Annotated in this window: 58 protein-coding genes and 1 tRNA gene (2 of these 59 cut by a window edge); 46 read left to right on the forward strand and 13 right to left on the reverse strand. The window is 62.9% G+C overall.

Annotated features, from left to right (window positions below; translation table 11 throughout):
• The 11 genes from BW975_RS07020 to BW975_RS07070 form a co-directional block, all read left to right on the forward strand.
• Positions 1-1035 carry the end of a RelA/SpoT family protein gene (locus tag BW975_RS07020; RefSeq protein WP_076532195.1) on the forward strand. The gene continues 1101 nt to the left of window position 1, outside the view, so only the last 1035 of its 2136 coding nucleotides appear in the window; its start codon lies beyond the left edge, outside the window; the stop codon is at positions 1033-1035.
• Positions 1036-1054: 19 nt separating this feature from the next.
• A complete protein-coding gene (locus tag BW975_RS07025; protein ID WP_076532197.1) occupies positions 1055-1729 on the forward strand; it encodes a DUF2062 domain-containing protein in 675 nt (224 codons plus the stop codon).
• Between the two features lie 81 nt (positions 1730-1810).
• Complete coding sequence (locus tag BW975_RS07030; RefSeq protein WP_076532199.1) at positions 1811-2557, forward strand: pyridoxine 5'-phosphate synthase; 747 nt, start codon at positions 1811-1813, stop codon at positions 2555-2557.
• Positions 2554-2988: an ABZJ_00895 family protein gene (locus tag BW975_RS07035; RefSeq protein WP_076532201.1), complete on the forward strand. Its 435-nt coding sequence runs from the start codon at positions 2554-2556 to the stop codon at positions 2986-2988. The genes BW975_RS07030 and BW975_RS07035 overlap by 4 nt, the downstream gene beginning before the upstream one ends.
• Positions 2989-2998: 10 nt before the next feature.
• Positions 2999-3403, forward strand: a complete 405-nt coding sequence (gene acpS, locus BW975_RS07040; RefSeq protein ID WP_076532203.1) for a holo-ACP synthase — start codon at positions 2999-3001, stop codon at positions 3401-3403.
• Between the two features lie 93 nt (positions 3404-3496).
• Entirely contained in the window at positions 3497-4327 is an 831-nt protein-coding gene (lepB, locus tag BW975_RS07045; RefSeq protein ID WP_076532205.1) for a signal peptidase I, read from the forward strand.
• The gene (gene rnc, locus BW975_RS07050) at positions 4324-5031 is read left to right on the forward strand and encodes a ribonuclease III (protein WP_076532207.1); all 708 of its coding nucleotides are present in this window, start codon (positions 4324-4326) and stop codon (positions 5029-5031) included. The genes lepB and rnc overlap by 4 nt, the downstream gene beginning before the upstream one ends.
• A 295-nt stretch (positions 5032-5326) precedes the next feature.
• Entirely contained in the window at positions 5327-6232 is a 906-nt protein-coding gene (gene era, locus BW975_RS07055; protein ID WP_076532209.1) for a GTPase Era, read from the forward strand.
• Positions 6233-6284: 52 nt separating this feature from the next.
• Complete coding sequence (locus BW975_RS07060) at positions 6285-6617, forward strand: DUF1491 family protein (protein ID WP_076532211.1); 333 nt, start codon at positions 6285-6287, stop codon at positions 6615-6617.
• 58 nt (positions 6618-6675) lie between these two features.
• Positions 6676-7410, forward strand: a complete 735-nt coding sequence (gene recO, locus BW975_RS07065; RefSeq protein WP_076532213.1) for a DNA repair protein RecO — start codon at positions 6676-6678, stop codon at positions 7408-7410.
• Positions 7411-7465: 55 nt separating this feature from the next.
• Positions 7466-8161: a fumarylacetoacetate hydrolase family protein gene (locus tag BW975_RS07070; RefSeq protein ID WP_076533489.1), complete on the forward strand. Its 696-nt coding sequence runs from the start codon at positions 7466-7468 to the stop codon at positions 8159-8161.
• Between the two features lie 94 nt (positions 8162-8255).
• On the opposite strand, the gene BW975_RS07075 is transcribed toward BW975_RS07070, so the two are convergent.
• The gene (locus BW975_RS07075) at positions 8256-9950 is read right to left on the reverse strand and encodes an acyl-CoA dehydrogenase family protein (protein WP_076532214.1); all 1695 of its coding nucleotides are present in this window, start codon (positions 9948-9950) and stop codon (positions 8256-8258) included.
• Positions 9951-10115: 165 nt separating this feature from the next.
• On the opposite strand from BW975_RS07075, the gene BW975_RS07080 reads away from it, so the two are divergent.
• The 5 genes from BW975_RS07080 to trpB all read left to right on the forward strand — a co-directional run bounded on the left by BW975_RS07080 (position 10116) and on the right by trpB (position 13691).
• Complete coding sequence (locus BW975_RS07080) at positions 10116-10889, forward strand: sulfite exporter TauE/SafE family protein (RefSeq protein WP_076532215.1); 774 nt, start codon at positions 10116-10118, stop codon at positions 10887-10889.
• Positions 10890-11106: 217 nt separating this feature from the next.
• A complete protein-coding gene (gene ihfB / locus BW975_RS07085) occupies positions 11107-11388 on the forward strand; it encodes an integration host factor subunit beta (protein ID WP_076532216.1) in 282 nt (93 codons plus the stop codon).
• A gap of 3 nt (positions 11389-11391) precedes the next feature.
• Positions 11392-11742 carry a LapA family protein gene (locus tag BW975_RS07090; RefSeq protein WP_076532219.1) on the forward strand — a complete coding sequence of 117 codons (351 nt, stop codon included), beginning with the start codon at positions 11392-11394 and terminating at the stop codon, positions 11740-11742.
• A 4-nt stretch (positions 11743-11746) separates the two neighbouring features.
• A complete protein-coding gene (locus BW975_RS07095; RefSeq protein WP_076532221.1) occupies positions 11747-12391 on the forward strand; it encodes a phosphoribosylanthranilate isomerase in 645 nt (214 codons plus the stop codon).
• A gap of 70 nt (positions 12392-12461) precedes the next feature.
• The gene (trpB, locus tag BW975_RS07100) at positions 12462-13691 is read left to right on the forward strand and encodes a tryptophan synthase subunit beta (RefSeq protein ID WP_076532223.1); all 1230 of its coding nucleotides are present in this window, start codon (positions 12462-12464) and stop codon (positions 13689-13691) included.
• Positions 13692-13946: 255 nt separating this feature from the next.
• Here the strand turns inward: trpB and BW975_RS07105 are convergent, their stop codons facing one another.
• Complete coding sequence (locus BW975_RS07105) at positions 13947-14822, reverse strand: 3-hydroxybutyryl-CoA dehydrogenase (RefSeq protein ID WP_076532225.1); 876 nt, start codon at positions 14820-14822, stop codon at positions 13947-13949.
• Positions 14823-14994: 172 nt separating this feature from the next.
• On the opposite strand from BW975_RS07105, the gene BW975_RS07110 reads away from it, so the two are divergent.
• Positions 14995-15828 (forward strand): DUF6473 family protein, encoded by an 834-nt coding sequence (locus tag BW975_RS07110; RefSeq protein ID WP_076533491.1) that lies wholly within the window; start codon positions 14995-14997, stop codon positions 15826-15828.
• A 91-nt stretch (positions 15829-15919) separates the two neighbouring features.
• Here the strand turns inward: BW975_RS07110 and BW975_RS07115 are convergent, their stop codons facing one another.
• From BW975_RS07115 to BW975_RS07140, 6 genes are all read right to left on the reverse strand, one after another.
• Complete coding sequence (locus tag BW975_RS07115) at positions 15920-16849, reverse strand: electron transfer flavoprotein subunit alpha/FixB family protein (RefSeq protein ID WP_076532227.1); 930 nt, start codon at positions 16847-16849, stop codon at positions 15920-15922.
• Positions 16849-17607 carry an electron transfer flavoprotein subunit beta/FixA family protein gene (locus BW975_RS07120; RefSeq protein WP_076532229.1) on the reverse strand — a complete coding sequence of 253 codons (759 nt, stop codon included), beginning with the start codon at positions 17605-17607 and terminating at the stop codon, positions 16849-16851. Before BW975_RS07120 ends, BW975_RS07115 begins: the two co-directional genes overlap by 1 nt.
• A 226-nt stretch (positions 17608-17833) precedes the next feature.
• Positions 17834-18406: a cob(I)yrinic acid a,c-diamide adenosyltransferase gene (locus BW975_RS07125; protein ID WP_076532231.1), complete on the reverse strand. Its 573-nt coding sequence runs from the start codon at positions 18404-18406 to the stop codon at positions 17834-17836.
• A 2-nt stretch (positions 18407-18408) separates the two neighbouring features.
• The gene (locus tag BW975_RS07130) at positions 18409-18621 is read right to left on the reverse strand and encodes a twin transmembrane helix small protein (RefSeq protein ID WP_076532233.1); all 213 of its coding nucleotides are present in this window, start codon (positions 18619-18621) and stop codon (positions 18409-18411) included.
• 112 nt (positions 18622-18733) lie between these two features.
• Positions 18734-19582 carry an SDR family oxidoreductase gene (locus tag BW975_RS07135; protein ID WP_076532235.1) on the reverse strand — a complete coding sequence of 283 codons (849 nt, stop codon included), beginning with the start codon at positions 19580-19582 and terminating at the stop codon, positions 18734-18736.
• A 1-nt stretch (position 19583) separates the two neighbouring features.
• The gene (locus tag BW975_RS07140) at positions 19584-20276 is read right to left on the reverse strand and encodes an SH3 domain-containing protein (RefSeq protein ID WP_076532237.1); all 693 of its coding nucleotides are present in this window, start codon (positions 20274-20276) and stop codon (positions 19584-19586) included.
• Positions 20277-20492: 216 nt separating this feature from the next.
• Between BW975_RS07140 and BW975_RS07145 the strand changes: the two genes are divergently transcribed.
• Complete coding sequence (locus BW975_RS07145) at positions 20493-22817, forward strand: DNA topoisomerase IV subunit A (RefSeq protein WP_076533493.1); 2325 nt, start codon at positions 20493-20495, stop codon at positions 22815-22817.
• Between the two features lie 10 nt (positions 22818-22827).
• Here the strand turns inward: BW975_RS07145 and BW975_RS07150 are convergent, their stop codons facing one another.
• On the reverse strand, positions 22828-23196 hold the full coding sequence (locus tag BW975_RS07150; RefSeq protein ID WP_076532239.1) for a glyoxalase superfamily protein: 369 nt from the start codon (positions 23194-23196) through the stop codon (positions 22828-22830).
• Between the two features lie 193 nt (positions 23197-23389).
• Here BW975_RS07150 and BW975_RS07155 point away from each other — a divergent pair, with 193 nt between their 5' ends.
• Both BW975_RS07155 and BW975_RS07160 read left to right on the forward strand, forming a co-directional pair.
• On the forward strand, positions 23390-24565 hold the full coding sequence (locus BW975_RS07155) for a DUF898 family protein (RefSeq protein WP_076532241.1): 1176 nt from the start codon (positions 23390-23392) through the stop codon (positions 24563-24565).
• Positions 24565-25698 carry a M48 family metallopeptidase gene (locus tag BW975_RS07160; RefSeq protein WP_076532243.1) on the forward strand — a complete coding sequence of 378 codons (1134 nt, stop codon included), beginning with the start codon at positions 24565-24567 and terminating at the stop codon, positions 25696-25698. The genes BW975_RS07155 and BW975_RS07160 overlap by 1 nt, the downstream gene beginning before the upstream one ends.
• A 78-nt stretch (positions 25699-25776) precedes the next feature.
• Here BW975_RS07160 and BW975_RS07165 read toward each other — a convergent pair whose 3' ends face one another.
• Both BW975_RS07165 and BW975_RS07170 read right to left on the reverse strand, forming a co-directional pair.
• The gene (locus BW975_RS07165; protein ID WP_076532245.1) at positions 25777-26130 is read right to left on the reverse strand and encodes a hypothetical protein; all 354 of its coding nucleotides are present in this window, start codon (positions 26128-26130) and stop codon (positions 25777-25779) included.
• A 112-nt stretch (positions 26131-26242) separates the two neighbouring features.
• The gene (locus BW975_RS07170) at positions 26243-27601 is read right to left on the reverse strand and encodes a cytochrome P450 (RefSeq protein ID WP_170846535.1); all 1359 of its coding nucleotides are present in this window, start codon (positions 27599-27601) and stop codon (positions 26243-26245) included.
• A gap of 136 nt (positions 27602-27737) precedes the next feature.
• On the opposite strand from BW975_RS07170, the gene BW975_RS07175 reads away from it, so the two are divergent.
• From BW975_RS07175 to BW975_RS07240, 14 genes are all read left to right on the forward strand, one after another.
• Positions 27738-28376 (forward strand): hypothetical protein, encoded by a 639-nt coding sequence (locus BW975_RS07175; protein WP_076532249.1) that lies wholly within the window; start codon positions 27738-27740, stop codon positions 28374-28376.
• Positions 28377-28457: 81 nt separating this feature from the next.
• Positions 28458-28533: transfer RNA gene (locus BW975_RS07180), tRNA-Trp, on the forward strand.
• Between the two features lie 268 nt (positions 28534-28801).
• Positions 28802-29563, forward strand: coding sequence for a hypothetical protein (locus tag BW975_RS07185; RefSeq protein ID WP_076532251.1), 762 nt, complete (start codon positions 28802-28804; stop codon positions 29561-29563).
• Positions 29564-29677: 114 nt separating this feature from the next.
• The gene (secE, locus tag BW975_RS07190; RefSeq protein WP_076532252.1) at positions 29678-29875 is read left to right on the forward strand and encodes a preprotein translocase subunit SecE; all 198 of its coding nucleotides are present in this window, start codon (positions 29678-29680) and stop codon (positions 29873-29875) included.
• A 226-nt stretch (positions 29876-30101) separates the two neighbouring features.
• Positions 30102-30632 (forward strand): transcription termination/antitermination protein NusG, encoded by a 531-nt coding sequence (gene nusG / locus BW975_RS07195; protein WP_076532254.1) that lies wholly within the window; start codon positions 30102-30104, stop codon positions 30630-30632.
• Between the two features lie 158 nt (positions 30633-30790).
• Positions 30791-31216: a 50S ribosomal protein L11 gene (gene rplK / locus BW975_RS07200; RefSeq protein WP_076532255.1), complete on the forward strand. Its 426-nt coding sequence runs from the start codon at positions 30791-30793 to the stop codon at positions 31214-31216.
• 1 nt (position 31217) lies between these two features.
• Positions 31218-31916, forward strand: coding sequence for a 50S ribosomal protein L1 (gene rplA, locus BW975_RS07205; protein WP_076532257.1), 699 nt, complete (start codon positions 31218-31220; stop codon positions 31914-31916).
• 258 nt (positions 31917-32174) lie between these two features.
• On the forward strand, positions 32175-33089 hold the full coding sequence (locus BW975_RS07210) for a LicD family protein (RefSeq protein ID WP_076532259.1): 915 nt from the start codon (positions 32175-32177) through the stop codon (positions 33087-33089).
• Positions 33090-33093: 4 nt separating this feature from the next.
• The gene (locus tag BW975_RS07215; RefSeq protein WP_076532260.1) at positions 33094-33564 is read left to right on the forward strand and encodes an adenylyltransferase/cytidyltransferase family protein; all 471 of its coding nucleotides are present in this window, start codon (positions 33094-33096) and stop codon (positions 33562-33564) included.
• Positions 33565-33857: 293 nt separating this feature from the next.
• Entirely contained in the window at positions 33858-34376 is a 519-nt protein-coding gene (gene rplJ / locus BW975_RS07220; protein ID WP_076532262.1) for a 50S ribosomal protein L10, read from the forward strand.
• A 78-nt stretch (positions 34377-34454) separates the two neighbouring features.
• Positions 34455-34832, forward strand: coding sequence for a 50S ribosomal protein L7/L12 (rplL, locus tag BW975_RS07225; RefSeq protein WP_076532264.1), 378 nt, complete (start codon positions 34455-34457; stop codon positions 34830-34832).
• 299 nt (positions 34833-35131) lie between these two features.
• Complete coding sequence (gene rpoB / locus BW975_RS07230; RefSeq protein WP_076532265.1) at positions 35132-39268, forward strand: DNA-directed RNA polymerase subunit beta; 4137 nt, start codon at positions 35132-35134, stop codon at positions 39266-39268.
• Positions 39269-39356: 88 nt separating this feature from the next.
• Positions 39357-43577, forward strand: a complete 4221-nt coding sequence (rpoC, locus tag BW975_RS07235; RefSeq protein WP_076532267.1) for a DNA-directed RNA polymerase subunit beta' — start codon at positions 39357-39359, stop codon at positions 43575-43577.
• 178 nt (positions 43578-43755) lie between these two features.
• Positions 43756-44658: a DMT family transporter gene (locus BW975_RS07240; protein WP_076533495.1), complete on the forward strand. Its 903-nt coding sequence runs from the start codon at positions 43756-43758 to the stop codon at positions 44656-44658.
• On the opposite strand, the gene BW975_RS07245 is transcribed toward BW975_RS07240, so the two are convergent.
• On the reverse strand, positions 44591-45415 hold the full coding sequence (locus BW975_RS07245) for a glycosyltransferase (RefSeq protein ID WP_076532269.1): 825 nt from the start codon (positions 45413-45415) through the stop codon (positions 44591-44593). The two genes, BW975_RS07240 and BW975_RS07245, sit on opposite strands and share 68 nt — an antisense overlap.
• 1 nt (position 45416) lies before the next feature.
• Positions 45417-46244, reverse strand: coding sequence for a putative rhamnosyl transferase (locus BW975_RS07250; RefSeq protein ID WP_244512480.1), 828 nt, complete (start codon positions 46242-46244; stop codon positions 45417-45419).
• Positions 46245-46363: 119 nt separating this feature from the next.
• On the opposite strand from BW975_RS07250, the gene BW975_RS07255 reads away from it, so the two are divergent.
• From BW975_RS07255 to rpsS, 12 genes are all read left to right on the forward strand, one after another.
• Complete coding sequence (locus BW975_RS07255; RefSeq protein WP_170846534.1) at positions 46364-46699, forward strand: VOC family protein; 336 nt, start codon at positions 46364-46366, stop codon at positions 46697-46699.
• Between the two features lie 294 nt (positions 46700-46993).
• Entirely contained in the window at positions 46994-47365 is a 372-nt protein-coding gene (rpsL, locus tag BW975_RS07260) for a 30S ribosomal protein S12 (protein WP_076532270.1), read from the forward strand.
• Between the two features lie 12 nt (positions 47366-47377).
• Positions 47378-47848: a 30S ribosomal protein S7 gene (gene rpsG, locus BW975_RS07265; RefSeq protein WP_076532272.1), complete on the forward strand. Its 471-nt coding sequence runs from the start codon at positions 47378-47380 to the stop codon at positions 47846-47848.
• 26 nt (positions 47849-47874) lie between these two features.
• A complete protein-coding gene (gene fusA / locus BW975_RS07270) occupies positions 47875-49998 on the forward strand; it encodes an elongation factor G (RefSeq protein ID WP_076532274.1) in 2124 nt (707 codons plus the stop codon).
• Between the two features lie 90 nt (positions 49999-50088).
• Positions 50089-51264, forward strand: a complete 1176-nt coding sequence (tuf, locus tag BW975_RS07275) for an elongation factor Tu (RefSeq protein ID WP_076532276.1) — start codon at positions 50089-50091, stop codon at positions 51262-51264.
• A gap of 102 nt (positions 51265-51366) precedes the next feature.
• Positions 51367-51675: a 30S ribosomal protein S10 gene (gene rpsJ, locus BW975_RS07280; protein ID WP_076532278.1), complete on the forward strand. Its 309-nt coding sequence runs from the start codon at positions 51367-51369 to the stop codon at positions 51673-51675.
• Between the two features lie 14 nt (positions 51676-51689).
• Positions 51690-52574, forward strand: a complete 885-nt coding sequence (gene rplC / locus BW975_RS07285; protein ID WP_076532280.1) for a 50S ribosomal protein L3 — start codon at positions 51690-51692, stop codon at positions 52572-52574.
• Complete coding sequence (rplD, locus tag BW975_RS07290; protein ID WP_076532282.1) at positions 52571-53188, forward strand: 50S ribosomal protein L4; 618 nt, start codon at positions 52571-52573, stop codon at positions 53186-53188. The genes rplC and rplD overlap by 4 nt, the downstream gene beginning before the upstream one ends.
• A complete protein-coding gene (locus tag BW975_RS07295) occupies positions 53185-53481 on the forward strand; it encodes a 50S ribosomal protein L23 (RefSeq protein ID WP_076532284.1) in 297 nt (98 codons plus the stop codon). The genes rplD and BW975_RS07295 overlap by 4 nt, the downstream gene beginning before the upstream one ends.
• Positions 53482-53883: 402 nt before the next feature.
• The gene (locus BW975_RS07300; protein WP_139194209.1) at positions 53884-54744 is read left to right on the forward strand and encodes a hypothetical protein; all 861 of its coding nucleotides are present in this window, start codon (positions 53884-53886) and stop codon (positions 54742-54744) included.
• Positions 54745-55024: 280 nt separating this feature from the next.
• Complete coding sequence (rplB, locus tag BW975_RS07305) at positions 55025-55867, forward strand: 50S ribosomal protein L2 (RefSeq protein ID WP_076532288.1); 843 nt, start codon at positions 55025-55027, stop codon at positions 55865-55867.
• A 1-nt stretch (position 55868) separates the two neighbouring features.
• Positions 55869-56124, forward strand: the 5' portion of a protein-coding gene (gene rpsS / locus BW975_RS07310) for a 30S ribosomal protein S19 (RefSeq protein ID WP_072857159.1). 23 nt of this gene lie beyond the right edge of the window; the window shows 256 of its 279 coding nt (coding positions 1-256); it begins with the start codon at positions 55869-55871; its stop codon lies off the right edge, out of view.

The following is a 56124-nucleotide window of genomic DNA, read 5'->3' on the forward strand; positions in this document are numbered from 1 at the left end:
TCGGGCGACGATCACGAAGATTTCCTCGAGGCGGTCAAGCTCGAGATGTATTCCGATCAGGTCTTCTGCTTCACGCCCAAGGGCGATGTGATCAAGCTGCCGCGCGGTGCGACGCCCATTGATTTCGCCTACGCGATCCACACGCGGATCGGCCATGCGGTGGTGGGCGCCAAGATCGACGGCATGCGCGTGCCTCTCTGGACGCGCATCAAGAACGGGCAATCCGTCGAGGTGATCATCGCAGACGGGCAGATGCCGCAATCCACATGGCTCGAGATAGCGACGACGGGCAAGGCCAAGTCCGCCATCCGCCGCGCCCTGCGCGAGCAGGACCGGGGACGCTACATCAAGCTTGGCCGCGAGCTGGCCCGTGCCGCGTTCGAGCATGTGGGAAAACGCGCGACCGACAAGGCGCTGACCGCTGCCGCGCGTACGTTGCGTCTGCGCGACACCGGATCGCTACTGGCACGCCTCGGCAGTGCCGAATTGACCGCGCGCGAAGTCATCAGCGCGGTCTACCCCGACCTCGCCCCGCAGGGCGGCGAAGAAGTGGGCCGCGACCGCGCGGTGATTGGTCTCGAGCCTGGCCAACGTTTTGAACGGGCAAAATGCTGCGAGCCATTGCCGGGCGAGCGTATCGTCGGCATCACCTTTCGCGGGCAGGGCGTTACCGTGCATGCCATCGACTGCGACATCTTGCAGAACTACGAGGCGCAGCCGGAACGCTGGATCGACCTTGCCTGGCATTCGGGTACCCACGCCGCCGCCTATACCGTCGCGCTCGATATCACGATGAGCAATGACGCGGGCGTGCTTGGCCGAATTTGCACCTTGATCGGCGAGTGCAACGCCAATATCTCCGACCTTACATTCGTGGATCGCAAGCCGGATTTTTACCGCATCCTCGCCGTGCTGGAGCTGCGCGACGCCGAGCAACTGCACAATGTCATCAGCGTTCTGGACGCCGACAGCGACGTCGCCCAGATAGAGCGTCACCGCGACACCGTCTCTGCCGCTGGCAAGGGCGCAACCTGAAGTAGAAAGAGGGCTCGCATTGGTCTTCAAGCGACGAGACAGAAGATCCGTCTGGAAGGCCACCGCTCGCTTCTTCTGGCCGCAGGGGGGGTGGACGCGCGCGGCAAAATACGTGCGCCATCGTCTCACCCGCTTGCCAGACCCGCCGCACCGTATCGCGCGCGGCATCTTTGCGGGTGTTCTGGTGACCTTTTCGCCCTTCTTCGGACTGCATTTCGTGCTGGCCGCGCTGATCGCCATGATCCTGCGCGGCAATATCATCGCGTCACTGCTGGCCACCTTCGTAGGCAATCCGCTGACGTTTCTGGCCATCGCCGCCAGCTCGCTTCAGACCGGGCATTTCCTACTGGGCACGGGGCGCAATGTGCTGCAGGAGTCAGATCTGAGCCTGGCCGAGAAATTCTCGGGTGCGGCGGCGGATCTCAAGCATAACTTTCTGTCGATCTTCACTCATGAGCGCGCGCATTGGGATCAGCTGGCGCTGTTCTACAATGATGTGTTTCAGCCCTACATGGTCGGCGGGATCGTCGTGGGGCTGATCGCGGGTCTGGCAGGCTATTATTTCTCGCTGCCGATTATCATGGTTTACCAAAAGCGCCGTCAGGCCAAGTTGAAGGCGAAATGGATCGCGCTCAAGCAAAAGGCCGCGGTGGAAGATGCGAAAGCGTCACACAATGAAACCGGCCCGCGTTAGGTGACTTGACGCCGTGGCGCTGTGCCATTTGAGTTGAAGGTGTCATGCGCCGGCGCAGGTCGGGGCATCGCGGGGGAAGTTATGCCAGATATATCCAGATTGCGCCTCGGCGTGAACATCGACCATGTCGCCACCTTGCGCAACGCGCGCGGTGGCGCGGTTCCGGACCCGATCCGCGCCGCGCTGATGGCCGAGGCCGCAGGCGCCGATGGGATTACCGCCCATCTGCGCGAGGACCGCCGCCATATCGTCGACAGCGATATCGACGCGTTGATGGCGCAGTTGACCGTGCCGCTGAACTTCGAGATGGCCGCGACCGAGGAAATGCAGGCCATCGCGCTGCGCCTCAAACCCCATGCCGTCTGTCTCGTTCCCGAAAAGCGCGAAGAACGCACGACCGAGGGCGGGCTGGACGTGGCCCGCACCGAGGACAAGCTGACCCGCTACATCGCGCCCCTGCGCGAAGCCGGCTGTCGCGTGTCCATCTTCATCGCCGCCGACGCGGAGCAGATCGAGGCGGCGGCGCGCACCGGCGCCGACATCATTGAGCTTCATACCGGCGCCTATTGCGATGCCCATGCCGATGGCCACATGGATGTCCGAGATCGCGAATTCGAGGCGCTCCGCGAGATGGCGACATACGCCCACTCGCTCGGCCTTGAGGTCCATGCCGGCCACGGGCTGACTTTCGACACGGTCGCGCCCATTGCCGCGCTACCCGAGGTCATGGAGCTGAATATCGGCCATTTCCTGATTGGCGAATCCGTCTTTCTGGGGCTGGAAGGTGCCATCGCCAAGATGCGCAGCCTGATGGATGCCGCCCGATGAATTACCTGCGCTACACCGCCGTATTCTTGGGCATCGCGGTCCTCTCGGCGTTAATCGTCCTGGCGCTGAATGCCTGGGCGGATGCGGGTCTCGGTTCGGCTGGACAGCTTTTGGCCCCGGCGATGATCGCGGCCCTTCTCGAAGGCCGCTCTTTCGTGCGCGAGGAATCGCGCATGCCCAACCCGTCCGAGGCGTGGAATTTCGCGCTGCTGGCGACGGGGCTGGCCATCGTTCTCAATGTGGCGCTCAGCTATGCCTCGACCTGGGTCATCCCGCCCGCATCGGTGCAAAGCGTGACACCCTTCGGCACGCGCGGCTACTGGATCATGCTTGTCGTGCATTCGATCATCTACCTTCTGTCCAACCGATTTTTCCTGGGCCTCGGCGCGCGCAACGAAGAGGCGCGCCGCAACCGGCCCGGCGCCTCCTGATCGCGCGCGCATGATCCTCGGCATCGGCACGGATCTGGCCAATATCGAGCGGATCGCCCGCACGCTCGACCGCTTTGGCGACCGCTTTCGCAATCGCGTGTTTACGCCGATTGAGCAGCAAAAGGCCGAGGCCCGCGCCGATACCCCCGGCACCTACGCCAAACGCTGGGCCGCCAAGGAGGCCTGTTCCAAGGCGCTGGGCACCGGCCTGCGGATGGGCATCGCGTGGAAGGACATGGCCGTCAGCAACCTGCACACAGGCCAGCCGGTGATGGAGGTCACGGGCTGGGCCGCCGAACGTCTGGCCGAGATGACGCCGCCGGGCCATGACGCGCTGATCCACGTCACGCTGACCGATGATCACCCTTGGGCGCAAGCCTTCGTCGTGATCGAGGCGCGGCCCCTCGCGCCCTAGCGCCGCCACCACAGGCGCCGGGTTGACTTGGCCGCGCCCCGCGCCCATGAAGCATCGGCACACAGCATCCACGACGACAGGCGGAGACGGCGCATGGCCAAAGATGCCAAAACTGGCAATCCCATCATCGAGACGATCAAGACGGTGGTCTTTGCGCTGCTGATCGCGGGCCTCTTTCGTACCCTGTTCTTTCAGCCGTTCTGGATCCCCTCCGGCTCGATGAAAGACACGCTGCTGATCGGGGATTTTCTTTTCGTGAACAAGATGGCCTATGGCTATTCCTACGCGTCGTGCCCCTCGATCGCGATTGGCCCGATCGACATTGATGCCGCGGATATTTGCGGCTTCCTCGATGGCGATAACACCCGCATCTGGGGCGAGGAGCCCGAGCGCGGCGACATCATCGTCTTTCGCCATCCGGTGAACCAAAAGGACTTCATCAAGCGGCTGGTCGGCATGCCCGGCGACACTGTCCAGATGAAGGATGGCGTTTTGCATCTGAACGGCACGGCGGTCGATCTGCAGGATGACGGCACCTTCGACGAGGTCTACGCGCCCCAAGGTTCGATGAATTCGCGCCCGCGCTGCGAAAACGGCGTCGTGGGCGAGGGCGGGCTTTGCACCAAGTCGCGCCAGATCGAGACGCTCCCCGGCGGGCATAGCCACGCGATCCTCAATATCGACGATCAGCGTTCGGACGACACCGGCGTCTTTACCGTGCCCGAAGGGCATTACTTTTTCCTCGGCGACAACCGCGACAACTCGACCGACAGCCGGTATCCGCAGACCGTGGGCGGCGTCGGATTTGTGCCCTACGAGAACCTGATCGGCCGCGCGGGCCGCGTCATCTTCTCCTCGGCGGGCTCGTCCATGCTCTATTTCTGGACATGGCGGGGGGACCGCTTCTTCAAGAGGCTCGATTGAAACTCTCGGGTGAATTGACGAATTTCGCAGGCCGGCTGGGGCATGAATTTACCCGGCCCGCCCTGCTGATCGAGGCGGTCACGCACCCCTCGATGTCGTCGCCCAGTCGGGCGGACAACCAGCGGCTGGAATTCTTGGGCGATCGCGTGCTGGGCCTCGTCATGGCCGAGGCGCTGCTGGAGCATGACCCTACCGCCGCCGAAGGCCAGTTGGCGCCGCGCTTCAACGCGCTGGTGCGCAAGGAGGCCTGCGCCGACGTCGCGCGCCAGATCGATCTGGGCAAGGTGCTGAAACTTGGCCGATCCGAGATGCTGTCGGGCGGGCGCCGCAAGGAGGCGCTTTTGGGCGATGCGATGGAGGCGGTGATCGCCGCGGTCTATCTTGACGCAGGGTTTGACGCCGCCCGCGCCATGATCATGCGCCTTTGGGGCGCGCGCATCGGCGATGTGGCCGACGATGCGCGCGACCCCAAGACCGCGCTGCAGGAATGGGCGCAGGCGCGCGGGATGACTCCGCCGAAATACCTGCAGACGGATCGCAGCGGGCCTGACCACGCCCCGCAATTCACCATTACGGCCCAGTTGCCCAATGGCGCCGCCGAGGCCGCCACCGCAGGCTCCAAGCGCCAGGCCGAGCAGGCCGCGGCGCAGATGCTCCTCACGCGGCTGGAAAGTGGTCAGACAAAAACGCCCCCGGAGGATTGACCTCGGGGGCGCGACACTTCGTACCCGCATCTGCCATATAAGAGACGGGCGGAATTATTTCTTTTACATCGCAGCAATCAAGGCAGCGGGCAGGGCGACCATGCCAGCGGTGATAAGCGTGATGGAAAGTGCGAGACCTTTGAACATGATATATCCTCCCGATTTTTTGTTCTCAGAACAGATAGGCGCGCGCAGACCCGCCCCAATGCGACCTGGCGCCGCAGGCGCGGCGCCCTCTGGGCATTGCCGCGCCGATCGGGTAGGGCTGCAGCCTGCAACAGACGGATAGAGACCCATGAGCACACGCGCCGGATTCGTAGCCCTGATCGGTGAGCCGAACGCAGGCAAGTCGACCCTGCTGAACCGCATGGTCGGCGCCAAGGTGTCCATCGTCACGCACAAGGTGCAGACGACGCGCGCGCGCATTCGCGGCGTCGCCATCGAGGGCGAGACACAGCTGATCTTCGTCGACACGCCGGGCCTCTTTCAGCCGCGCCGCCGGCTGGACCGCGCCATGGTGGCCGCCGCCTGGAGTGGCGCTTCGGACGCCGATGTGGTCGTCCTGCTGATCGAGGCGCATCGCGGTATGACCGAGGGCGTCGAACGTATCCTCGAAAACCTGCCGAACGCGACCAAGGGCCGCAAGGTCGCGCTTGCCATCAACAAGATCGATCGCGTCGAATCGCCCAAACTTCTGGCTCTGACTCAAAAGATGAACGAGCGTTTCGCTTTTGATGAAACCTACCTGATCTCGGCCGAGAAGGGCCACGGCGTCGATGCGCTGCGCCAGTGGCTGGCGGGCGAGATGCCCGAGGGCCCATGGCTCTACCCCGAGGACCAGATCGCGGATCTGCCGATGCGCATGATTGCCGCCGAAATGACCCGCGAGAAACTGACCCTGCGCCTCCATCAGGAGCTGCCCTACCAGCTGACGGTCGAGACCGAAAACTGGGAAGAGCGCGACGACGGCTCGGCCCGCATCGACCAGCTGATCTATGTCATGCGCGACGGGCACAAGGGCATCGTGCTGGGCCGCAAGGGCGAGACGATCAAGCAGGTCGGCGCCGCCGCCCGCGCCGAGCTGGAGGAATTTCTGGGCCGCCGCGTCCATCTTTTCCTGCAGATCAAGGTGCGCCCGAACTGGCTGGAAGAGGCCGAGCGCTATTCCGAAATGGGCCTCGACTTCAAGGATGGGAACTAAGGCGCGCGTCCATGTTTCAACTTGGCAAAAATACTCAAATCCCGCTGATGCCATGACGCGCCTCACCGCAGATTTCTGGGTGCATGCCTATCTTGCGCGCCTGCGCGGGCTTGATATTCCGGCCTTCGTGACCGCCCATGGCGACGACACCGCAGGCGCCGTTCTGGTTAAGCTCAACACGCTCGACGGCAAGGCCGCCGCGTTCCAGCGCAGCTTCGATCTGATGTCCGGCGCGCGCAATTGGCAGACGTTGACCGAAGGCCCCGAGGCCGAGGTGGACGCCTCCATCGCCCGCCAGCGCGGCTTCGATCCAGATCTATGGGTGATCGAGGTCGAGGACCGCGCCGGGCGGCACCTCCTGGACCAGCCCGGCCTTGCTGAATGAGGCGCTTGCCATAGCTCTGCGCGGCGTGCCTCATGGCGGGGCAGGAGGGTGATGCAGCATGGAATGGCGCGATCAGGGGATACTTTTATCGGTGCGCCGGCACGGTGAGAGTGCCGCAATCATAGAGGTGCTGACGCCCAGTCGCGGGCGCCACGCGGGCGTCGTGCGTGGCGGCGCCTCGCGCAAGCTGGCCCCCATCCTGCAACCCGGCGCGCAGCTGGACCTCGCGTGGCGCGCGCGGCTGGAGGACCACATAGGCACCTTTACGGTCGAGCCTGTTCGCAGCCGTGCCAGCCACGTCATGAGCGACCGCCTCGCGCTGGCGGGCCTCAATGCGGTGACGTCATTGCTGCTGTTCTCGCTGCCCGAGCGTGAGGCGCATCTGCCGCTTTATGCGCGGACCGAGGCGCTGCTCGATCTCATGGGCGAACGGGACATCTGGCCGTTGGCCTATCTGCAATGGGAATTGGCGCTGCTGGAGGAGATGGGCTTTGGCCTTGATTTCAGCGCCTGCGCCGCGCTGGGGGCACGGGCCAATGACCTCAGCTACGTCTCGCCCCGTACGGGCCGGGCGGTATCGCGCGCGGGCGCGGGCGAATGGGCGGATCGCCTTCTGCCGCTGCCCGCCTGCCTTCTGGGTCATGGCGGCGCGCCGGATGATGAAATTGCGCAGGGTTTTGATCTGACCGGGCATTTCTTGCACAACTGGCTGGCGCCCGAGCTGGGATCGAAACCGCTGCCCGAGGCGCGCGCCCGCTTTGTCGAGCGGTTCAAGGCGCGCGCCACGCTTTGACAGCCCCTGCGCCGCGCCGCATAAAGGCGCGGCAATGCAAATGGAGACGACCCGCATGACCGCCGCACCCCTGTTCGATGTCCCGCCCGCCCCGTCCGTCGCCATCGCCGGAAGTGCCTCGCACTTCCCCGTGCGCCGCGTCTTTTGCGTGGGCCGGAATTATGCCGCCCATGCCGCCGAGATGGGCAATGAGGTGGACCGTGCCGCGCCCTTCTACTTCACCAAATCAGCCCATGCGGTGATCCCCTCGGGGTCGGAAATCGCCTATCCGGCGGGCACCCGTGACTGCCATTACGAGATGGAATTCGTCATCGCCATCGGAGCGGATGCACATGAGGTTTCCGAGGCGGATGCGATGGACGCGGTCTATGGCTATGCCTGCGGTATCGACCTGACGCGCCGCGATTTGCAGGCGCAGGCCAAGGACGGGCGCAAGCCTTGGGATCTGGGTAAGGATTTCGAGAATTCCGCGCTGATGGGCGCGATCACGCCAGCGCCCGCGTTCGGCGCGCCGGGTGATCAGGCCATCACCCTCGATCTGGATGGCAAGCGCGTTCAGGAGGCGAAGCTGTCGGACATGGTCTGGTCCGTGCCAGAGATCATCGCGCATCTGTCGCGCTTTTACCGCCTTGCGCCAGGAGATCTTATCTATACCGGCACGCCTGCCGGCGTGGGGCCCGTGGTGCCGGGCTGCGCGCTGAGCGGCGCGATTGACGGGCTGGAGCCGATTACGCTGACCATCGCGAAATAGATGGATCTGCTCCGGTTTGCGGGCCGGGCATGAGTATTTTTGCCAAGATGAAGTTGCAGCACGGCGCCCCTGATTAGGGGGCGCCGTATCTGATTTAGTTGCTCTGGCTGAGGAGGCGGCGGGCGATGACCTGCGCCTGGATCTCGGCGGCGCCCTCGAAGATGTTGAGGATGCGCGCGTCGCACAGAATGCGGCTGATCTTGTATTCGAGCGCGAAGCCATTGCCACCGTGGATTTGAAGGCCATTGTCGGCAGCGGCCCAGGCGACGCGGGCGCCCAAGAGCTTGGCCATGCCCGCCTCGAGATCGCAGCGGCGCCCCTGATCCTTTTCCCAAGCCGAGAAATAGGTGAGCTGGCGCGCGACCATGATTTCGACCGCCATCATGGCCAGCTTGCCCGACACGCGGGGAAAGGCGATCAGCGGACCGCCGAACTGTTTGCGGTCTTGGGCGTATTGCATCGACACGTCGAGCGCCGATTGCGCGACGCCGACGGCGCGAGCCGCCGTCTGGATGCGGGCGCTCTCGAACGTCTCCATCAACTGCTTGAAACCTTTGCCTTCTTCGCCGCCCAAAAGGTTCTCGCCCTTGATGTGGAAGCCATCAAAGGCGATCTCGTATTCCTTCATGCCGCGATAGCCCAGCACTTCGATCTCGCCACCGGACATGCCCTCGGTGGGGAAGGGCGCCTCGTCCGTGCCGGGGGTTTTCTCGGCCAGGAACATCGACAGGCCCTTGTGATCGGTGCTGTCCGGGTCCGTGCGCGCCAGAAGGGTCATCATATGCGTGCGGGCGGCATGGGTGATCCATGTCTTGCTGCCGGTGACGCGGTAATCATCGCCGTCCTTTGCCGCGCGGGTGCGCAGGCTGCCGAGGTCCGAGCCGGTGTTCGGCTCGGTAAAGACCGCCGTCGGCAGGATTTCGGCGCTGGCGAGCTTGGGGAGCCAATGCGCCTTCTGGTCGTCGGTGCCGCCGCAGATGATCAGTTCGGCGGCGATCTCGCTGCGGGTGGCGAGAGAGCCGACGCCGATATAGCCGCGGCTCAGCTCTTCGGAGACAACGACCATGGACGCTTTGCTGAGGCCCAGCCCACCGAATTCTTCGGGGATGGTCAGACCGAAGACGCCCATCTCGGCCAGCTCCTCGATGATCTCCATCGGGATCAGCTCGTCCTTGAGGTGCCAGTCATGGGCATGAGGCTCGACCCGGTCGAGCGCGTAGCGGCGGAATTGCTCGCGGATCATCTCGAGCTCGTCATCGAGGCCGGAGCGGCCCACGGTGATCTCGGCGCTGCGTTCCTGCATCAGCTGGACGAGGCGGGTGCGCGCGGCCTGGGTATTTCCGTGCTGAGTCAGCGTCTGAACTTCGGGCGTCATCAGGTCGCGCATCTGGTCCTGGCTAAGGCCGATATCCTGAAGGCGAAGGATCTCGCCCTGGCTCATCGGGATGCCGCCGTAAATCTGCCAGAGATATTCGCCGAAGGCGATCTGGTGGATCAGCGCTTCGACCTCGCCGAACTGGCCCTCGGCTGTCAGCCTGTCGGCCCAGGCCTGCATCTGGCGCAGCGCCTCGGCGTAGGTGGCCAGCCACGCCAGGCCGTGCGCTGCGGTCTGATGGGCATCGACCTGAGCGCCCGACACGCGCCCCTCGACGGTAACGCGCGTGCGCAGGGCTTCTTTGGCGCTGGCCAGAATAGTGCCTACAGGCGCCAGAGACGCGCGCGTCAGATCGCTTAGCGCGTCCAGAAGAACGGTTTCTGCCGTCAGATCGATTTGTCCGTCATGGGCCATGTCAGCATCCTTTCGTATCTGCGTCTGTCCTAATCCCTTCGCAGGTGCAGCGCAACTATAAGTCCAAAGATGATGCGAAATTGTTCTAATCTTGCGCGTCAAAATAGCACACCTGGGCTGTGCAGGCCATTTCAACGCCACGCCATCAGGCGTATGGAGTGCGCTATGGACATCTTCGCCCCTCTCGGCCCGCCCGAACTTTGGATCTTTGCCTATGTGATCGCGCTCGCCGCGGGGATCATCAAGGGTGTCGTCGGCTTTGCGATGCCGCTCATCCTCTTGTCCGGGCTCAGCAGCTTTGTTGCGCCGGATCTCGCGCTGGCATGTCTGATCGTGCCAACTCTTCTGACCAATGCGTGGCAGGCCCTGCGCCAGGGGCCGCGCGCGGCGCTCCACTCTCTCAAGCGGTTCAAGCTGTTCCTTGTCTGCGGCGGGGCGGTGCTGCTTCTCAGCGCGCAACTGGTGCCGGTTTTGCCGGCTTCGGTACTTTTGCTGATCATCGCGGTGCCACTGCTGGCCTATGCGGGCACCTCGCTGGCGGGCCGTCCGCTGCGCCTGCCGCCGCGTCCGGGCCGCGGGGTCGAGGCGGGGATGGGTGCAGCTGCAGGGTTTATCGGCGGGCTGTCGGGCGTCTGGGGGCCGATCACCGTCGCGATGCTGACCGCGATGGAGACAGAGAAGCGCGAGCAGGTGCGCATCCAAGGCGTCATGTATGGCCTCGGTGCGCTGGCACTGGCGGCGGCGCATGTCACCTCGGGCGTGCTGAACGCGCAGACATTGCCCTTGTCGCTGGCGCTGGTCCCTCCGGCGCTATTGGGGATCTGGACGGGCTTTCAAATCCAGGACCGGATCGATCAGGCGCTCTTTAAACGGCTGACACTGTGGATCCTTCTATTAGCGGGTTTGAACCTGCTGCGCCGCGGCATCATCGCGCTTTGACTGCGAATCGGAGCAGGGCACCGGCCTGTACTGGCGGCGTGCCAGCAGCGGCTCGGGCCGCCGCCATATGCCAAGACGGCCGGCCAAATCTGCGCCAAGCCGCCTATTTTACGGATTCCGCTCGCAAATTCGTGCTTTCTGTTTTTGTTTTCCGGCAATCGACTTATAGTCACCACCAAGCCGCGATGGCATATAACATTCGACCGGGGGGCCACCGATGATCCGATCGGAACTGATTCAAAAGATCGCCGACGACAATCCACATCTCTACCAGCGCGACGTGGAGCGGATCGTGAATACTGTCTTCAACGAGATCACGGATGCAATGGCGGCGGGAAACCGGGTCGAGCTGCGCGGCTTTGGCGCATTCTCGGTGAAGAAGCGCGACGCGCGCGTCGGGCGGAACCCGCGGACTGGCGAATCCGTTCCTGTCGAAGAAAAACACGTGCCCTTCTTCAAGACCGGCAAGCTCTTGCGGGACCGCCTGAACGGAAAGTAATCAATGCGCTATATTCGCTATGCCTCGATCGCCATCTTCGCGCTGGCCCTGATCCTTATCGCCCTCGCGAACCGCGTCTACGTGCCCGTGCGGCTGGTCCCGGACGAGTTGTCGGGTTTCACCGCACTCAATCCGGCGCATGAGGTGCCGCTTTTCGTGGTGATCTTTGGCGCCATCCTGGCGGGCCTCGTGCTTGGATTCATCTGGGAATGGATCCGCGAGGCGGGTGAGCGGGCCGCCGCCGCACGCCAAGCGCGCGAAATGCAGCGCCTGCGCGCCGAGATCAAGCGCCTCAAGGCCGAAAAGCACGAGGGCAAGGACGAGGTTCTGGCCCTGCTCGACGGCAATAACTAGGCCCATGGGGCGCGACATTCGGATAAAGATGTGCGGCCTGCGCACTGCGGAAGATGTGGCGGCTGCGGCGGATGCTGGGGCGCATTACGTAGGCTTTGTCTTTTTCGAGCGTTCGCCCCGGAATGTGACCTTGGCCGAGGCCCGCGACATGGCGTTGGCCACGCCCGAGGGAATTGCCAAGGTTGCGCTGGTCGTGGATGCGGGTGATGCCGCGCTCGATGCGCTGATGGCGGATGTCCCGCTGGATATGCTGCAACTGCACGGTCACGAGTCGCCCGCGCGCGTAACCGAGATCAAGACGCGGTACGGGTTGCCGGTGATGAAGGCGATCGGCATCGCCGAGGCGCCCGATCTCGGGCAGATCGCCCTCTATTCGGGCGTCGCCGACCAGCTTTTGATCGATGCCAAGCCGCCCAAGGGCGCGGCCTTGCCCGGCGGCAATGCACTGGCCTTTGACTGGTCGTTGATTTCCGGGCGCCGGTGGACGCGGCCCTGGATGCTGGCTGGCGGGTTGACCCCGGATAACGTCGCCGAGGCGATCCGGCGCACGGGCGCGCAGCAGCTCGACGTCAGCTCGGGGATCGAGAGCGCGCCTGGCGTCAAGAACCCAGACCTCATGCGCGCCTTCGCCGCAGCTGCGCGCAGCTGACGGAATTTAGCTGGAAAACCCGGCCCGCCTCACATATCCATCGGTCAACGCGTCAGGAAAGGCTTGCCAAATGAACGACCTCTTCAACAGCTTCATGACCGGACCCGATGAAAAGGGCCGTTTCGGAGATTTCGGTGGCCGTTTCGTCAGCGAGACGTTGATGCCGCTCATTCTCGAGCTGGAAGAGCAGTATGAGCACGCCAAGACCGACGACAGTTTCTGGGCGGAAATGCACGACCTTTGGACCCACTACGTCGGTCGCCCCAGCCCGCTGTATTACGCCGAGCGGATGACCGAGAAACTGGGTGGCGCCAAGATTTACCTCAAGCGCGACGAGCTGAACCATACGGGCGCCCACAAGATCAACAACGTGCTGGGCCAGATCATCCTCGCCCGCCGCATGGGCAAGACGCGTATCATCGCCGAGACGGGCGCAGGCCAGCACGGCGTGGCAACAGCCACCGTTTGCGCCAAGTTTGGCCTGAAATGCATCGTCTATATGGGCGCGCATGACGTCGAGCGGCAAAAGCCCAACGTCTTTCGCATGCGTCTACTGGGGGCCGAAGTGGTGCCGGTGACCTCCGGTCGCGGAACGCTGAAGGATGCAATGAACGACGCGCTGCGCGACTGGGTGACCAACGTACGCGATACGTTTTATTGCATCGGCACGGTGGCCGGCCCGCACCCCTATCCCGCGATGGTCCGCGATTTCCAGAGCATCATCGGCAAAGAAGCCAAGGAACAGATGCACGCCGCCGAGGGGCGGCTGCCCGACACGATCATCGCCTCGATCGGCGGCGGCTCAAACGCGATGGGCCTCTTCTATCCGTTCCTCGACGACAAGGACGTGAACATCATCGGTGTCGAAGCTGGCGGGCGCGGCGTGAATGACAAGATGGAGCATTGCGCGTCCCTGACAGGGGGGCGCCCGGGGGTGCTGCACGGCAACCGGACATACCTGCTTCAGGACGATGACGGTCAGATCCTCGAGGGCTATTCGATCTCTGCCGGTCTCGATTATCCCGGCATTGGGCCGGAGCATAGCTGGCTCCACGATATCGGCCGCGCGAAATACGTCTCCATCACCGACAAGGAGGCGTTGGAAGCGTTCCAGTTCAGCTGCGCGCTTGAAGGGATCATTCCGGCCCTCGAGCCCAGCCATGCCTTGGCTCATGTCATGAAGATCGCGCCCGATCTGCCCAAGGATCACTTGATGATCATGAATATGTGCGGGCGCGGCGACAAAGACATTTTTACCGTGGCCAAGCATCTCGGCTTCGGCATGGAAGAAAAAGACTGACGGTATCATGATCCGGCGCGGCGCATGTGGCCGGTGCCGGATTTTGAGTATTTTTGCCAAGATGAAAGTCGAAGTCCACCCCGCCGTTCGGCAGGCCCATTTTGGCGCGGGACGGCGGGGCTTCACCTTGGACGGCCATCGGCTCTCCAGCCTGTACCGCACAGAAAGGCTAGCCGCATTAACCTTAATGCGCGGTTAAGTCCGAATTCATCTTGGCAAAAATACTCATCGGACGGTCAAAGCCGCCGCGCGAGGTTAGCGTGTCGGCTGCGGCTCATCGCCGCGATAGTCGTAAAAACCGCGCCCCACCTTGCGGCCCAGCCACCCGGCCTCGACATATTTTGTCAGCAGGGGGCAGGGACGGTATTTGGTGTCTGCCAGCCCGTCATGCAGCACATTCATGATGGCGAGGCATGTATCCAGCCCGATGAAATCGGCCAGTTCCAGCGGACCCATCGGATGGTTCGCGCCCAGCTTCATCGACTGGTCGATCGAGCGGACGTTGCCGACGCCCTCATAGAGCGTATAAACCGCCTCGTTGATCATCGGCATAAGGATGCGGTTGACGATGAAACCCGGGAAATCCTCGGCTGAAGCCGCAGTCTTACCCAGTTTCTGCACCACGGCAAGGCAGGCGTCATAGGTGGGTGCATCAGTGGCGATTCCTCGGATCAGTTCCACCAGGCTCATCACCGGCACAGGGTTCATGAAGTGAAACCCCATGAATTTCTCGGGCCGGTCCGTGCGGCTGGCGAGGCGGGTGATCGAAATCGAGGAGGTGTTCGATGTCAAAATCGTATCGGGTCCCAGATGCGGCACCAGATCCTCGAAGATCGCCTGCTTGACCGTCTCGCGCTCGGTCGCCGCCTCGATGATCAGGTCGTTCTTGCCCAGGTCCGTCAGGGTCAGTGTTGTTTTGACGCGGTCCAACGCGCCGTCCATATCGGCTTGGCTGATCTTTTCGCGGCTGACCTGCCGCTCGAGATTGCGGCGCATCGTGGCCATCGCAGCGTCAAGCGCGTCCTGGCTGACATCGGTCATCGTTACGTCATATCCGGCCACCGCCATAACATGCGCAATGCCATTGCCCATCTGCCCTGCGCCGACGATGCCGATTGTCTGGATGTCCATGCCCGTGTGCCCCGCTTGCGAATTCGGCGTCACAATAGGCCTTGGGGCAGGGGGGCCGCAAGGGGCGGACAGCGGAGGCGATCCGCGAAAGGTTTAAATGAATTCACGCTTTAGTCATTTCTAAAGGGATTGCGCCGATTCTCGTCCTCGGGTGAACTTTTTGGTGGGAAAAATGGCTTATGAAAAGCTGGAGGCGACGCCTCTTGATTACATGCCGTGCCGGTATGGCACGTCAAAACTTCTCTTTCGCGGCCCTGCGCGCGACCTTGAGGGGCGCTACATCGCCTTTCTGGGCGGGACCGAGACTTACGGCAGGTTCATTCAGCGCCCGTTTCCGGCGCTGGCGGAGGATGCACTGGATCTGACCTGCGTCAATCTGGGCTGGCCGAATGCCGGGCTCGATGTTCTGCTGCACGATAGCGAGATTCTAAGAACCGCGACCCGGTCCGAACTGGTGGTCCTGCAGGTGCTGGGTGCGCAAAATATGTCGAACCGATATTTTACGGTGCATCCACGCCGCAATGATCGGTTCGTGCAGGCTTCGGCGCTCTTGCGCGGCATCTTTCCCGAGGTGGATTTCACCGAGTTTCACTTCACGCGCCATATGCTGGGCTGTCTGGCACTGCTGGCGCCGGACCGATTTACCGTGGTGAGGCGCGAATTGCAGGATGCGTGGATTGCGCGAATGAAGCTGGTACTCAGCCGGATCGATGCGCCTGTGCTGCTCTTGTGGATGTCGGCACATCCGCCGCAGGACTGTGCGAATGAGCCCGCGATTGGTGCGGATCCGGCATTCGTGACACGCCGCATGCTGAGGGCCGTCACGGGGACGCGCGTGCAGCTTGTTGATGCGACGCTGAGTGCGCAAGCATTGGGGCAGGGCAGCAAGGGGATGATGCATTCCCAATTCGACGCGAATGCGGCGGCTGAATTGCCGGGCCCGGCGGCACATGCCGAGGTGGCGCAGCGTCTGATCGATGCAATCAAGGCCCAAGGCAAGCGATAGGCGCCCATGCGAAAAGAGAACGGCCCGCCTGTGAAATCCACGGGCGGGCCGGTCCATGCGCCTTCTACAGGCGCAGATTATGTGCCGTTTCTCAGCTGAGCTTGTTGGTCAGGTCCGGAACTGCCTCGAAAAGGTCGGCGACAAGGCCGTAATCGGCAACCTGGAAGATCGGCGCCTCTTCGTCCTTGTTGATTGCAACGATAATCTTGCTGTCCTTCATACCGGCAAGATGCTGAATCGCGCCCGAGATGCCAACGGCGACATAAAGGTCCGGCGCGACGACTTTGCCGGTTTGGCCGACCTGCCAGTCGTTGGGCGCGTAGCCCGAATCGACGGCCGCGCGGCTGGCGCCGACGGCGGCGCCAAGCGCGTCCGCCAGCTTTTCGATCATGGCAAAATCATCTTTGCTGCCGACACCGCGCCCGCCCGAGACGACAACGCCTGCCGAGGTCAGCTCGGGACGATCAGAGGCCGCGACCTTGTCTTCGACCCATTCCGACAGGCCCGGGTTATCGCTGGCCGAAATCGTCTCGATCTGTGCGTTGCCACCCTCTTCGGCGGCATCGAAGGTTGAGGTGCGGAAGCTGATGACCTTCTTGCCATCGGTCGATTTGACAGTCTGGATCGCGTTGCCCGCGTAAATCGGACGCTCGAACGTGTCACCGGACACGATTCCCGACACGTCAGACAGCACCATCACGTCCAACAGCGCGGCGACGCGCGGCAGCACGTTCTTGGCGTCGGTCGTGGCGGGTGCGACGATGTGTTCGTAATCACCGGCCAGTGACACGATAAGCGCCGCCGTCGGCTCGGCCAGACGGTGGCCCAGGGATGCGTCCTCAGCCACGAGCACTTTCGATATGCCTTTGATCTTGGATGCTGCTTCGCCCGCGGCGGCGGCAGAGGCGCCACAGCAAAGCGCGGTCACATCGCCCAGCTGGGCGGCGGCGGTCACAGCCTTGGCGGTGGCGTCCATCGCCAATTCGCCATCGGTCACTTCGGCAAGGAGAAGAACAGCCATTACACAGCCCCCGCTTCTTTGAGTTTCGATACCAGCTCGTCGACCGAGCCAACAATTTCGCCAGCCTTGCGCGCCTCGGGCTCTTTCGTTCCGGTGACTTGCAGGCGGGGTGTGACATCGACGCCGTAATCGGCGGCGGTTTTCTCATCCAAAGGCTTTTTCTTGGCCTTCATGATGTTCGGAAGGGATGCGTAGCGCGGCTCGTTCAGGCGCAGATCGACGGTGATGATGGACGGCATCGTGACCTTGATCGTCTGGAGACCGCCATCCACCTCGCGCGTGACGACAGCGTGATCGCCGTCGATATCCAGTTCGGAGGCGAAGGTGCCCTGCGACCAGCCCAGAAGCGCCGACAGCATCTGGCCGGTGGCGTTCATGTCGTTGTCGATGGCCTGCTTGCCCGCGATGACGAGGCCGGGCTGCTCTTCTTCGACGATCGCCTTGAGGATCTTGGCGACGGCCAGAGGCTCGATATCGGTGTTCACATCCTCGCTCGCCACGACCAGGATTGCGCGGTCGGCGCCCATGGCCAGCGCGGTGCGAAGCGTTTCCTGCGCCTGCTTGACCCCGATCGATACGGCGATCACCTCGTCAGCCTTGCCGGACTCTTTCAGGCGGATCGCCTGCTCGACGGCGATCTCGTCAAACGGGTTCATCGACATTTTAACATTGGCCAGATCGACGCCGCTCCCATCCGCCTTGACGCGGACTTTCACGTTATAGTCGATCACGCGTTTGACAGGTACGATCACCTTCATTGCATCATCTCCCTAGGATTGGCGAGGCCCGTCATCGGGGCCCCTCGCATACAGTCTCACCGGAGTGATATAGAAGCCAAGCCGGGGAAAACAGCGCAAAATCGTCGCGTCCGGGCCCGCTTGCGGCGCGCGGGCAGAGCGGTTGCGACGGAGCCGTGTTTTCCGCGCGGAAAACGGGCGCTGAAAACATGTGATTTCAGAGCGAAGCCCGGCCGCGCCGCTGGACTTAGCGGTTTGCGCCCGGAACCCAGAGCACGTCATCCTTGCCGGAATTGTTGGCCATGCGGCCCGCCACGAAGAACCAGTCGCTGAGGCGGTTGAGATACATCACGGCGGCGGCATTGACGGGCTCCACCTCGGCCAGCTCGGTCGCCAGGCGCTCGGCGCGCCGGCTGACCGTGCGGCACAGGTGCAGGTAGGCGGCGAGGGAAGATCCGCCCGGCAGGATGAAGCTGCGCAGCGGCTCGAGCTGCTCGTTCATCGCGTCGATCTCGGCCTCCAGCCGGTCGACCTGGCTCTGGGCCATGCGCAGCGGCGGATATTCGGCCTCGGCATCCTTTTCCATGCCGGGACGGCAAAGGTCGGCGCCAAGGTCGAACAGATCGTTCTGGATGCGCGCCAACGCGTCATCCGTCTCGCCCGTTGCGTGCAGGCGCGCCATGCCCAGCGTCGCGTTAACCTCGTCAACAGTGCCGTAAGCCATGACACGCGCCGAATGCTTGGCCACGCGGCTGCCATCGCCGAGGGCCGTATCGCCCTTGTCGCCGGTGCGGGTGTAGATCTTGTTCAGCACGACCATCGTCATTGCCCTCCGAATTGCTTGTGAATAGTGACGAAAGCCAGGATCACGATGACCGCCCCGAACTGTGCATAGATGCGCCAGCGCATGAACTTGTTCGCCCGCTTGCCGTTCTCCGCGCCCTCCTTGCCAAAGGTGCTGATGCCGAGCGCCAGAATAAGCGCGACGCCCAGGCAAGCGGCGGCGACGAGCAGGAAAAGCGGATCTTTGAGCATGAAAGCCTCCGGGTAGCGTGTTTGGAGCGCATGTAGACCGTATCGCGGCAAAGGCGAAAGGGAAATGCGCTGAGGCCAAAGAATGGCAGCATCTCAGGCCTTGGCCCGCGCCTTAAGCCTTGGAGAGAATCCAATCGAGCGCGCGGGTCGGCAAAATGCGCCGTGCGGCGCCCATGACATGGGTGGGCACGGTGACGGCATAGCGGGCGCGGGGGCGCCGCGCCTCGACCGCATGGATCAGTTTGCGTGTAACGGCGGCGGGCGGCAGCTCGAACGTGTCGGGGCCGGTTTCGGCGTAGAGACGCTTTTGCAGACCGGCGCGATAATCAGCCTCGCGCGCAGAGTTTTCCCAGTCGATCCAACGCTCGAAATGCGGGATCGAGTTTTGCCGGATGCGCGACGTCACGGGGCCGGGCTCGATCAGCGAAACATGAATTCCCGTGCCACGAAGCTCGATCCGCATCGTATCGGTCAATCCTTCAACGGCGAACTTGGTGGCGTTATAGGCGCCGCGCCACGGCAGCGTAACGAGGCCTAGAACCGACGAGCATTGTACAATGCGTCCCGCTTTCTGGGCGCGCATGACGGGGATCACCCGGCGCGTCAGATCGTGCCAGCCAAAGAGATTGGCCTCGAAAATCTCGCGCAGGGCGCCAGTGGGCAGATCCTCGACAAGGCCGGGGCAGGCATAGGCGCCATTGTTGAACAGCGCATCCAGCCGCCCATCCGTGGCGTCCAGAACTTCGGTCAGACCCGCGGCCATGCTGGCCTCGTCCGCATAGTCGATGCGTGGGCTTTCAAAGCCTTCCGCCTGCATCCGAACGCAGTCTTCCTCCTTGCGGCAGGCAGCAAATACGCGCCATCCACGCGCTTTCAGCCCATGCGCCGCGTCATAGCCGATACCCGATGAACACCCGGTGATGAGAATTGCGCGCTGTGCGCTAGCCTTGGGGGACGTCAAATCAATTGGCCGCCGTCACCAGCCAGTCGGCCATCCATCCGGTTTGGCCGGTATCCAGATCGCGCAACTCGACCCAAGCGCCACGGCGGCCCAGAATTTCGACATCCGTGCCGCGCGTCAGCTGATCGACTTTCGCGAAATCCGTGCCGGGGCCGCTGCGCATATTGGCGCGGTCGCCTGCGATGCTGCGGATGTCGGTGGCGGTCTGCTGCGGCGCAGCGCTCTGCGTGGAAATGACGGCGCGGTCGATGGGGGTGTTGCGCACGTCCGCCACAAGGGTCTCGGCATCAAAGCTGCCGATCCCTTCGAGGCCACGGATCTCGCCGGCATTGCCGCCATTGAGAGGCTGCGAGGCGGAGGCGAGGGTAATGCCGAAGCCGCCCAGCTCATCCTCTGATACGCCAGACAGGCCCGCAAAGGTCACAGGCGCAGCGCGCTTGGTGCCGCGCATTTCGGTTGCGGGCTTCGCGCGTTCTGCTTTGGCGACGACTTCGGTGGATGCCTTCGGCGCTTGTTCAGGTTCGGCCGCCGCGACGCGTGTCAACTCTGACAGATCAAGCGCGGGCGCGAACAGAGGCTTGTCCGCCATGGCCACCTGCAGCGAATTGGGCGCGGGCGCATAATCGGCGCCGCCGCTGACCTCGTAGAAGGCAAGCCCGAGAAACGCGAAACTGACCATGATGAAACGCCACATAACCGTGCAACCCCCATTGCATATTTCAAAGGCGCCAAAGCCGTGACACCTGTCAGGGGGCAAGGCAATCTTGGCCCCCGAATTTGTCATCGGCAAGCAATTGCCGATAACGCATTTACCACTTTACACGATTCGGCACGGGTCCGAACGGAAAAGAGCCTGCCGCGCTGCGAGATGCGCTTTACGTGCAAACACGCCACGGCTATCACCGCGAGCATGAGCGATGACATCAAAGATCCCGGCGCGCCGGATGGCGATACGCCGCCCGCGCCCCAGCCGTCCGAAACTCTGCGCCGTGCAATCGGCGACAGGTACCTGACCTACGCGCTCAGCACGATCATGCACCGGGCACTGCCGGACGCGCGGGACGGGCTAAAGCCTGTGCATCGCCGGATCCTCTATGCAATGCGCGAGCTGCGGCTAAGTTCCACCGGTGGCTTCAGAAAGTCGGCCAAGATTTCGGGCGATGTGATGGGTAACTATCACCCGCACGGTGATGCCGCGATTTATGATGCCATGGCCCGCCTCGCGCAGGATTTCGCGGTGCGCTATCCGCTGGTCGACGGGCAGGGCAATTTCGGCAATATCGACGGGGATAACCCTGCCGCGGCGCGATACACCGAAGCACGCATGACCGCCGCCGCCGAGGCGCTGCTGGACGGGCTGAGCGAGAACGCCGTCGACTTCCGCGACAATTACGACGGGACCCTGACCGAGCCGGTCGTTCTGCCTGCGAGCTATCCCAACCTGTTGGCCAACGGGTCCAGCGGCATCGCCGTGGGCATGGCCACCAATATCCCGCCGCACAACATCTCGGAGCTGGTCGATGCCTGCCTGCATCTGATCAAGGTGCCCGATGCGCGCGACGATACGCTGCTGAACTACGTGCCCGGCCCCGATTTTCCGACCGGCGGCGTCATCGTCGAGCCGCCCGAGAGTATCGCGCAGGCCTATCGCACCGGGCGAGGCAGTTTTCGCCTGCGCTGCAAATGGGAGATCGAGGATCTGGGCCGCGGCCAGTGGCAGATCGTCATCACGGAGATCCCCTATCAGGTGCCGAAATCGCGCCTGATCGAGAAGATCGCCGAGCTGATCCAGCTGAAGAAAGTGCCGATCCTGGGCGACGTACGCGACGAGAGCGCCGACGATATCCGCCTCATCCTCGAGCCTCGCAGCAAGAATGTGGCGCCCGAGGTCTTGATGGGCATGATGTACCGAAACTCCGACCTCGAAGTCAGATTCTCTCTTAACATGAATGTGTTGATCGACGGAGTTACACCAAAAGTCTGCTCGATGAAGGAGGTGCTGCGCGCCTTCCTCGACTTCCGCCGCGAGGTGCTGCAGCGCCGCTCGGTCTATCGGATGGAGAGGATCGACCACCGGCTGGAAGTGCTGGAAGGGCTTATCGTCGCCTTCCTGAACCTCGACCGCGTGATCGACATCATCCGCTATGACGACGCGCCCAAGGCCGCGCTGATGCGCGAGGATTGGGGCCGCGAGTTCGTGCGCGCGACAAACGAGGCCGATTACGTCCCCCCCGCCGAGGGTGGCGAGGACGGGCTGACCGATCTGCAGGCGGAATCGATCCTGAACATGCGCCTGCGGAGCCTGCGCCGTCTCGAAGAGATCGAGCTGCTGAAAGAGCAAAGCGCCCTGATGGAAGAGCGCGCCGCGCTGGAAGATCTGCTGGAGCGGCCCGAGCTGCAATGGGACGCCATCGCGGACCAGCTGCGCGAGGTCAAGAAGACCTTCGGCAAGGGCTATGTCCACGGGCCGCGCCGCACGCAATTTGCGGAGGCCGGCGAGGTCGAGGATGTGCCGCTGGAGGCGATGATTGACCGCGAGCCGATCACCGTGGTGTGCAGCCAGATGGGCTGGATCCGGGCAATGACCGGCCATATCGACCTGACCCGCGAGCTGAAATTCAAGGATGGCGACGGGCCGCGATTCCTTTTCCATGCCGAGACGACGGATCGCCTCTTGGTCTTTGCCTCGAACGGGCGGTTCTACACGGTGCCGGCCGCCAACCTGCCCGGCGGGCGCGGCATGGGCGAGCCCCTGCGCCTGATGGTCGATCTGCCGAACGAGGCCGAGATCGTCGATATCCTGATCCACCAGCCAGGCCGCAAACTGCTCCTGGCCTCCTCGGCGGGCGACGGCTTTGTCGTGCCCGAGGACGAGGTGGTGGCCCAGACGCGCAGCGGCAAGCAGGTTCTGAACGTGCGCGCACCCGCTCGCGCGATGGTGTGCAAGCCGGTGACGGGTGATCACGTCGCCGTTGTGGGCGAAAACCGCAAAGTGTTGATTTTTGCACTGTCCGAGCTGCCGGAAATGGGGAGGGGCAAGGGCGTAAGGTTGCAAAAGTACAAGGATGGCGGGCTGAGCGATGCCGCGACCTTTGTCTTGGAGGCCGGTCTGACATGGCTGGATCCGGCGGGGCGCACCCGCACCGAAACGGCGCTGGACGAATGGACGGCCAAGCGCGCCAGTTCGGGTCGGATGGCGCCGCGCGGCTTCCCAAGGGACAACAAGTTTAATTGAAGTACGTGCTCTAAGTCTCTGACGGCGTGCAGAAAATCAGTTTGTTCCCGGCGGGGTCGGTAATGCTCATGTCCTTGAAGCCCCAAGGCTGATCCTGCACGCCGGGGCGCGCGAACTTATACCGCTTGGCATTGAGCGCGGCGCAGTAGGCCTCGACATCTTCCACCTCGATGCGCAGCGCCGCACCGGGTGTGGCATCGCCATGATGCTCCGACACATGCAGCACGCAATCGCCCAGCCTCAGCGACAGGTAAAGCGGGGCATCGACGTCGAAGCGGTGCTCGAACTCCACATCGAAGCCAAGGAAATCGACGTAGAACGCCCGCGCCGCAGCCTCGTCGAAGCTGCGCAGGATCGGGATCGGGGGCCGCATTCGCATCAGAACATCCTTTGCCTCTCGGATACGCCTTCAGCGGCGCCTAGGCCACGGTGCCGCGCGGCGCGGCGCGCTGTCAATCCCGGCGGGCAATCCCCGCACGCCCGAGGCATTTCGCGGGCTGGACAGGTGCGGTCCGGCTGCGATACTGCCGCCGGATGGATTTGGGCGGCTGCGTCCGCGATGAGGCAGACATATGAGCACGGCGCTGAACGGCGAGTATCACGGCAAGGCGGCGCCCCTCTTCTGGCTGGGCGTGCGCACGGCCATGCTGACCGCCGTGACGCTGGGCATCTATCGGTTCTGGGCCAAGACGCGGATCCGCCGCCATATCTGGTCCAGCGTCGCCGCCGATGGGGACGCGTTCGAATATACCGGCACGGGGCTTGAGAAATTCCTGGGTTTTCTGGCCGCCATCGTGATTTTGGCGCTCTATCTTGGCGCGGTTCAGATGGTCCTCTTTTATTTCGGGCTCAGCCTCTTTGGCACGGCCGAGACGCAGGCGCAGGCGTTTTTGCAATTCGGCGCGCTCAGCATCACGTCGATCGCGGTCCTGCCGCTGATCTTCTTCGCGCAATATCGCGCGCGACGCTACCAGATGGGGCGCACCCGCTGGCGCGGCGTGCGCTTTGGCGTGCTGCCGGGCGCCTGGGGCTATGTCTGGCGCGCGATGGCCCATTGGGCGGTGACGATCCTCAGCCTTGGCCTCCTCTGGCCGCGCATGACCTTCTGCCTCGAGAAATACAAGGTGGACCGCAGCTGGTACGGTGATGCCCCCTTTCATCAGGGCGGGCGCTGGCAAGAGCTTTATCCTGCGATGAAGCATCTTTTCATCGGGGCCGGGCTGATGGTGCTGTCCGTGATTTTCGGCTTCGCCGAGGTTTATGTGATGGCCGGGCTTTGGGGCGCGCTTGGCGTGGTCTGGGCGCTGGTGGGCATTCTGTCTTACCGGGTCAACAGCTTTGCCTATCTCGCGCGGCACCTGACGCTGGGGGACGGGCGCATCGGCTTTGACGCCGCGCCCGAGACTTGGGCCATCCTGTGGCAGATCGTCGGCGGCTCGCTTCTGGTGTCGTTCGGGACGGGCCTTGCCTTTGCAATTTTGGGCCTGATTCCTGCCGCATTGGCCTTCATGGAGGTGATTTCGCTGAGGGTTCTGATTGTGCCGACCGTGCTGGCCTATCTTCTGGCGATGGCGATCTCCTCGTCCCTCTACCTCACTTGCGTTGCGCAGCCCGTGCTGCGCCACGTGACCGCGCGCTGCCGCCTTACGGGGGCCGATGCGCTGGGCGATGTGCGCCAGCGCGAAGCGGATGGCGATACGGATGCCGAGGGCTTTGCCGATGCGCTGGATATCGGGGGGGCGTTCTGATGCTTCCCTCTCCTGCACGCTATTACGACGGCACCAGCGCCGCGCGGCGCGACGTACGCGTGATGCTGGCCGAGGGCGGCGGCGCGCTGACCATCCTTGGTGGGGCCGAGGGCATGCGGGAGGATTGGCCGCTGCCGATGCTGCGTGCGCTGCCGGGGCAGGCGGTGCCAAGGCAATTGGTGCTGACGCTTTACCAGCCTCAGAACACGCGCGACGCGATGCCGCTATCACCCGCCCGGCTGACCATTCGGGACCCCGAGCTGATCGCGGCCTTGCGCGCCCGATGCCCGCGCCTGATGCGGCGCGAGCGGCGCCCCCGCGCCACCGGGCGCATCCTCAAGCGTGGCGGTCTGGCCGTGGGGGCGGTGGCGATGATGCTCTTCGTGATCCTGCCGCGCATGGCCGACACGCTGGCCACGCTTTTGCCGATCGAGCGCGAGGTGGCGTTTGGCCGCGCCGTGGTCAGCCAGATCGAAATGGCGCTGGGCGCTGCGGATCTGGGCGCGCTCGATTGCGATGCGCCCGCGGGTCGCGATGCGCTGGATCTGATGGTGGCCCGACTGAGCGATGGGACCGACCTCAGCTATGATCTGCAGATCAAGGTGCTCAATCACCCGATGGTCAACGCCTTTGCCGCGCCCGGCGGGCATGTGGTGCTGATGCGCGGCCTCTTGGACGAGGCGAGTGGCCCCGATGCCGTCGCCGCCGTGCTGGCCCATGAGATCGGCCATGTGGAGGCGCGCGACGCCACGCGCCATGCGCTGCGCGCCGCCGGTTCGGCGGGCCTCTTGTCGATGGTGATGGGCGACGTGACCGGGGGCGCCGCTGCCGTTTTCCTCGGCGAGCAGGTGCTGCAAGCCAGCTACACGCGCGAGGCCGAGACCGAGGCGGACCTCTTTGCCCTCGGCATGCTGGGCCGCGCCGGCGTCAGCAGCCAGGGCATGGCGGATTTCTTTGACGGGCTGGCCGAGGAGGAGGGCGATATCGCGCTGCCCGGATACCTTTCGAGCCATCCGGTCAGCGCCGCGCGCGCCGATCGGGCGGCGGCCCATGCGGACGGGCAGTCGGGCACGCAGCCCATACTGGACGCGGCTGCGTGGCAGGATCTGCAATCCATCTGCGATGGCGGCTGAGAGACACCTGCCGAAACGCATTGCGCCCGCCGGATTCCCTCCGGCGGGCGCTATGGCAATGTCAGCGCGACGCGGAGATCATTCCAGCGTGTTGCCCTGCTTGATCACACCGGTGCCGGCGCTCTCGCCGTTCTGGAACCACTCCAGCTGATCGCCGTCGATCTCGGCGGCATAGCAGCCGAAGTCGGTGCCGGGATAGCAGACGCCCTCATCGGTGATCTCGTAGGTGCCGCCGCCGGTGGCGTCCTCGTAGGTGCCGTCTTCGGCGAAGTAGCTGGCATAGCCGCCCCCGCCCATATCGCCCATGAACGTATTGCCGACGAGCGCCGCGCGCAGCTCATCCGCGCTGGACGCGGCGAGTGCACCGGTCGTCATGGCGCCCAGCGTGAGGGCCGCGGCCATTGCCGTGCGGGTCAGTGTGGATAGGGTCATTGAACGTCTCCTTGTTGAAGTGCAGTTGTCGAAACTAGAGCGCGGGGCAGGCTGCATGGCAATCCCGCTTGGCGCTGGCCCTTGGGGCATGCGCGCTTATTCGCCGCCGCCCTCACAGCGGCTCGGCCTGAAGCCAGACACCGCCCTCGGGCCGAAGGGTCAGGATCATCACCGGCTCAGGGGCCTTGCCTGTCACAGGCGTGAACCGGAACCGATTCAGCAGCGTGCCGAGGATGATCACCGCCTCCTGAAGCGCGAAACTGGCGCCGATGCAGATGCGCGGCCCGTCGCCGAAGGGCAGGTAGGCGTAGCGCTGAAGGTCCTTGCGCGTCTCGAACCGCTCGGGGCGAAAGGCGTCGGGCGCGTCCCACAGCTGATGGTGGCGGTGGAGCGCATATATCGGCACGATTACCGTGTCGCCGCGGCTGATCTTGCGCCCGCAAAGCGTATCGTCGGCCAAAGCACTGCGCGAGACCATGGCGGCGGGCGGATAAAGCCGCAGCGCCTCGTCCGCGATCATGCGGATATAGGGCAGATTGGCCACATCCGCGCCCGTCACCGGCCCGTCGCCGCAGACGCGGCGCAGCTCCTCGCGCGCCTTGTCCTGCACGCGCGCGTCAAAGGCGCATAGATAGAGCGACCAGGCCAGCGTCAGCGCCGTCGTCTCGTGCCCCGCGACGATGAAGGTCAGCAGATTGTCGCGCAGCTCGGCGGTGTTCATGCGGCGCTTGGTTTCGGGATCTTCACCCTCCAAGAGGAGATCGAGAAGGTCCGGCACGCCCTCGGGTCCGCGCTTGCGCCGGGCCTCGACGGCGTCATCGGCGACGCGTTTCATGTCGCGCATCGCGCCAGCGGATACCATGCGGCCCGGACGCGGCACCCAATCCGGCAAGCCCAGGATGTCAAAGAGCGAGATCTTGCCCGCCTCGGAAATGTAGGCGTCGATGGCCTGATGCACGCCGTCGGAATCGAAGCTGCCATCGCCGGAAAAGGTCACATCCGCGATGACGTCGAAGGTGGTGCGCACCATGTCCTCGGCCATGTCGACGGCGCGGTTTCCGGCGCCTGCGATCCGCTCGGCGCTGCGCTCGGCGGCGGCGGTCATGATCGGCGCGAGGTTCATAACATTGCGATGCGAAAAGACGGGCGCCGCCGCGCGCCGCTGCCAGCGCCACTCGGCGCCCTCGGCGATGAACATGCTTTCACCGATGGCAGGGCGCAGCAAGTTCTTGGTGACGATGGATTTGGGGTAATTGGCCTCATTCTCCAGCAGGACGCGGCGCAGCGCGCCGGGGTCCATCACCATGTGCCACCGCTTGCCGGTGCGCCCCGACACCATCGGCTGGCGCGTGGCGATGTCGGGAATGATGCTCAGGACATTGCGGCGCGCGGCCTTCAAGCTGCCGAGGATGCCGACCGGTTCGGTGATCAGCGGCACGCGAACCGGAAGGGTTGGGGGAGGGGATGCCATGTCGTTCATACCCTCTTAAGTAGGGGCCGCCGCGCCCGCGGCAATCGCGCGCTGGGCGCATTTCGTTGCGAAGGGAGGCGGTCTGCGCTATCGCAGGCGCAGATTATCTTTGTAAACCACGTCAGGACCGCTGCCCATGACCCGCATCTTCGCTCTTTTCTGCCTCGTGATTTCGGTGGCCGCCTGCACCAATCCCAACGATCTGGACGAGGCGCCGGCCCCCTTGGGCGATTTCGCGCTGGGCCATAACGTTGTGGTCACGCCGAATATCACCAAGGGACCCGCCTCGCGCGACGCATCCGATGAAGAGTGGATTGCCGCGATGAAACAGGCCGTGGACGAGCGGTTCAGCCGCTACGACGGTGACAAGCTCTATCACCTTGGCATTTCCATCGAGGGCTATGTGCTGGCCGTGCCGGGTGTCCCGCTGGTCGCCTCGCCGAAATCGGCGCTGATCTTCAACGTCACCGCATGGGACGACGCCGCCGGCAAGAAGCTGAACGACAAGCCCGAGCAGATCACGGTGATCGAGTCCTTCTCGGGCGAAACGGTGCTGGGATCGGGCCTGACCCAGTCCAAGGAAGAGCAGATGCGCAATCTCAGCCGCAACGCGGCCAAATTGATCCAGAACTGGCTGGTGCGTCAGAAATATCAAGAGGATTGGTTCGGCGGCACGGATGCAGACAAGGTCATGGCCGCGCGATCCAAAGCCGCCGCCAGGGCCGCCGCGCCGGCAGTCGCCGCGACGGAACCTGCCGGGGATGCAGAGAGCTGATTTTTGTGCGCAGCACGGCCAATTATCCGCGATTGACGGCTTGATTCCTGCGCGCCCGTCGCGTAATCGGTCCACCAACGTAGGGGTATAGCTCAGCTGGTAGAGCGACGGTCTCCAAAACCGTAGGTCCCGGGTTCGAGCCCTGGTGCCCCTGCCATTTTCCAAAGACTAGATGCCAATCATCGCGCACCGGCAGCGACGTTGGCGTCCGTGTTTCATCTTAGCTCAAACACTCTCGCCGAAGGCGTTGCCGTCGTTGGCACATTGCGTGCCATGTCCCGGACTGCGCTAAAGATGAACGCAATTCCGCCACGCTTGCCACAATTTTGCCCGAATCGTGCCCTATACAAATCTCATTCGGTGGACTGACGAGGAATCGTCGCATCGAATTCGCGTGGGGGCGCGATGTATAGGGTGATGCTGCAATGGCATTTTCGGATGACCTGACGACGACATATGTGCCTGCGAATGCGTTGAGGCCCGGCTTGCGACTCAAGCCGTTGGAATCGCGCCGGGCCGAACTATCGGAAACCGAGATTGATGACGTGATCGCGCGGACATTGGCCGCAGAACGCCAAGCCGAGGCGCGCGCTGCCTTGCCTGCGATCGCCAGCCAGGAAGAGATAACCGGCACGGCTGGGCGGAGGTCCCGCCACGCGGCGCGCGAGCGCAGCGCGGCCGAGGTGCGCATGGCCCGTCTTGACATCGAATACGGCGAAAAAGAGTCTCGCCGCACGGCGCAGCCGTCGGGTGCGCCGGTCGAGGATCTGAGGCCCAAATTCGGATGGGTTGCATCGCGCCTCGGCCGCTGGCCGCGCAGAATATTGCTGGGCACAACCGTCATTGCCGCTGCGTGGATTTGGCCTTGGCTTCTGCTGACGGTCTTGGGGACGGGGCTGCTGTTGACGCTTGCCGGTATTTTTGCGCTGGGCAGCGATGCGGTGTCGGGCGCGCTGATCCGGCTTTATCATTGGCGTCATTCGCGCGATCCGGAGCGCGCCGAGCGCATGCGCATCCGGCTCGACGCGCTTGCGATGCGGATGGACAGTCTGCTGGACTGGCTGCCCGAAGGCTGGACCACAGGGCTCTACATGGCTGACTTCAGCCGCGAGGCGCTGGACCCGCAAGGCATGTACGAGGCGCACGACCCCTTCGATCGGCTCCGCGAGGAGGCGGCGCGCGGCTGACATGCGCACCGCGCCGCTTTGCGCACTTGAATTCATGCGCCGCCTTGAGTATGCCCTGCGCCGAGTGGCCCGGTCAGTGACGGGCGGGCCGCGTTCAGCAAAAGAAGGCAGCGCATGGCACGCACCAATCCGCTTCAATTCGTTCAGCAGGTCCGCGCAGAGGTGGCAAAGGTCGTTTGGCCGACGCGCCGCGAGGTTCTGTTGACCACGGTCATGGTGTTCATCATGGCCGCGCTGACAGCCGTCTTTTTTGCGCTGGTGGATCTGGGCATTCGCAGCGGTTTGCAGGGCATTTTCACCCTGGTCGGTTGATCGCGGCGGGCTTTGGCCCGCATTCGGCGTGTCCGGTTGGCTTGCCCCCTTGAATCCATGGGCGATGCCGGGTATCTGCCGGGGCAATTCTGCAAGCTGGCGCGCGGCGATTCGAGCCCCGCGCCGATTTTGTTTGAGAAACGTCCGTTGTATCGGCCTTTGGTCGCCGCGCGGACAGCAAGGTAATTCCGGCCCACGCGCCGGACGAGACGGAGACAGGCTCAGCATGGCAAAGCGGTGGTATTCGGTGAGCGTTCTGTCGAATTTCGAAAAGAAAATCGCCGAGCAGATCAGGACATCGATCGTCGAGAACGGTCTCGAGGACGATATCGACGAGGTTCTGGTCCCGACCGAGGAAGTGATCGAAGTGCGCCGCGGCAAGAAGGTGACCGCCGAGCGCCGGTTCATGCCCGGCTACGTGCTGGTGCATATGGAGATGTCCGACAAGGGCTATCACATGATCAACTCGATCAACCGCGTCACCGGCTTTCTGGGCCCTCAGGGGCGCCCGATGCCGATGCGCGATGCCGAAGTGCAGGCCATCCTGGGCCGCGTCCAGGAAGGCGAGGACAGCCCGCGCACCCTGATCCATTTCGACATCGGTGAGAAGGTCAAGGTCAACGATGGCCCGTTCGAGGGCTTCGACGGATCGGTCGAAAATGTCGACGAAGAGCACCAGCGCCTCAAGGTGTCGGTCTCGATCTTTGGCCGGGAAACCCCGGTCGAGTTGGAATTCACGCAAGTCACCAAGCAATAGGGACTTGTGCGATGCGGCGCCGTCATAGGCGCCGCTGCCCGGAGTGATCCGGGCGCTCATGTGGAAGGCGAGAGGGCCGCGGCCCTTGGACCGGACCACACAACCTGAGTGGTTCGTGGGCGCGCCCCGAACCTGTTGGAAATGGAAGGAGAGGCCTCATGGCCAAGAAACTCGCCGGGAAGATGAAGCTGCAGGTGAAAGCCGGGCAAGCCAACCCCAGCCCGCCCGTCGGCCCCGCACTGGGCCAGCGCGGCATCAACATCATGGAATTCTGCAAGGCGTTCAACGCCAAGACGCAGGATATGGAGCCGGGCGCCCCGTGCCCGACCGTGATCACGTATTACCAGGACAAATCCTTCGAGATGGAAATCAAGACGCCGCCCGCGTCCTATTACATCAAGAAGGCCGCCAAGCTGTCCTCGGGCTCCAAGACGCCGGGCCGCGACACCGCGGGTTCCGTGACGGTCAAGCAGGTCCGCGAGATCGCCGAAGCCAAGTGGAAAGACTTGAACGCAAACGACGTCGAGGCCGCGATGAAGATCATCGTCGGCAGTGCGAAGTCCATGGGCATCGAGGTGAAGTAAGATGGCAAAGCTTGGAAAACGCGCCCGCGCAGCTCGCGAGGCATTCGCCGGCAAGTCCGACCTCAGCGTCGAGGACGCCGTCGCCCTGGTCAAGGGCAACGCCAAGGCGAAATTCGATGAGACCATCGAGATCGCCGTCAACTTGGGTGTCGACCCGCGCCACGCCGACCAGATGGTCCGCGGTGTCGTCGGTCTGCCCAACGGAACAGGCAAGGACGTTCGCGTCGCTGTCTTCGCGCGCGGCCCCAAGGCCGAAGAAGCGCAGGCAGCCGGAGCGGACATCGTCGGCGCCGAGGATCTGATGGAGATCGTCCAGGGCGGCAAGATCGACTTTGACCGCTGCATCGCCACACCCGACATGATGCCCGTCGTGGGCCGTCTGGGCAAAGTGCTTGGCCCGCGCAACCTGATGCCGAACCCCAAGATCGGGACGGTGACGATGGATGTCGCGCAGGCTGTCAAGGACGCCAAGGGCGGTCAGGTCCAGTTCAAGGCCGAGAAGGCTGGTGTGGTTCATGCCGGTGTCGGCAAGGCATCCTTCGATCAGGCCAAACTGGTCGAGAACGTGCGCGCCTTCATCAATGCCGTCGCCAAGGCCAAGCCAGCCGGCGCCAAGGGCTCCTACATGAAGCGCATCTCGCTGACCTCGACCATGGGTCCGGGCGTGACAATCGACGTGGCCGACGCCGCAACCGAGTGATCGCAGCGCTTGCGCATTGAAAAATCGGTTAAAGCCCCGCCCAAAGTGGGGCTTTTTTCGTTTTCCGGTTGGCATATCGGGGGCTGCAGCAAGGTCCGCAGCGGCTGAGCTTTGCCGCATTGGAGTGTCGCATTTTTGCACATGAACATGAACATGAGCTGTGCACTGCAATCTATTGAAAACAGTTGATTGAACGGAAGGCTTGGCTGACCCTGACCGCAAACATCGCCCGTCAGAGGCGAGTTATTGGAGCAGAAGATGCAAGTGGTTCCGGCCGAGCCGCGCACCGATGGCGGGCGTATTTCACAGATTCATGCGATCGCAGCCGCGCAACTGGCGCATCCCGCCGAGAATTTCGACGTCTTTGCGCATCTGCGCGCGCTTGACGCTGTCGCCGAGGATCCGCGCAGCCTGATCGAGCTCGAAGCGCGCATCATGCTGCAATTTGCCGGTCGCATCCGCCGGTCGCGTACCCGCATCTTCATGAACTCCTTGCGCAAGCTGCGCATCGCCGAGAGCAATCGCGCCGCGTTCGACGCATTCGAGGCGATGCTGAAGGGCGCCATGCAATCGGATACGCTGGCTGCGCATGATTTCTCGGCCCAGGGATTTGCCAGGCGGGACCACGCCGCGATCTGGGCTGAAACGCGTGCCCTGATCGATCAGGTGGCCATGCTGACGGATGGAGTCTTTCTGAATTCCGGCACGCTTCTGGGGGTGGTGCGCGACGGGCGCCTCATCGACCATGACGACGATATCGACCTCGGCGTACTCATCCCGCCCACGACCGAGCGGGAGGCGGGCCGCCTCTGGCGCGCCCTGACGCCCGCTCTGGCCGAGCTGGGCGAGGGGGGCGATCGGTCCTCCAGCCGCTCGCCGCAGGTGACGCTGCGCGCGCGGGGCGGTGTCAGTGTGGATCTCTTTCCCGCCTGGATCTATCGCGGCGCGGCCTTCGTCTATCCGCATACCTATGGCGCATTGCCGGAAGCGGACGTCCTGCCGCTTGGCCGGTGCGCCGTGACCGGGCTGCACATCCCTGCCAATCCCGAGGCGATGCTGGCCGTCAATTATGGCGGTGAATGGCGCGAACCCGATCCCTATTTTATCTTTCCCTGGAAACGCCAGAAGCGTAAATTTGCCCGCTTCCTGCGTGCCAGCGGTCTTGAGGAGTGACGACATGACCACATCCGGCATCACGGTTTTGACCTACGGCACGTTCGATCTGTTTCACGCAGGGCATGTGCGGCTCCTGTCGCGACTGGCGGATCTGGGCAGCCGACTGATCGTCGGCTGCTCGACCGATGAATTCAACGCTAAGAAGGGCAAGCGCTGCATCATGCCCTTCGAGGCGCGCGCCGAAATCCTGCGCGCGTGCCGCTTCGTCGATCTGGTCATCCCCGAGACATGCTGGGATCAAAAGCGCCGCGATGTCGTGGCGCATCGGGCCGCCGTCTTTGCCATGGGCAGCGACTGGACCGGCAAATTCGACGATTTGTCCGACCTGCGCCGCGTTGTCTATCTGCCGCGCACGCGCAATATCTCGACGACCGAGATCAAGGCCCTGATGCAGCGCCGCGCCCTCGAGGCGCAGGAGGCAGGCGAGGGCGCGCAGATGGAAACCGCCGTGCCGCGGATGCGCCGCGCATGAATTTTGCGCGATCGGGCCGAAACTCGCGGCAGGGGGTTGGCATTCCGGCGCTAGTCCTCTAAAGGCACCCTTGCAGGTCAGGCACGGGATTCGTCTCATGCCTGTTTTGCGTTTCGTCCAAGACGGTGGGTGGGCCTTTGGCCCTTAATACCCTGCCCGAGGCGGGAATTGAGATTATCAGCCTGGCTATGCCCGGATGCAGTATCGATGCCCCGTTTACAGGACCAAATGCCAGACACTTCTGTCTGGCTGAACTGAGCCGGGGGATAGACCCCCAAATTTGGAGTGAAACTGTGGATAGAGCCCAGAAAGAGAAAGTGGTCGACGAGCTCGGCCAGATCTTCGAAAGCTCTGGCGTCGTAGTGGTTGCCCACTACACCGGTCTGACAGTTGCGGAAATGCAGGATCTGAGGGCGCGCGCACGTGCGGCCGATGCATCCGTCCGCGTTGCAAAGAACAGGCTCGCCAAGATCGCCCTGGACGGCAAGCCCTGCGCATCAATCGCAGGCTACCTGACGGGCATGACCGTTCTGACCTATTCCGAAGACCCCGTGGCTGCGGCCAAGGTGTCCGAGGATTTCGCCAAGGATAACAAGAAGTACGAGATCCTTGGCGGGGCTATGGGTGAGAACGCTCTGGACCGTGCCGGCGTCGAAGCCGTGTCGAAAATGCCCTCGCGCGACGAGCTTATCGCTCAGATCGCAAGCTGCATCGGCGCACCCGCTTCGAACATCGCTGGCGCGATTGGCGCGCCCGCTTCGAACATCGCAAGCATCCTTTCGACTATCGAGGAAAAAGCCGAAGCGGCCTGATCCTCGTTCAACTGGACTGTCCGGCAAGGGCATATCGCCCTGTCGTTGGAACACATCTAATACGGAAAGCATGATAAAATGGCTGATCTGAAGAAACTGGCAGAAGAGATCGTTGGTCTGACCCTGCTCGAAGCACAAGAACTGAAAACCATCCTCAAGGACGAGTACGGCATCGAGCCCGCAGCAGGCGGCGCAGTGATGATGGCTGGTCCCGCAGATGGCGGCGGCGCGGCTGCAGAAGAGCAGACCGAGTTTGACGTCATCCTGAAGTCGGCTGGCGCCTCCAAGATCAACGTGATCAAGGAAGTCCGCGCAATCACCGGTCTTGGCCTGAAAGAAGCCAAAGAACTGGTCGAAGCCGGTGGCAAAGCCGTCAAGGAGCAGGTCTCCAAGGACGAAGCAGACGACATCAAGGGCAAGCTGGAAGCAGCTGGCGCCGAAGTCGAGCTGAAGTGATCGGCGTCCTTTGGGCGCTGGATGCCTGAAGGAACGCATGCATGTGGCTGGATCCGGATTTTCCGGGTCCAGCCGAACCTGTCTTGGACAGGCCCCATTCGCGGCCAAGGCTCACAAAGCCGGCATCCGCGCTTGTGCCGAAGGGCAGGGGGCCTATCTCAGGCGAGGTTCGTGCGATCGGGAGGCCGTCATTGGGACGACGGCCATGAATGGATCGCACCCCCGCTCTCTCTGATGGCCGTGCGGCTGTGGCCCGACAGCACGCAAGGTCCGTTGAGAAATGAAAGGTGACCAGACACATGGCTCAATCCTATCTTGGCCAGAAGCGTTTGCGTAAATACTTCGGTAAAATCCGCGAAGTCCTCGAAATGCCGAACCTCATCGAGGTTCAGAAATCCTCGTATGATCTGTTCCTGCGCTCGGGCGATCAGTCTCAGCCGACGGACGGCGAAGGCATCAAGGGCGTGTTCCAGTCCGTCTTTCCGATCTCGGATTTCAACGAGACGAGCGTCATCGAGTTCGTCAGCTACGATCTGGAAAAGCCGAAATACGACGTCGAAGAGTGCATGCAGCGCGACATGACCTACAGCGCGCCGCTGAAAGTGACGCTGCGCCTGATCGTGTTCGATATCGACGAAGATACCGGCGCCAAGTCTGTCAAAGACATCAAGGAACAGGACGTGTTCATGGGCGATATGCCCCTGATGACGCCCAACGGCACCTTTGTCGTCAACGGGACCGAGCGGGTCATCGTCTCCCAGATGCACCGCAGCCCCGGCGTGTTCTTTGACCACGACAAGGGCAAGACGCACAGCTCGGGCAAGCTGCTCTTTGCCTGCCGCATCATCCCATATCGCGGCTCCTGGCTGGACTTCGAATTCGACGCAAAAGACATCGTCTTTGCGCGCATCGATCGCCGCCGCAAACTTCCTGTGACCACCCTGCTTTATGCGCTGGGTCTGGACCAGGAAGCCATCATGGATGCCTATTACGACACCATCCAGTTCAAGCTGAAAAAGGGGAAAGGCTGGGTCACCAAGTTCTTCCCCGAGCGCGTGCGCGGCACCCGACCGACCTATGATCTGGTCGACGCGGGCACCGGCGAAGTCATCGCCGAGGCCGGCAAGAAGGTCACGCCCCGCGCTGTCAAGAAGCTGATCGACGAGGGCAACGTCAAGAACCTGCTGGTGCCCTTCGAGCATATCGTCGGCAAGTTTGCCGCCAAGGATATCATCAATGAGGAAACCGGCGCGATCTATGTCGAGGCCGGTGACGAGTTGACGCTGGGATACGACAAGGCTGGCGACATCACGGGCGGTACGCTGCAGGATCTGATCAACGCAGGCATCACCGATATCCCGGTGCTGGACATCGATAACATCAATGTCGGCCCGTATATCCGCAATACCATGGCCGCGGACAAGAACATGAGCCGCGAGACCGCGCTGATGGACATCTACCGTGTCATGCGCCCGGGCGAGCCGCCCACCGAAGAGGCCGCATCCGCGCTCTTCGACACGCTGTTCTTCGACAGCGAGCGTTATGACCTTTCGGCCGTGGGCCGCGTGAAGATGAACATGCGTCTCAACCTCGACGCCGAGGATACCGTGCGTACGCTGCGCCGCGAAGATATCGTGTCCTGCATCAAGGCACTGGTCGAGCTGCGCGACGGCAAGGGCGACATCGACGATATCGACCACCTCGGCAACCGCCGGGTCCGCTCGGTCGGCGAGCTGATGGAGAACCAGTATCGCGTCGGCCTTCTGCGCATGGAGCGCGCCATCAAAGAGCGTATGTCGTCGGTCGAGATCGACACCGTCATGCCGCAGGACCTGATCAACGCGAAACCTGCCGCCGCCGCCGTGCGTGAATTCTTCGGCTCGAGCCAGCTGTCGCAGTTCATGGACCAGACCAACCCGCTGTCCGAAGTGACGCACAAGCGCCGCCTTTCGGCGCTTGGACCAGGCGGTCTGACACGCGAGCGTGCGGGCTTTGAGGTGCGCGACGTGCACCCGACCCATTACGGCCGCATGTGCCCGATTGAAACGCCGGAAGGCCCGAATATCGGCCTGATCAACTCGCTCGCCACTTTCGCGCGGGTGAACAAGTACGGCTTCATCGAAACCCCCTACCGCAAGGTCGAGGGCGGGCAGGTCACGGACGAAGTGCAATACATGTCCGCGACCGAGGAGCAGCGCCACACCATCGCGCAGGCGAACGCGAACCTCGATGAAAATGGCCGTTTCGTGAACGATTTGGTCAGCACGCGTCAGTCGGGTGACTACACGCTGGCGCCGAACGAGAATGTCGACCTGATCGACGTCTCGCCCAAGCAGCTGGTTTCGGTCGCTGCCTCGCTGATCCCGTTCCTCGAGAATGACGACGCGAACCGCGCGCTGATGGGCTCGAACATGATGCGTCAGGCCCTGCCGCTGATCAAGGCGGAGGCGCCGCTGGTCGGCACCGGCATCGAGGGCGTCGTCGCCCGCGACTCGGGTGCGGCGATCATGGCAAAACGTGCGGGCATCATCGACCAGGTCGATGCCCAACGTATCGTGGTGCGCGCGACCGCAGACATGGAGCCGGGCGATCCCGGCGTCGACATCTACCGCCTGCGCAAATTCCAGCGCTCGAACCAGAACAGCTGCATCAACCAGCGTCCGCTGGTGAAGGTGGGCGATACGGTCGGCAAGGACGAGGTCATCGCCGATGGCCCTGCGACGGATATGGGCGAGCTGGCCGTTGGCCGGAACGTCATCGTCGCCTTCATGCCCTGGAATGGCTACAACTACGAGGACTCGATCCTGATCTCCGAGCGGATCTCCCGTGATGACGTGTTTACGTCGATCCACATCGAGGAGTTCGAAGTCGCCGCGCGTGATACCAAGCTGGGGCCAGAAGAGATCACCCGCGACATTCCCAACGTGGGCGAGGAGGCGCTGCGCAACCTCGACGAGGCGGGCATCGTCTATATCGGCGCCGATGTGGAGCCGGGCGACATTCTGGTGGGCAAGATCACGCCCAAGGGCGAAAGCCCGATGACGCCCGAAGAAAAGCTGCTGCGTGCGATCTTCGGCGAGAAGGCGAGCGACGTGCGCGACACGTCCCTGCGCGTCAAGCCGGGTGATTTCGGCACGGTCGTCGAAGTGCGCGTCTTCAACCGCCACGGCGTGGAGAAGGACGAGCGCGCGCTGCAGATCGAGCGCGAAGAGGTCGAGCGTCTGGCGCGTGACCGTGACGACGAGCTGGCGATCCTCGATCGCAACATCTACGCCCGTCTGCACGACATGATCCTGGGCAAGACCGCCGTCAAAGGCCCCAAGGGCGTCAAGTCGAACTCCGAGATCACCGAAGATCTGCTGTCGTCCCTGACCAAGGGCCAGTGGTGGCAGCTGGCGCTCAAGGAAGAGGCCGACGCGCAGATCATGGAAGCGCTCAATGCGCAGTATGAGGCGCAGAAGCGTGCCTTGGATGCGCGGTTCGAGGACAAGGTCGAGAAGGTGCGCCGCGGCGACGACCTGCCCCCGGGTGTGATGAAGATGGTCAAGGTGTTCATCGCGGTGAAGCGCAAGCTGCAGCCGGGTGACAAGATGGCCGGTCGTCACGGCAACAAGGGCGTCATCTCGAAGGTTGTGCCTATGGAGGACATGCCGTTCCTCGCGGACGGCACGCCGGTCGATTTCTGCCTCAACCCGCTGGGCGTTCCCAGCCGGATGAACGTGGGTCAGATCCTCGAGACGCATATGGGCTGGGCTTCGCGCGGCTTCGGCATCAAGATCGACGAGGCGCTTCAGGGTTATCGTCGTGATGGCGATCTGACGCCGGTGCGCGAAGCGATGCATCTGGCCTATGGCGATGATGTCTTCGAAGAAGGCATCAAAGGCATGGATGATGCGCAGCTGGTCGAGGCGGCGGGCAATGTGACGGGCGGTGTGCCCATCGCGACGCCGGTCTTCGACGGTGCCAAGGAGCATGACGTGAACGACGCGCTGAGCCGTGCAGGCTTTGATACTTCGGGCCAGTCGATCCTCTTTGACGGCCGCACGGGCGAGCAGTTCGCGCGCCCCGTCACCGTTGGCATGAAGTATCTGCTGAAGCTGCACCACCTTGTCGACGACAAGATCCACGCACGCTCGACCGGGCCGTACAGCCTCGTCACGCAGCAGCCCCTCGGGGGCAAGGCGCAGTTCGGTGGACAGCGCTTCGGTGAGATGGAGGTCTGGGCGCTGGAAGCCTATGGCGCCGCCTACACCCTGCAGGAGATGCTGACGGTCAAGTCGGACGACGTCGCGGGCCGCACCAAGGTCTACGAGAGCATCGTCAAGGGCGAGGACAGCTTCGAGGCCGGCGTGCCCGAGAGCTTCAACGTTCTGGTCAAGGAGGTCCGGGGTCTGGGCCTCAACATGGAACTCCTGGATTCGGAGGGGGAAGAATAGAAAATTCTCACGAATTTTCGCGCTCCGATTTTCTGGCGAAAATCGGGGCCGTTCCCTTTCCGACCTACCCAATATTCGAGGTAACTAAATGAACCAGGAACTGACAAACAATCCGTTCAACCCCGTCGCGCCCGCCGCTGTCTTTGACGAGATCAAGGTCTCGCTGGCATCGCCCGAGCGTATCCTTTCGTGGTCCTACGGCGAGATCAAGAAGCCCGAGACGATCAACTACCGCACGTTCAAGCCCGAGCGGGACGGTCTGTTCTGCGCGCGCATCTTTGGCCCGATCAAGGATTACGAATGCCTGTGCGGCAAGTACAAGCGCATGAAATATCGCGGCGTCGTCTGCGAGAAATGCGGCGTTGAAGTCACGCTGCAAAAGGTCCGTCGTGAGCGGATGGGCCATATCGAGCTGGCCGCGCCCTGCGCCCACATCTGGTTCCTGAAATCGCTGCCCAGCCGCATCGGTCTCATGCTGGACATGACGCTGCGCGATCTTGAGCGGGTTCTTTATTTCGAGAACTACGTCGTGATCGAGCCGGGTCTGACCGACCTGACCTACGGCCAGATGCTGACCGAAGAAGAGTTCATGGACGCGCAGGACGCCTACGGTCTTGACGCCTTCACCGCCAATATCGGCGCCGAAGCGATCCGCGACATGCTGGCCCAGATCGACCTCGAATCCGAGGCCGAGAACCTGCGCGCCGATCTGGCAGAGGCCACCGGCGAATTGAAGCCCAAGAAGATCATCAAGCGTCTCAAGGTCGTCGAGTCGTTCCTCGAGTCCGGCAACCGCCCCGAGTGGATGGTCATGACGGTCATCCCGGTCATTCCGCCCGAGCTGCGCCCGCTGGTGCCGCTGGATGGTGGCCGTTTCGCGACGTCGGACCTGAACGATCTCTATCGCCGCGTCATCAACCGCAACAACCGCCTCAAGCGTCTGATCGAGCTGCGCGCGCCGGATATCATCGTGCGCAACGAAAAGCGGATGCTCCAGGAATCTGTCGACGCCCTCTTTGACAACGGTCGCCGTGGCCGCGTCATCACCGGCGCCAACAAGCGTCCGCTGAAATCGCTTTCGGACATGCTCAAGGGCAAGCAGGGCCGCTTCCGCCAGAACCTTCTGGGCAAGCGCGTCGACTTCTCGGGCCGTTCGGTGATCGTGACCGGCCCCGAGCTCAAGCTGCACCAGTGCGGCCTGCCGAAAAAAATGGCGCTCGAGCTGTTCAAGCCGTTCATCTACTCGCGGCTTGAGGCCAAGGGTCTGAGCTCAACCGTCAAGCAGGCGAAGAAGCTGGTCGAGAAGGAGCGTCCCGAGGTTTGGGATATCCTGGACGAGGTGATCCGCGAGCATCCCGTGATGCTGAACCGCGCGCCCACGCTGCACCGTCTGGGCATCCAGGCGTTTGAGCCGATCCTGATCGAAGGCAAGGCGATCCAGCTGCACCCGCTGGTCTGCTCGGCCTTCAACGCCGACTTCGACGGCGACCAGATGGCCGTGCACGTGCCCCTGAGCCTTGAGGCCCAGCTGGAAGCGCGCGTTCTGATGATGTCGACGAACAACGTCCTCAGCCCCGCAAACGGCGCGCCGATCATCGTCCCGTCGCAGGACATGATCCTTGGCCTTTATTATACCACGCTCGAGCGTGCGGGTATGAAGGGCGAAGGCATGATGTTCTCGTCCATGGACGAGGTTCAGCATGCGCTCGATAGCGGCGAGGTGCATCTGCACGCCCGCATCACCGCGCGCATCCCGCAGATCGACGCTGAAGGCAACGAAGTGTTCGAACGGGTCGAGACGACACCGGGCCGCGTGCGCCTCGGATCGCTTCTTCCCAAGAACGCCAAGGCACCGTTCAACCTGGTCAACCGCCTTCTGCGCAAGAAGGAAGTGCAGCAGGTCATCGACACCGTCTACCGCTATTGCGGCCAGAAAGAGTCGGTCATCTTCTGCGATCAGATCATGACGATGGGTTTCCGCGAGGCGTTCCGCGCCGGCATTTCCTTCGGCAAGGACGATATGGTCATCCCCGACAACAAGTGGGAGATCGTCGGCGAGACGCGCGAGCAGGTCAAAGGCTTCGAGCAGCAGTACATGGACGGCCTGATCACTCAGGGCGAAAAGTACAACAAGGTGGTCGATGCCTGGTCGAAGTGTAACGATCAGGTCACCGAGGCGATGATGACCAACATCTCGTCCGGCAAAACCGACGAGAATGGCGCCGAAGCCGAGCCGAACAGCGTCTACATGATGGCCCATTCGGGCGCGCGTGGCTCGGTCACGCAGATGAAGCAGCTGGGCGGCATGCGTGGCCTGATGGCCAAGCCGAACGGCGACATCATCGAGACGCCGATCATCTCGAACTTCAAGGAAGGCCTGACCGTTCTTGAATACTTCAACTCGACCCACGGCGCCCGTAAGGGTCTGTCCGACACCGCCCTGAAAACGGCGAACTCGGGCTACCTGACGCGCCGCCTGGTGGACGTGGCCCAGGACTGCATCGTGCGCGAGCATGATTGTGGCACCGACCGCGCGATCACGACCGAGGCCGCCGTCAACGATGGCGAGGTCGTCTCGTCCATTGGCGAGCGCCTTCTGGGCCGCGTTGCCGCCGAGGACATCCTGCGCCCCGGCACCGACGAGGTTCTGGTCAAGGAAGGTCAGCTGATCGACGAATTGACCGCCGATGCGGTCGAGGAGGCCGCAGTGCAGACCGCGCGCATCCGCAGCCCGCTGACCTGCGAGGCCGAGGATGGCGTTTGCGCCATGTGCTACGGGCGTGACCTCGCGCGCGGCACCATGGTGAACCAGGGCGAGGCTGTCGGCATCATCGCCGCGCAGTCCATCGGCGAGCCCGGCACGCAGCTGACGATGCGGACCTTCCACATCGGCGGCGTCGCGCAGGGTGGTCAGCAATCCTTCCTCGAGGCCAGCCAGTCGGGCAAGATCGCGTTCGACGGCGAGCAGACGCTTGAGAATTCCTCGGGCGAGACGCTGGTCATGGGCCGGAACATGAAGCTGCTGATCATGGGCGAAGGTGATGTCGAGCTGGCCAGCCACAAGCTGGGCTACGGGACCAAGCTGCATGTCAAGGCGGGCGACACTGTCGCGCGCGGCGACAAGCTGTTTGAATGGGATCCCTATACCCTGCCGATGATTGCCGAGAAGGCCGGTACTGCCAAGTTCGTTGACCTCGTGACCGGCGTTGCCGTACGCGACGAGACGGATGACGCAACCGGCATGACCCAGAAGATCGTCATGGACTGGCGCGCGGCCCCCAAGGGCAACGAGCTGAAGCCCGAGATCTTCATCGTCGGCGACGATGGCGAGCCGATGCGCAACGACGCGGGCAACCCCGTGACCTACACGATGTCGGTCGATGCGATCCTCAGCGTCGAAGAAGGTGATGCGGTCAAGGCCGGTGACGTCGTGGCGCGGATCCCGCGCGAGGGCGCCAAAACCAAGGACATCACCGGTGGTCTGCCGCGTGTGGCCGAACTCTTTGAGGCGCGTCGCCCCAAGGACCACGCCATCATCGCGGAAATCGACGGCTACGTGCGCTACGGCAAGGACTACAAGAACAAGCGCCGTATTTCGATCGAACCTGCGGACGAGACCTTGGAGACCGTCGAGTATATGGTGCCCAAGGGCAAGCACATCCCGGTGCAGGAAGGCGACTTCGTGCAGAAGGGTGACTACATCATGGACGGCAACCCTGCGCCGCATGACATCCTGAGCATCTTGGGTGTCGAGGCGCTGGCCGATTACATGATCGACGAGGTGCAGGACGTCTATCGCCTTCAGGGTGTGAAGATCAACGACAAGCACATCGAAGTCATCGTGCGCCAGATGCTGCAAAAGTGGGAGATTCTGGACTCCGGCCAGACGACCCTGCTGAAAGGCGAGCATGTGGACAAGGCCGAGTTCGACGCCGCCAACGAGAAGGCACTGGCCAAGAACGTGCGCCCCGCACAGGGCGAGCCGATCCTTCTGGGCATCACCAAGGCGTCGCTGCAAACCCGCAGCTTCATCTCGGCGGCGTCCTTCCAGGAGACGACGCGCGTGCTGACCGAGGCATCGGTGCAGGGCAAGCGGGACAAGCTCGTGGGTCTCAAGGAGAACGTCATCGTGGGCCGCCTCATCCCGGCGGGCACCGGCGGCGCGACCCAGGAGATGCGCAAGATCGCCGCGGGCCGCGACAACGTGGTCATCGAGGCGCGCCGCGAGGAGGCCGAAGCGGCCGCCGCGCTGGCCGCCCCGGTGGTGGACGATGCGGCGGAAAGCGCCGGAGATCCCAGCGCCGAGTAATCCCGACGCGCATGTCTGGCTTTGACAGGAAAAGAGGGCCTCGCAGCAATGCGGGGCCCTTTTTCGTGGAGTGCGCGTGGTGGCGATGCCGGGCGCCTTCGGCGAGAGTATTTGTGGAACGGTGAAAGTTGGGGCGTGGCATCTTGCGCTGGCGTGCTTTGCCTGCGCAGATGTCGCAATGAAACTCTCGGATAACATGATCGGTGCAGCGCTCATGGTGGCCTCGATGGCCGCTTACACAGTGAACGACACGTTGATGAAGACACTGGCCGGGGCAGTCCCGCTCTTTCAGGTGATCTTCTTGCGCGGTGTACTGACGACGGCGGCTGTGGCCGTAATCGCCTGGCGCATGGGCGCGTTTTCCAAGCGCGTGTCGCGCCGCGACAGCGGCGCCATCGCCTTGCGCGTGATCGGAGAGGTCGCTGGCACCTACTTCTTTCTGACGGCGCTTTATCACATGCCATTGGCGAATGTGACGGCGATCCTGCAATCGCTGCCTTTGGCGATCACGCTGGTTGCGGCGCTGGTCCTGCGCGAGCCGGTGGGATGGAAGCGGATCACGGCCGTTCTGGCCGGTTTCATCGGGATATTGATGATCGTGCGCCCCGGTGCCGAAGGCTTCAACATCTATGCGCTTTACGGGTTGGCGGCAGTGGGCTGCATCACGCTGCGTGATCTGGCGACGCGGCGACTGAGCCGCGAGACATCCTCGATGCTGGTGACCTTTGCGACCTCCGTGACAGTGATGACCGTTTTCGGCATCGCCAGTGCGACAGGGGAATGGGCCACGCTCACCGGCGCAGACTGGCTGACCATCGTTTGCGCGGCCATCCTGATCGTGGGGGGGTATCTGACATCAATCATGGTGGTGCGTGTGGGCGAGATCAGCTTTACGGCGCCCTTCCGCTATACCGCGATCCTTTGGGCGTTGCTGCTGGGTTGGCTGGTCTTCGGTGACTGGCCCGCGCCGATAGTCCTCGTTGGTGCTGGCATCGTCGTGGCGAGCGGAATCTTCACCCTTTACCGGGAGGCGCGTCTAGGGCGGCAAAAGCGTCCTGCACCCGTTCTTCGTCCACGTTGAAGCGTGTCTGAAAGATCTGGCGCTGCGCGTCCGACAATGGCTTGAGCCGGCGGGGCCGGAACTTGGCCTCGCTGTCATTGTCGGTGTGTTTGGCGCGAATATACATCGGCGGGTGCGGGTGGATAATGGACGGCATCAGGTGGTGCAGCTTGTGATGGCCGAAATTCATGATCGTCTTGTCGTCGCCTTCGGCGAAATGCACCCCCAGCCCGCAGGCCCAGAACGAGCTGATGACATCCTCGGCGATTATGCCGTCCTTCGACAGCGTGGCCGAATAGCCGGTGTTGAATTCGATCGCCGTGCGCCGCTCGCGCCGCCGCAGCCGTCCTGTGCGCCGCGCAACCGAGCGGGCAAGCTCGACAAAGTCGACGCCCATCGCATCGTCGTCATCAAGGCGGAACTGGATGCTTTCGGGGCGTTCTTCGCCCAGCTCGTCCTGGATGGCCAGCTGCAGCGCAAGCCGGTGCTTGAGCGGGGCGCAGGGTACGATCTTGATCTGCGGCACCGGCGCGCAGAGCGCGTGGAGGCGGCCGAGCCACGGCTGGGGCATGTTCTGGCCGATCACGATGAGGAAGGTAAAGTCGGGATCCGTTTGCGCCGCCACCGAAGGCAGGGTCAGCGTCTCGAAATGAGCGAAGCGCAGCGCCATGCGGGCGGGGGCGTAGAGATACGCCTCGCGCTCGGCCACGCTGTCATGCATTCGCTTGAAGCCGCCGAGGGCCGGGTAGGAGAAGCGGCAGACACCGATGATGCGCATCTCAGGCCCTTTCGCGGAAATGGGCGCGGACCGCGTCCGCGTCGATGTTATAGGCCCGGCGGAAATGATCTTCGCCGGCGGCATCCAGAAGGGGCAGGCGCACCGGCTTGATCCCATCCTTTTGCCGCGAGTCGTTGAAGCCGTTATGGCCGCGCAGCATGAGATCCTCGCCCGGCAGGGTCAGCACCGGCATGATGCGGCCCAGCTTGGCATGGCTGAAATTCATGATCCCGCGCGAGGCGCCCGGCGCCACCGCCATGCCGAGCGCAGGGGTCCAGAGCGTCTCGACCGTGGGTTTGGCGTGGATCCCCTTGGGAGAGATGCGCGCGATATGGCCCTGATTGAAGTCTATGCCGATGTAGCGATGGCGTGCAAGCAAAGGCGCGATACCGTCCGCCGCCTCGCGCAGGCGCTGAACGAAGGTGACGCCGACCGCGTCATCGTCATCCATGCGAAATTGAAGCGATGGCAGGCCGCTGTCCTCGCGCACATGATTGATGACCTCGGACATCACCTGTCGGTGCCGCCCGGGCGCGCGCGGCAGAACCACCGCCTGAGGCATGTCCTGCACCAGATCCAGCAGCCGCTCGACCAGTGGTGCGGGCATGGCATCACCGATGACGATGGCGAGGGTGAAATCGGGATCGGTCTGGGCGCGCAGGGCGGGCAGGGTCATGGTCTGGAAGGTGGCGAAGCGCTCGTCCATGCGGACAGGGTCGTAGAGGAAGGCAGCGCGCGCCTCGGGCGTCTCATGCTCGATCTGGAAGCCGCCGAGTGCGGGATAGGAAAACCGGCAAAGGCCGATCACCTGCATCTTGGTTTTGCTCATCGTCCGTGCAATCCTGAAAGGCGTCCCGCTTGGTGTCATTGATGGCAGCGGATAGGGGCCAAGACAAGGCGAAGCCGTGGCGATTGGGCAGCGGCGAGCCGGCCGGGAGGATGGGCGTGATGAAGCTGGAAATCGATTATGTCGAATTCTACGCCGCGGATCTGGAGGCCGAGCAGGCGTTTCAGGCCAAGGCATTCGGCTGGGACTTCATGGACTACGGCCCGGATTACCGTGACATCCAAGGCGCCGGCATCGGTGGCGGTATCGAGCGCGCGGCGCACGCGTCGCCGCTGATCGTGCTGTGCGCCGATGATCTGGATGCGGCCCTTGCCCGGGTGCGCGCGGCTGGCGCCGAGATCACGCGGGCGCCGTTCGATTTTCCCGGCGGGCGTCGGTTCGAGTTCCGCTCGCCCGGCGGCACGGCGATGGCCGTTTGGACAAAGGCGAACGGCTGATCAGCGCGTTGCCGTGCAAGGCTGTTCCGCAGCCGCCCTGGGCCTGTTGACACCCCCTCCGACTCCCTCTATACGCCCCTCATCCGGCTTGGGGGTCGCCCCGTTTGCCGATATCAGAACTGAAGTGGTCAAGATCCGGGCGCCCGCCGTCCCGATCCTCTGGAAACTCGCCGCGTCCGACCAGCAAGGGTAGGCTCGCGGCCCTTGCGTATTGCGGACGCGCGATGTGCATTTGATTAACCGCATGGATTTGCCCATGCAGACACATGTGTTGAGAGACGGGGAATTACCGGAATGCCAACGATCCAACAGCTGATCCGCAAGCCGCGGCAGCCGAAAGTAAGAGCGCAGAAATCGCAGCATTTGCAGGGTTGCCCGCAAAAGCGCGGCGTCTGCACACGCGTTTACACCACCACACCCAAGAAGCCGAACTCGGCCATGCGTAAGGTCGCCAAGGTGCGCCTGACGAATGGCTTTGAGGTCATCAGCTATATCCCGGGTGAGAGCCACAACCTGCAGGAGCACTCGGTGGTCCTGATCCGCGGCGGCCGCGTCAAGGACCTTCCCGGCGTTCGCTATCACATCCTGCGCGGCGTTCTCGATACGCAAGGCGTCAAGGATCGTAAGCAGCGCCGTTCGAAATATGGCGCCAAGCGCCCGAAGTAAGAGGATTACCAGATGTCCCGTCGTCACGCCGCCGAAAAGCGCGAAGTCCTGCCCGATGCCAAGTATGGTGACCGGGTTCTGACCAAATTCATGAACAACCTGATGATCGATGGCAAGAAATCTGCCGCCGAGCGTATCGTCTACAACGCGCTGACCCGCGTTGAGGACAAGGCCAAGCGCGCGCCCATCGAGATCTTCCACGAGGCGCTTGATCTGATCAAGCCGTCCGTCGAGGTCCGCTCGCGCCGCGTTGGCGGTGCGACCTACCAGGTCCCCGTCGAAGTGCGCCCCGAGCGCCGCGAGGCGCTGGCGATCCGCTGGCTGATCAATGCCAGCCGCGCGCGCAACGAGAACACCATGGAAGAGCGCCTTGCAGGCGAGCTTCTGGACGCCGTGAACAGCCGCGGCAGCGCCGTCAAAAAGCGCGAAGACACACACAAGATGGCCGACGCCAACAAAGCGTTCAGCCATTACCGTTGGTAAAACAGATACACTGAGGAAGCAGCCACATGGCACGCGATTATCCGCTCGAACGCTACCGCAACTTCGGCATCATGGCCCATATCGATGCAGGCAAGACCACCTGCAGCGAACGGATCCTGTTCTATACAGGCAAGTCCCACAACCTCGGTGAGGTTCATGACGGCGCCGCCACGATGGACTGGATGGAGCAGGAGCAGGAGCGTGGCATCACGATCACCTCGGCTGCGACCACCACCTTCTGGCAGTGGCAGGAAGACCCCACCAAGGATGGCACATCGGACACCAAGTTCCGCATGAACATCATCGACACGCCCGGCCACGTCGACTTCACGATCGAAGTCGAGCGTTCGCTGGCCGTGCTTGACGGTGCCGTTGCCGTTCTCGATGCCAATGCGGGCGTCGAGCCCCAGACCGAGACCGTCTGGCGCCAGGCCGATCGCTACAAGGTGCCTCGGATCGTGTTCGTCAACAAGATGGACAAGATCGGCGCGGACTTCTTCAACTGTGTCAAGATGATCAAGGACCGCACCGGTGCGATCCCGGCCCCGATCCAGATCCCGATCGGTGCCGAGAACGAGCTTGAGGGCATGATCGATCTCGTCACGATGGAAGAGTGGACTTGGAAAGGTGAGGATCTGGGCGCGTCCTGGACCCGTCAGCCCATCCGGGACGAGCTGAAGGAGCTGGCCGACGAGTGGCGCGCGCACCTGATCGAGACCGCCGTCGAAATGGACGATGCGGCGATGGAGGCGTATCTCGAAGGCGAAGAGCCTGACGTTCCTACCCTGCGCAAGCTGATCCGCAAGGGTACGCTGTCGATGTCTTTCGTGCCGGTTCTGTGCGGCTCGGCGTTCAAGAACAAGGGCGTGCAGCCCCTGTTGAACGCTGTGGTCGACTACCTGCCCAGCCCGCTGGACGTTGTTGATTACATGGGCTTCAGCCCCGATGACGAGACCGAGACACGCAACATCCCGCGCCGCGCGGATGATAACATGGCGTTCTCGGGCCTTGCGTTCAAAATCATGAACGACCCGTTTGTCGGCTCGCTGACCTTCACGCGTATTTATTCGGGTGTCGTGAAGAAGGGCGATACCGTCCAGAACACGACCAAGGGCAAGAAAGAGCGCATCGGCCGTATGATGATGATGCACTCGATCAACCGCGAAGAGATCGAAGAGGCATTTGCCGGTGACATCATCGCGCTTGCGGGCCTCAAGGACACGACGACCGGCGACACACTGTCGGACGTCAAGGAGCAGGTCGTTCTGGAAACGATGACCTTCCCCGATCCCGTGATCGAGATCGCTGTCGAGCCGAAGACCAAGGGCGACCAGGAGAAGATGTCGGCAGGCCTTGCGCGCCTTGCCGCAGAAGATCCGTCGTTCCGCGTCGAGACCGACCTCGAGTCGGGCCAGACCATCATGAAGGGCATGGGCGAGCTTCACCTCGACATCCTGGTCGATCGTCTGCGCCGTGAATTCAAGGTCGACGCCAATATCGGTGCGCCCCAAGTGGCCTACCGTGAGACGATTGGCCACGAGGTCGAGCATACCTACACCCACAAGAAACAGTCGGGTGGTTCGGGTCAGTTCGCTGAGGTCAAGATGGTCATCTCGCCAACCGAGCCGGGCGAAGGTTTCTCGTTCGAGAGCAAGATTGTCGGTGGCTCGGTGCCCAAGGAATACATTCCGGGCGTCGAGAAGGGCATCCGCTCTGTCATGGATAGCGGCCCGCTCGCGGGCTTCCCGGTCATCGACTTCAAGGTCGCGCTGATCGACGGTAAGTTCCACGACGTCGACTCGTCGGTCATGGCGTTCGAGATCGCGGCACGGATGGGCATGCGCGAAGGTCTGCGCAAGGCTGGTGCCAAGCTGCTCGAGCCGATCATGAAGGTCGAGGTCATCACGCCCGAGGAGTATACGGGCGGGATCATCGGTGACCTGACGTCGCGCCGGGGCCAGATCTCGGGGCAGGAGCCGCGCGGCAACGCGATCGCTCTGAACTGTAAGGTGCCGCTGGCCAACATGTTTGGCTACATCAACACCCTGCGGTCCATGTCGTCGGGCCGGGCCCAGTTCACGATGCAATTCTCGCATTACGAGCCGGTGCCGTCGAACATCTCGGAAGAGATCCAGGCGAAATACGCTTAACCGGGTGGCGGGGAGCATCCCCGCCCTACCCACCACTGTAGGGTGGGCATGACGCCCACCACCTGACTTGATCAAAAGAGGAGCCACACCATGGGCAAGGAAAAGTTTGACCGCAGCAAACCGCACGTGAACATCGGGACCATCGGTCACGTTGACCACGGCAAGACAACGCTGACGGCCGCCATCACCAAGTATTTCGGCGACTTCCGCGCATACGACCAGATCGACGGCGCGCCCGAAGAGAAGGCCCGCGGCATCACCATCTCGACCGCACACGTCGAGTACGAGACCGACGCGCGTCACTACGCCCACGTCGACTGCCCCGGCCACGCCGACTACGTCAAGAACATGATCACCGGTGCTGCCCAGATGGACGGCGCGATCCTGGTCGTGAACGCGGCTGACGGCCCCATGCCCCAGACCCGCGAGCATATCCTGCTGGGCCGCCAGGTGGGTATCCCCTACATGGTCGTCTACATGAACAAGGTCGACCAGGTGGATGACGAAGAGCTGCTCGAGCTGGTGGAAATGGAAATCCGCGAGCTGCTGTCCAGCTACGAGTATCCCGGCGACGACATCCCCGTCATCCCCGGCTCCGCTCTGGCAGCCATGGAAGGCCGCGACCCCGAGATCGGTGAAGAGTCGATCCGCAAGCTGATGGCCGCTGTGGACGAGTACATCCCCACCCCGGCACGCGCCGTGGACCAGCCCTTCCTGATGCCGGTCGAGGACGTCTTCTCGATCTCCGGCCGTGGTACGGTTGTGACCGGCCGCGTCGAGCGCGGTGTCATCAACGTCGGCGACGAGATCGAGATCGTCGGCCTGAAGGACACCAAGAAGACGACCTGCACGGGCGTGGAAATGTTCCGCAAGCTGCTGGATCGTGGTGAGGCAGGCGACAACATCGGCGCCCTGCTGCGTGGCATCGACCGTGAAGGCGTTGAGCGCGGTCAGGTTCTGTGCAAGCCGAAGTCGGTTACGCCCCACACCAAGTTCGAGGCAGAAGCCTACATCCTGAACAAGGAAGAGGGTGGCCGTCACACGCCGTTCTTCGCCAACTACCGCCCGCAGTTCTACTTCCGTACAACTGACGTGACCGGCACAGTTGTTCTGCCCGAAGGCACCGAGATGGTGATGCCGGGCGACAACCTTCAGTTCAACGTCGAGCTGATCGCCCCGATCGCCATGGAAGAGGGTCTGCGCTTCGCCATCCGTGAAGGCGGCCGTACCGTCGGCGCCGGCGTCGTTTCGAAGATCGTCGAATAATTATCCCGGGCGGGCCGCAAGCCCGCCCCAAGGGTTCGAAGAGGGAGGCCGGGTGGTCCGGCCTCCCTCCTATCAACTCCAATGCCGCGAAAGGCTAGACCAATGCAAAGCCAGAACATTCGCATTCGGCTGAAGGCGTTCGATTACCGCGTACTGGATGCCAGCACGCAGGAAATCGTCAACACCGCGAAACGCACGGGCGCCGACGTCCGTGGACCGATTCCGCTGCCGAACAAGATTGAAAAATTCACCGTTCTGCGTGGACCCCACGTGAACAAGAAATCCCGCGATCAATGGGAAATCCGCACGCACAAGCGCCTGCTGGATATCGTTGATCCGACGCCCCAGACCGTGGACGCGCTGATGAAGCTCGACCTGGCCGCCGGTGTCGACGTGCAGATTTCGGTTTAAGGAGGGCACTGACTATGTTGCGCTCTGGCGTTATCGCAAAGAAGGTGGGCATGACCCGTCTTTTCATGGAAGACGGCCGGCAGGTTCCTGTCACCGTTCTTCAACTGGACAAGCTTCAGGTCGTCGCTCAACGCACGGCCGACACGCATGGCTATTCCGCCGTTCAGCTGGGCGCAGGCTCGGCCAAGGCCAAGCGGACCTCACAGGCAATGCGCGGCCACTTCGCCGCCGCCAAGGTGGAGCCCAAGCGCAAAATCGCGGAATTCCGCGTGGCGCCTGAGGCCATGATCGCCGTGGGTGAGGAAATCACCGCCAACCATTACTTCGAAGGTCAGTTCGTGGATGTCTGCGGCACTTCGATCGGTAAAGGTTTCGCCGGTGCCATGAAGCGTCACAACTTCAAAGGTCTGGAAATGACCCACGGTGTCTCGATCTCGCACCGGTCGCACGGCTCGACGGGCCAGTGCCAGGATCCGGGCAAGGTCTTCAAAGGCAAGAAGATGGCCGGTCACATGGGTGCCGCGCGTATCACCACGCAGAACCTGCAGGTGATCAAGACCGATGCGGGCCGCGGCCTGATCATGGTCAAGGGCGCTGTTCCCGGCTCCAAGGGTGGCTGGGTCACGATCAAGGATGCGGTCAAAAAGCCGTTTCCCGAGAACGCGATTCTGCCCGCTGCACTGAAGTCCGCAGCCGAGGAAGCCGAGAAGGCCGCAGCCGAAGCCGCAGCAGCCGCCGCAGCTGAGGAAGAAGCAGCCGCCAAGGCCGCAGCCGAGGCACAGGCCGCTCAGGAAGCCGAAGCCGAGAAGGAGGCCGAGGCACAGATCGAGGCTGACAGCGAGGCCGCTGGCGACCAGAGCGAGACTCTGGACGAGACCAAGAAGGATGACGAAGCATGAAACTCGACATGATCAAACTGGACGGCAGCAAGGCCGGCTCGGTCGATCTGGGCGAAGACATCTTCGACCTGGATCCGCGTGCCGATATCCTGCACCGCGTCGTCCGCTGGCAGCGCAACAAGGCGCAACAGGGCACGCACAAGGTCAAGACGCGCTCGGAAGTCAGCTACTCGACGAAGAAGATCTATCGCCAGAAGGGCACCGGTGGCGCACGCCACGGCGCGCGTTCGGCTCCGATCTTCCGCAAGGGTGGTATCTACAAGGGCCCAACGCCGCGTAGCCATGCGCATGATCTGCCCAAGAAGGTTCGCGCGCTGGGTCTCAAGCATGCCCTGAGCGCCAAGGCGCGCGCAGGCGAGCTGGTGATCATCGAGGACATCTCGAACGTCACGAAGACCGGCACGCTGGCCAAGCAGATCAAGGATCTGGGCTGGAAGCGCGCGCTGGTGATCGACGGCGCCTCGGTGGATGAGGGCTTCGCCAAGGCCGCGCGCAACATCGAAGGTCTGGACGTTCTGCCGACCATCGGTGCGAACGTCTATGACATCCTCAAGCGTGACACCCTGGTGATCACCAAGGCGGGTGTCGAAGCACTGGAGGCACGACTGAAATGAGCGCGAAACCCGAACATTACGACGTGATCCGCAAGCCCGTCGTGACCGAGAAGGCCACGATGGCGTCCGAGAACGGCGCCGTCGTCTTCGAAGTCTCGATCGACAGCAACAAGCCCCAGATCAAGGAGGCCGTCGAGGCGCTCTTTGGTGTGAAGGTGAAGGCCGTGAACACGACCATCACCAAGGGCAAGGCCAAGCGTTTCCGTGGCCGCCTGGGCAAGCGCGCAGACGTCAAGAAGGCGTATGTCACGCTGGAAGAAGGCAACACGATCGACGTGACCACCGGTCTCTGAGGTCTGAGTTGGCTTGAAGAATTGAAAACCCCGGCTGTAGTGGCCGGGGTTTTTTCGTTCTCACGCTTTGGCGGTGCACGGGTGCTCGGTTATACGCCCAAACTCTGCGCACGTTTGCGCCCATGGAGCGTCGCAGTGCGGCAGGCTTTCGCTGATCGACCGTACGCTCCTCACCAACCAACTGGTGACAACGTCCTCTTTCGGGACAATCAGCAAAAATATGTGACGTAAAGTCATGAGGTTGCGATCCGCGGGCTCAGATGCTGGCTGAATCGCGCCATCTAGGGGCGCGGCGTATTGTCGCGATTTTTGGAAATGGGTACCACCTGTGACATGCCGTCGGGGCGTCGCGCCGCATCAAAGGGCATTGGGCCTAAGCGGTGCTGCCAAAGCCGCAAAGAGATGGCCAAGTCAGACGCCCAATTGTTGTTTCCGAGTAATGCGGGCGTTTCCGCGTCTATCCGAAAATCAGACTTCGCATCGACCAAATTTGAAACAAGGAGGACACATATAATGGATGTCACGCAATTGCTCGCATTGTTCGTTTCCGACCCGGTGGTGACCATTCACACCGGCATGAGATTTTTTCATTTCATCGGGCTCGCCCTTGGATTGGGCGGGGCGATACTCCTCGACTTGATGATGTTGAGGTTTTTCCTGCGGGGCCGCATCATCAAAGAGACTTACGGCATTGTGGATTTCGCCTCCAAGGTCGTCAGCATGGGCCTGCTGTTGCTTTGGATCTCGGGGATTGGTTTCCTGGTGTTTTACGCGCTGACCAAGCCCGAGCTTCTGACGAACCCCAAGGTCCACGCAAAACTGGTCATTGTGGCGATCCTGACGGTGAATGGCTATTTCATCCATTCAGTGATCCTGCCCGGCGTCAAATCCCAGATCGGAACGTCGCTTTTTGCGGGTATCAGTGCTGTCAAGCGCAGCATTTTTCTGATTTCCGGCGCCATTTCTGCGGTGTCATGGATATTCCCGGTCGCACTCGGGGCATTCCCGCAACTGAATTTCGCTGTTCCGGCCCTCGTCATCCTGTCTGCGTATTTGCTTTTGATCTGTGCTGCGGCTCTGTCCATGCATGCGCTCATTCTGATGACGGCGCCCAAAACTCTCAAAGAGATTGGCGAGTCCGGTCCTGACGACGTCCTGCTTCTGGGCGGGTTTCCGTGCGCCGGAACGCCAGAGGCGCCGCAGGCGATGCCGATTTACGCGGGCGCGCGGAGACGTCGATTGCTGATCGAAGGGCAAGGCTAGGCGGTGGACGTGCATCACGTCCAAGAAATCTTGTCCCAGCAGGGGTAGGAGCGAGAGAGTAAGTCAGCGGCCGCCACCAGCATCCCCCACTTGACCCCACCGCGCTTAGCCCCTAAACGAACCCATCACCGCAGCCCCGGATTCGTCCGGGGCTTCGTTTTCGTTCTTCGGAACGATCTAGCCGGGCACCTACGGGGGCCTATACCAATGGCGGGCCAAGCCCGCCCCACATAGGCAGGGACCACACACCCTGTCGTTTGCTAAACGGAAGACAGAAAGCATGGCACTCAAGTCGTATAAGCCAACGACGCCGGGCCAGCGCGGGCTGGTGCTGATCGACCGTTCGGAGCTGTACAAAGGACGCCCCGTCAAGGCCCTCACCGAGGGTCTGACCAAGTCGGGCGGCCGGAACAACACCGGACGTATCACATCGCGTCGTCGCGGGGGTGGGGCCAAGCGCCTCTACCGGATCGTTGATTTCAAGCGTAACAAATTCGATATGGCGGCAACCGTCGAGCGGATCGAATATGACCCGAACCGGACCGCATTCATCGCCCTCGTCAAGTATGACGATGGCGAGCAGACCTACATCCTCGCGCCCCAGCGTCTTGCCATCGGCGACAAGATCTATTCGGGCGCCCGCGTCGACATCAAGCCCGGCAACTGCATGCCGTTCTCGGGCATGCCCATCGGCACGATCGTCCACAACATCGAGCTGAAGCCCGGAAAGGGCGGCCAGATCGCACGCGCTGCGGGCACCTATGCCCAGTTCGTGGGCCGCGATGGTGGCTACGCGCAGATCCGCCTCAGCTCGGGCGAGCTTCGCCTGGTGCGGCAGGAGTGCAAGGCGACGGTTGGCGCGGTCTCGAACCCCGACAACTCGAACCAGAACTTCGGCAAGGCCGGCCGGATGCGCCATTACGGCGTGCGCCCGTCCGTTCGCGGTGTCGTCATGAATCCGATCGACCACCCCCATGGTGGTGGTGAGGGCCGGACTTCGGGTGGTCGCCACCCGGTGACGCCCTGGGGCAAGCCGACCAAGGGTGCGCGCACCCGCAACAAGAACAAGGCGTCGCAGAAGCTGATCATCCGCTCGCGTCACGCCAAGAAGAAGGGCCGCTAATATGGCACGTTCCGTCTGGAAAGGCCCCTTCGTCGACGCCTACGTCCTGAAAAAGGCCGAAGCGTCGCGTGAGGGCGGCCGCAACGAAGTCATCAAGATATGGTCGCGTCGCTCGACGATCCTGCCCCAGTTCGTGGGCCTGACGTTTGGCGTCTACAACGGCAAGAAACATATCCCTGTCAACGTCAGCGAAGACATGATTGGTCAGAAGTTCGGTGAGTATTCGCCGACTCGCACCTATTACGGTCATGCCGCCG

The organism is Roseovarius nanhaiticus, from assembly GCF_900156535.1.
GTDB lineage: Bacteria > Pseudomonadota > Alphaproteobacteria > Rhodobacterales > Rhodobacteraceae > Roseovarius > Roseovarius nanhaiticus.

Bases quoted from the DNA above. Each gene is read 5' to 3' on its own strand.
- BW975_RS07030 (WP_076532199.1), top strand. From the start codon at position 1,811: ATGCCAGATATATCCAGATTGCGCCTCGGCGTGAACATCGACCATGTC.
- BW975_RS07035 (WP_076532201.1), top strand. From the start codon at position 2,554: ATGAATTACCTGCGCTACACCGCCGTATTCTTGGGCATCGCGGTCCTC.
- acpS (WP_076532203.1), top strand. From the start codon at position 2,999: ATGATCCTCGGCATCGGCACGGATCTGGCCAATATCGAGCGGATCGCC.
- lepB (WP_076532205.1), top strand. From the start codon at position 3,497: ATGGCCAAAGATGCCAAAACTGGCAATCCCATCATCGAGACGATCAAG.
- era (WP_076532209.1), top strand. From the start codon at position 5,327: ATGAGCACACGCGCCGGATTCGTAGCCCTGATCGGTGAGCCGAACGCA.
- BW975_RS07060 (WP_076532211.1), top strand. From the start codon at position 6,285: ATGACGCGCCTCACCGCAGATTTCTGGGTGCATGCCTATCTTGCGCGC.
- recO (WP_076532213.1), top strand. From the start codon at position 6,676: ATGGAATGGCGCGATCAGGGGATACTTTTATCGGTGCGCCGGCACGGT.
- BW975_RS07070 (WP_076533489.1), top strand. From the start codon at position 7,466: ATGACCGCCGCACCCCTGTTCGATGTCCCGCCCGCCCCGTCCGTCGCC.
- BW975_RS07075 (WP_076532214.1), bottom strand. From the start codon at position 9,950: ATGGCCCATGACGGACAAATCGATCTGACGGCAGAAACCGTTCTTCTG.
- BW975_RS07080 (WP_076532215.1), top strand. From the start codon at position 10,116: ATGGACATCTTCGCCCCTCTCGGCCCGCCCGAACTTTGGATCTTTGCC.
- ihfB (WP_076532216.1), top strand. From the start codon at position 11,107: ATGATCCGATCGGAACTGATTCAAAAGATCGCCGACGACAATCCACAT.
- BW975_RS07090 (WP_076532219.1), top strand. From the start codon at position 11,392: ATGCGCTATATTCGCTATGCCTCGATCGCCATCTTCGCGCTGGCCCTG.
- BW975_RS07095 (WP_076532221.1), top strand. From the start codon at position 11,747: ATGGGGCGCGACATTCGGATAAAGATGTGCGGCCTGCGCACTGCGGAA.
- trpB (WP_076532223.1), top strand. From the start codon at position 12,462: ATGAACGACCTCTTCAACAGCTTCATGACCGGACCCGATGAAAAGGGC.
- BW975_RS07105 (WP_076532225.1), bottom strand. From the start codon at position 14,822: ATGGACATCCAGACAATCGGCATCGTCGGCGCAGGGCAGATGGGCAAT.
- BW975_RS07110 (WP_076533491.1), top strand. From the start codon at position 14,995: ATGGCTTATGAAAAGCTGGAGGCGACGCCTCTTGATTACATGCCGTGC.
- BW975_RS07115 (WP_076532227.1), bottom strand. From the start codon at position 16,849: ATGGCTGTTCTTCTCCTTGCCGAAGTGACCGATGGCGAATTGGCGATG.
- BW975_RS07120 (WP_076532229.1), bottom strand. From the start codon at position 17,607: ATGAAGGTGATCGTACCTGTCAAACGCGTGATCGACTATAACGTGAAA.
- BW975_RS07125 (WP_076532231.1), bottom strand. From the start codon at position 18,406: ATGGTCGTGCTGAACAAGATCTACACCCGCACCGGCGACAAGGGCGAT.
- BW975_RS07130 (WP_076532233.1), bottom strand. From the start codon at position 18,621: ATGCTCAAAGATCCGCTTTTCCTGCTCGTCGCCGCCGCTTGCCTGGGC.
- BW975_RS07140 (WP_076532237.1), bottom strand. From the start codon at position 20,276: ATGTGGCGTTTCATCATGGTCAGTTTCGCGTTTCTCGGGCTTGCCTTC.
- BW975_RS07145 (WP_076533493.1), top strand. From the start codon at position 20,493: ATGAGCGATGACATCAAAGATCCCGGCGCGCCGGATGGCGATACGCCG.
- BW975_RS07150 (WP_076532239.1), bottom strand. From the start codon at position 23,196: ATGCGAATGCGGCCCCCGATCCCGATCCTGCGCAGCTTCGACGAGGCT.
- BW975_RS07155 (WP_076532241.1), top strand. From the start codon at position 23,390: ATGAGCACGGCGCTGAACGGCGAGTATCACGGCAAGGCGGCGCCCCTC.
- BW975_RS07160 (WP_076532243.1), top strand. From the start codon at position 24,565: ATGCTTCCCTCTCCTGCACGCTATTACGACGGCACCAGCGCCGCGCGG.
- BW975_RS07165 (WP_076532245.1), bottom strand. From the start codon at position 26,130: ATGACCCTATCCACACTGACCCGCACGGCAATGGCCGCGGCCCTCACG.
- BW975_RS07170 (WP_170846535.1), bottom strand. From the start codon at position 27,601: ATGGCATCCCCTCCCCCAACCCTTCCGGTTCGCGTGCCGCTGATCACC.
- BW975_RS07175 (WP_076532249.1), top strand. From the start codon at position 27,738: ATGACCCGCATCTTCGCTCTTTTCTGCCTCGTGATTTCGGTGGCCGCC.
- BW975_RS07185 (WP_076532251.1), top strand. From the start codon at position 28,802: ATGGCATTTTCGGATGACCTGACGACGACATATGTGCCTGCGAATGCG.
- secE (WP_076532252.1), top strand. From the start codon at position 29,678: ATGGCACGCACCAATCCGCTTCAATTCGTTCAGCAGGTCCGCGCAGAG.
- nusG (WP_076532254.1), top strand. From the start codon at position 30,102: ATGGCAAAGCGGTGGTATTCGGTGAGCGTTCTGTCGAATTTCGAAAAG.
- rplK (WP_076532255.1), top strand. From the start codon at position 30,791: ATGGCCAAGAAACTCGCCGGGAAGATGAAGCTGCAGGTGAAAGCCGGG.
- rplA (WP_076532257.1), top strand. From the start codon at position 31,218: ATGGCAAAGCTTGGAAAACGCGCCCGCGCAGCTCGCGAGGCATTCGCC.
- BW975_RS07210 (WP_076532259.1), top strand. From the start codon at position 32,175: ATGCAAGTGGTTCCGGCCGAGCCGCGCACCGATGGCGGGCGTATTTCA.
- BW975_RS07215 (WP_076532260.1), top strand. From the start codon at position 33,094: ATGACCACATCCGGCATCACGGTTTTGACCTACGGCACGTTCGATCTG.
- rplL (WP_076532264.1), top strand. From the start codon at position 34,455: ATGGCTGATCTGAAGAAACTGGCAGAAGAGATCGTTGGTCTGACCCTG.
- rpoB (WP_076532265.1), top strand. From the start codon at position 35,132: ATGGCTCAATCCTATCTTGGCCAGAAGCGTTTGCGTAAATACTTCGGT.
- rpoC (WP_076532267.1), top strand. From the start codon at position 39,357: ATGAACCAGGAACTGACAAACAATCCGTTCAACCCCGTCGCGCCCGCC.
- BW975_RS07240 (WP_076533495.1), top strand. From the start codon at position 43,756: ATGAAACTCTCGGATAACATGATCGGTGCAGCGCTCATGGTGGCCTCG.
- BW975_RS07245 (WP_076532269.1), bottom strand. From the start codon at position 45,415: ATGCGCATCATCGGTGTCTGCCGCTTCTCCTACCCGGCCCTCGGCGGC.
- BW975_RS07250 (WP_244512480.1), bottom strand. From the start codon at position 46,244: ATGAGCAAAACCAAGATGCAGGTGATCGGCCTTTGCCGGTTTTCCTAT.
- BW975_RS07255 (WP_170846534.1), top strand. From the start codon at position 46,364: ATGAAGCTGGAAATCGATTATGTCGAATTCTACGCCGCGGATCTGGAG.
- rpsL (WP_076532270.1), top strand. From the start codon at position 46,994: ATGCCAACGATCCAACAGCTGATCCGCAAGCCGCGGCAGCCGAAAGTA.
- rpsG (WP_076532272.1), top strand. From the start codon at position 47,378: ATGTCCCGTCGTCACGCCGCCGAAAAGCGCGAAGTCCTGCCCGATGCC.
- fusA (WP_076532274.1), top strand. From the start codon at position 47,875: ATGGCACGCGATTATCCGCTCGAACGCTACCGCAACTTCGGCATCATG.
- tuf (WP_076532276.1), top strand. From the start codon at position 50,089: ATGGGCAAGGAAAAGTTTGACCGCAGCAAACCGCACGTGAACATCGGG.
- rpsJ (WP_076532278.1), top strand. From the start codon at position 51,367: ATGCAAAGCCAGAACATTCGCATTCGGCTGAAGGCGTTCGATTACCGC.
- rplC (WP_076532280.1), top strand. From the start codon at position 51,690: ATGTTGCGCTCTGGCGTTATCGCAAAGAAGGTGGGCATGACCCGTCTT.
- rplD (WP_076532282.1), top strand. From the start codon at position 52,571: ATGAAACTCGACATGATCAAACTGGACGGCAGCAAGGCCGGCTCGGTC.
- BW975_RS07295 (WP_076532284.1), top strand. From the start codon at position 53,185: ATGAGCGCGAAACCCGAACATTACGACGTGATCCGCAAGCCCGTCGTG.
- BW975_RS07300 (WP_139194209.1), top strand. From the start codon at position 53,884: ATGGCCAAGTCAGACGCCCAATTGTTGTTTCCGAGTAATGCGGGCGTT.
- rplB (WP_076532288.1), top strand. From the start codon at position 55,025: ATGGCACTCAAGTCGTATAAGCCAACGACGCCGGGCCAGCGCGGGCTG.